Origin of the sequence: Actinobacillus seminis, assembly GCF_002263215.1 — a bacterium.
Lineage (GTDB): Bacteria > Pseudomonadota > Gammaproteobacteria > Enterobacterales > Pasteurellaceae > Actinobacillus_B > Actinobacillus_B seminis.
Window position 1 is genome coordinate 1 of the sequence record NZ_NLFK01000012.1, and the last position, 57,671, is coordinate 57,671.

Annotated in this window: 54 protein-coding genes, 9 tRNA genes, 4 pseudogenes and 1 riboswitch (1 of these 68 running past the window's edge); of the genes and pseudogenes, 44 read left to right on the forward strand and 23 right to left on the reverse strand. The window is 41.6% G+C overall.

Annotated elements, in window-relative coordinates; genetic code table 11:
• The 4 genes from CFY87_RS10185 to ampD form a co-directional block, all read right to left on the reverse strand.
• Positions 1-2,094, reverse strand: a 2,094-nt coding sequence (locus CFY87_RS10185) for a hypothetical protein (protein WP_236757418.1), incomplete at its 3' end; no start/stop codon positions are given.
• On the reverse strand, positions 2,073-2,492 hold the full coding sequence (locus CFY87_RS10190; protein ID WP_094947413.1) for a hypothetical protein: 420 nt from the start codon (positions 2,490-2,492) through the stop codon (positions 2,073-2,075). The genes CFY87_RS10185 and CFY87_RS10190, both read right to left, overlap by 22 nt.
• Before the next feature lie 306 nt (positions 2,493-2,798).
• On the reverse strand, positions 2,799-3,644 hold the full coding sequence (rpoH, locus tag CFY87_RS10195; RefSeq protein WP_094947416.1) for an RNA polymerase sigma factor RpoH: 846 nt from the start codon (positions 3,642-3,644) through the stop codon (positions 2,799-2,801).
• Positions 3,645-3,811: 167 nt separating this feature from the next.
• Positions 3,812-4,363, reverse strand: coding sequence for a 1,6-anhydro-N-acetylmuramyl-L-alanine amidase AmpD (ampD, locus tag CFY87_RS10200; RefSeq protein ID WP_094947419.1), 552 nt, complete (start codon positions 4,361-4,363; stop codon positions 3,812-3,814).
• A 144-nt stretch (positions 4,364-4,507) separates the two neighbouring features.
• Here ampD and ppdD point away from each other — a divergent pair, with 144 nt between their 5' ends.
• The 8 genes from ppdD (at position 4,508) to CFY87_RS10240 (ending at position 11,279) form a co-directional block, all read left to right on the forward strand.
• Positions 4,508-4,990, forward strand: a complete 483-nt coding sequence (gene ppdD, locus CFY87_RS10205; protein ID WP_094947422.1) for a prepilin peptidase-dependent pilin — start codon at positions 4,508-4,510, stop codon at positions 4,988-4,990.
• An 8-nt stretch (positions 4,991-4,998) separates the two neighbouring features.
• Positions 4,999-6,423, forward strand: a complete 1,425-nt coding sequence (locus CFY87_RS10210; RefSeq protein ID WP_094947427.1) for a GspE/PulE family protein — start codon at positions 4,999-5,001, stop codon at positions 6,421-6,423.
• On the forward strand, positions 6,416-7,639 hold the full coding sequence (locus tag CFY87_RS10215) for a type II secretion system F family protein (protein WP_094947432.1): 1,224 nt from the start codon (positions 6,416-6,418) through the stop codon (positions 7,637-7,639). Before CFY87_RS10210 ends, CFY87_RS10215 begins: the two co-directional genes overlap by 8 nt.
• Positions 7,636-8,337 carry a prepilin peptidase gene (locus CFY87_RS10220; protein ID WP_094947435.1) on the forward strand — a complete coding sequence of 234 codons (702 nt, stop codon included), beginning with the start codon at positions 7,636-7,638 and terminating at the stop codon, positions 8,335-8,337. The genes CFY87_RS10215 and CFY87_RS10220 overlap by 4 nt, the downstream gene beginning before the upstream one ends.
• A 46-nt stretch (positions 8,338-8,383) precedes the next feature.
• Positions 8,384-9,004 carry a dephospho-CoA kinase gene (coaE, locus tag CFY87_RS10225; RefSeq protein WP_094947438.1) on the forward strand — a complete coding sequence of 207 codons (621 nt, stop codon included), beginning with the start codon at positions 8,384-8,386 and terminating at the stop codon, positions 9,002-9,004.
• On the forward strand, positions 8,997-9,203 hold the full coding sequence (gene yacG, locus CFY87_RS10230; protein ID WP_094947441.1) for a DNA gyrase inhibitor YacG: 207 nt from the start codon (positions 8,997-8,999) through the stop codon (positions 9,201-9,203). The genes coaE and yacG overlap by 8 nt, the downstream gene beginning before the upstream one ends.
• On the forward strand, positions 9,203-9,469 hold the full coding sequence (locus tag CFY87_RS10235) for a GNAT family N-acetyltransferase (RefSeq protein WP_094947444.1): 267 nt from the start codon (positions 9,203-9,205) through the stop codon (positions 9,467-9,469). The genes yacG and CFY87_RS10235 overlap by 1 nt, the downstream gene beginning before the upstream one ends.
• Before the next feature lie 218 nt (positions 9,470-9,687).
• Positions 9,688-9,804: riboswitch (glycine riboswitch) on the forward strand.
• A gap of 101 nt (positions 9,805-9,905) precedes the next feature.
• Complete coding sequence (locus CFY87_RS10240) at positions 9,906-11,279, forward strand: alanine/glycine:cation symporter family protein (RefSeq protein WP_094947447.1); 1,374 nt, start codon at positions 9,906-9,908, stop codon at positions 11,277-11,279.
• Between the two features lie 73 nt (positions 11,280-11,352).
• Here the strand turns inward: CFY87_RS10240 and rfaC are convergent.
• From rfaC to rfaD, 3 genes and pseudogenes are all read right to left on the reverse strand, one after another.
• Positions 11,353-12,293: pseudogene (gene rfaC / locus CFY87_RS10245) on the reverse strand (lipopolysaccharide heptosyltransferase RfaC).
• Positions 12,294-13,334, reverse strand: coding sequence for a lipopolysaccharide heptosyltransferase II (gene waaF, locus CFY87_RS10250; RefSeq protein WP_094947450.1), 1,041 nt, complete (start codon positions 13,332-13,334; stop codon positions 12,294-12,296).
• Positions 13,335-13,417: 83 nt separating this feature from the next.
• Positions 13,418-14,344 (reverse strand): ADP-glyceromanno-heptose 6-epimerase, encoded by a 927-nt coding sequence (gene rfaD, locus CFY87_RS10255; RefSeq protein WP_094947453.1) that lies wholly within the window; start codon positions 14,342-14,344, stop codon positions 13,418-13,420.
• Positions 14,345-14,507: 163 nt separating this feature from the next.
• Between rfaD and CFY87_RS10260 the strand changes: the two genes are divergently transcribed.
• From CFY87_RS10260 to fucP, 6 genes are all read left to right on the forward strand, one after another.
• The gene (locus tag CFY87_RS10260) at positions 14,508-15,260 is read left to right on the forward strand and encodes a DeoR/GlpR family DNA-binding transcription regulator (protein WP_094947568.1); all 753 of its coding nucleotides are present in this window, start codon (positions 14,508-14,510) and stop codon (positions 15,258-15,260) included.
• A 202-nt stretch (positions 15,261-15,462) separates the two neighbouring features.
• Entirely contained in the window at positions 15,463-17,229 is a 1,767-nt protein-coding gene (gene fucI / locus CFY87_RS10265) for an L-fucose isomerase (protein WP_094947456.1), read from the forward strand.
• A gap of 70 nt (positions 17,230-17,299) precedes the next feature.
• On the forward strand, positions 17,300-18,763 hold the full coding sequence (fucK, locus tag CFY87_RS10270; protein WP_094947459.1) for an L-fuculokinase: 1,464 nt from the start codon (positions 17,300-17,302) through the stop codon (positions 18,761-18,763).
• Positions 18,764-18,772: 9 nt separating this feature from the next.
• A complete protein-coding gene (gene fucU / locus CFY87_RS10275; RefSeq protein WP_094947462.1) occupies positions 18,773-19,207 on the forward strand; it encodes an L-fucose mutarotase in 435 nt (144 codons plus the stop codon).
• Between the two features lie 13 nt (positions 19,208-19,220).
• Positions 19,221-19,871, forward strand: coding sequence for an L-fuculose-phosphate aldolase (locus CFY87_RS10280; protein ID WP_094947465.1), 651 nt, complete (start codon positions 19,221-19,223; stop codon positions 19,869-19,871).
• Between the two features lie 48 nt (positions 19,872-19,919).
• Entirely contained in the window at positions 19,920-21,206 is a 1,287-nt protein-coding gene (gene fucP, locus CFY87_RS10285) for an L-fucose:H+ symporter permease (RefSeq protein ID WP_094947468.1), read from the forward strand.
• Positions 21,207-21,418: 212 nt separating this feature from the next.
• Here the strand turns inward: fucP and CFY87_RS10290 are convergent.
• Positions 21,419-22,070, reverse strand: a pseudogene (locus CFY87_RS10290) (IS1595 family transposase).
• Between the two features lie 119 nt (positions 22,071-22,189).
• Between CFY87_RS10290 and deoC the strand changes: the two are divergent.
• Positions 22,190-22,861: a deoxyribose-phosphate aldolase gene (deoC, locus tag CFY87_RS10295; RefSeq protein WP_094947470.1), complete on the forward strand. Its 672-nt coding sequence runs from the start codon at positions 22,190-22,192 to the stop codon at positions 22,859-22,861.
• A 256-nt stretch (positions 22,862-23,117) separates the two neighbouring features.
• Positions 23,118-23,623, forward strand: a pseudogene (locus CFY87_RS10300) (DNA-binding transcriptional repressor DeoR).
• 3 nt (positions 23,624-23,626) lie between these two features.
• Here the strand turns inward: CFY87_RS10300 and fabR are convergent.
• Both fabR and oxyR read right to left on the reverse strand, forming a co-directional pair.
• Positions 23,627-24,241: an HTH-type transcriptional repressor FabR gene (gene fabR / locus CFY87_RS10305; protein WP_094947473.1), complete on the reverse strand. Its 615-nt coding sequence runs from the start codon at positions 24,239-24,241 to the stop codon at positions 23,627-23,629.
• Positions 24,242-24,250: 9 nt separating this feature from the next.
• Positions 24,251-25,150: a DNA-binding transcriptional regulator OxyR gene (oxyR, locus tag CFY87_RS10310; protein ID WP_094947476.1), complete on the reverse strand. Its 900-nt coding sequence runs from the start codon at positions 25,148-25,150 to the stop codon at positions 24,251-24,253.
• A gap of 126 nt (positions 25,151-25,276) precedes the next feature.
• Here oxyR and CFY87_RS10315 point away from each other — a divergent pair, with 126 nt between their 5' ends.
• The gene (locus tag CFY87_RS10315; protein WP_094947479.1) at positions 25,277-26,002 is read left to right on the forward strand and encodes a glutathione peroxidase; all 726 of its coding nucleotides are present in this window, start codon (positions 25,277-25,279) and stop codon (positions 26,000-26,002) included.
• A gap of 53 nt (positions 26,003-26,055) precedes the next feature.
• Here CFY87_RS10315 and CFY87_RS10320 read toward each other — a convergent pair whose 3' ends face one another.
• Positions 26,056-26,277 (reverse strand): SlyX family protein, encoded by a 222-nt coding sequence (locus CFY87_RS10320; protein WP_094947482.1) that lies wholly within the window; start codon positions 26,275-26,277, stop codon positions 26,056-26,058.
• A gap of 89 nt (positions 26,278-26,366) precedes the next feature.
• Between CFY87_RS10320 and fkpA the strand changes: the two genes are divergently transcribed.
• The 5 genes from fkpA (at position 26,367) to CFY87_RS10345 (ending at position 28,878) form a co-directional block, all read left to right on the forward strand.
• A complete protein-coding gene (gene fkpA / locus CFY87_RS10325) occupies positions 26,367-27,107 on the forward strand; it encodes an FKBP-type peptidyl-prolyl cis-trans isomerase (RefSeq protein WP_094947485.1) in 741 nt (246 codons plus the stop codon).
• A gap of 70 nt (positions 27,108-27,177) precedes the next feature.
• The gene (locus tag CFY87_RS10330; protein ID WP_094947488.1) at positions 27,178-27,849 is read left to right on the forward strand and encodes a helix-turn-helix transcriptional regulator; all 672 of its coding nucleotides are present in this window, start codon (positions 27,178-27,180) and stop codon (positions 27,847-27,849) included.
• Positions 27,849-28,229, forward strand: coding sequence for a sulfurtransferase complex subunit TusD (tusD, locus tag CFY87_RS10335; protein WP_094947491.1), 381 nt, complete (start codon positions 27,849-27,851; stop codon positions 28,227-28,229). Before CFY87_RS10330 ends, tusD begins: the two co-directional genes overlap by 1 nt.
• On the forward strand, positions 28,229-28,588 hold the full coding sequence (gene tusC, locus CFY87_RS10340; RefSeq protein ID WP_094947571.1) for a sulfurtransferase complex subunit TusC: 360 nt from the start codon (positions 28,229-28,231) through the stop codon (positions 28,586-28,588). Before tusD ends, tusC begins: the two co-directional genes overlap by 1 nt.
• 11 nt (positions 28,589-28,599) lie before the next feature.
• Positions 28,600-28,878: a DsrH/TusB family sulfur relay protein gene (locus CFY87_RS10345; RefSeq protein ID WP_094947494.1), complete on the forward strand. Its 279-nt coding sequence runs from the start codon at positions 28,600-28,602 to the stop codon at positions 28,876-28,878.
• Positions 28,879-29,421: 543 nt separating this feature from the next.
• Here the strand turns inward: CFY87_RS10345 and CFY87_RS10350 are convergent.
• The 4 genes from CFY87_RS10350 to CFY87_RS10365 form a co-directional block, all read right to left on the reverse strand.
• Positions 29,422-30,786: an L-serine ammonia-lyase gene (locus CFY87_RS10350; RefSeq protein WP_094947497.1), complete on the reverse strand. Its 1,365-nt coding sequence runs from the start codon at positions 30,784-30,786 to the stop codon at positions 29,422-29,424.
• A gap of 93 nt (positions 30,787-30,879) precedes the next feature.
• Positions 30,880-32,124, reverse strand: coding sequence for a serine/threonine transporter (locus tag CFY87_RS10355; RefSeq protein ID WP_094947500.1), 1,245 nt, complete (start codon positions 32,122-32,124; stop codon positions 30,880-30,882).
• Between the two features lie 231 nt (positions 32,125-32,355).
• On the reverse strand, positions 32,356-33,219 hold the full coding sequence (locus CFY87_RS10360) for a class II glutamine amidotransferase (protein ID WP_094947503.1): 864 nt from the start codon (positions 33,217-33,219) through the stop codon (positions 32,356-32,358).
• A gap of 294 nt (positions 33,220-33,513) precedes the next feature.
• Complete coding sequence (locus CFY87_RS10365) at positions 33,514-33,924, reverse strand: hypothetical protein (RefSeq protein ID WP_094947505.1); 411 nt, start codon at positions 33,922-33,924, stop codon at positions 33,514-33,516.
• 118 nt (positions 33,925-34,042) lie between these two features.
• Between CFY87_RS10365 and CFY87_RS10370 the strand changes: the two genes are divergently transcribed.
• Genes CFY87_RS10370 through CFY87_RS10380 form a run of 3 tightly spaced genes read left to right on the forward strand, consistent with a single transcriptional unit; the run spans position 34,043 to position 38,755 of the window.
• Complete coding sequence (locus tag CFY87_RS10370; RefSeq protein ID WP_094947507.1) at positions 34,043-34,696, forward strand: DNA methyltransferase; 654 nt, start codon at positions 34,043-34,045, stop codon at positions 34,694-34,696.
• Positions 34,697-34,721: 25 nt separating this feature from the next.
• Complete coding sequence (locus CFY87_RS10375) at positions 34,722-36,266, forward strand: Eco57I restriction-modification methylase domain-containing protein (RefSeq protein WP_336595886.1); 1,545 nt, start codon at positions 34,722-34,724, stop codon at positions 36,264-36,266.
• The gene (locus tag CFY87_RS10380; RefSeq protein WP_094947513.1) at positions 36,263-38,755 is read left to right on the forward strand and encodes a DEAD/DEAH box helicase; all 2,493 of its coding nucleotides are present in this window, start codon (positions 36,263-36,265) and stop codon (positions 38,753-38,755) included. Before CFY87_RS10375 ends, CFY87_RS10380 begins: the two co-directional genes overlap by 4 nt.
• A gap of 105 nt (positions 38,756-38,860) precedes the next feature.
• Here the strand turns inward: CFY87_RS10380 and CFY87_RS10385 are convergent.
• Together CFY87_RS10385 and gltX are read right to left on the reverse strand one after the other, a co-directional pair.
• Positions 38,861-38,936 (reverse strand) — tRNA-Ala (locus CFY87_RS10385).
• 84 nt (positions 38,937-39,020) lie between these two features.
• Positions 39,021-40,457 (reverse strand): glutamate--tRNA ligase, encoded by a 1,437-nt coding sequence (gltX, locus tag CFY87_RS10390; protein WP_094947516.1) that lies wholly within the window; start codon positions 40,455-40,457, stop codon positions 39,021-39,023.
• A gap of 170 nt (positions 40,458-40,627) precedes the next feature.
• Here gltX and CFY87_RS10395 point away from each other — a divergent pair.
• The 4 genes from CFY87_RS10395 (at position 40,628) to CFY87_RS10410 (ending at position 41,042) form a co-directional block, all read left to right on the forward strand.
• Positions 40,628-40,703, forward strand: a tRNA-Val gene (locus tag CFY87_RS10395).
• Between the two features lie 38 nt (positions 40,704-40,741).
• A tRNA-Val gene (locus CFY87_RS10400) sits at positions 40,742-40,817 on the forward strand.
• A 32-nt stretch (positions 40,818-40,849) separates the two neighbouring features.
• Positions 40,850-40,925, forward strand: a tRNA-Val gene (locus CFY87_RS10405).
• 41 nt (positions 40,926-40,966) lie between these two features.
• Positions 40,967-41,042: transfer RNA gene (locus CFY87_RS10410), tRNA-Val, on the forward strand.
• 49 nt (positions 41,043-41,091) lie between these two features.
• Here CFY87_RS10410 and CFY87_RS12515 read toward each other — a convergent pair.
• The 5 genes and pseudogenes from CFY87_RS12515 to CFY87_RS11840 all read right to left on the reverse strand — a co-directional run.
• Positions 41,092-41,217, reverse strand: coding sequence for a hypothetical protein (locus tag CFY87_RS12515; RefSeq protein ID WP_272896452.1), 126 nt, complete (start codon positions 41,215-41,217; stop codon positions 41,092-41,094).
• A gap of 308 nt (positions 41,218-41,525) precedes the next feature.
• Positions 41,526-42,734, reverse strand: a complete 1,209-nt coding sequence (gene gltS, locus CFY87_RS10415; protein WP_094947519.1) for a sodium/glutamate symporter — start codon at positions 42,732-42,734, stop codon at positions 41,526-41,528.
• A 167-nt stretch (positions 42,735-42,901) separates the two neighbouring features.
• Positions 42,902-43,336: a D-aminoacyl-tRNA deacylase gene (gene dtd, locus CFY87_RS10420; RefSeq protein WP_094947522.1), complete on the reverse strand. Its 435-nt coding sequence runs from the start codon at positions 43,334-43,336 to the stop codon at positions 42,902-42,904.
• On the reverse strand, positions 43,333-44,190 hold the full coding sequence (locus CFY87_RS11835) for a virulence factor BrkB family protein (protein WP_115610091.1): 858 nt from the start codon (positions 44,188-44,190) through the stop codon (positions 43,333-43,335). Before CFY87_RS11835 ends, dtd begins: the two co-directional genes overlap by 4 nt.
• Positions 44,191-44,196: 6 nt before the next feature.
• A pseudogene (locus CFY87_RS11840) lies at positions 44,197-44,682 on the reverse strand (YchJ family protein); the annotation flags it as partial.
• A 214-nt stretch (positions 44,683-44,896) separates the two neighbouring features.
• Here CFY87_RS11840 and CFY87_RS10430 point away from each other — a divergent pair.
• A complete protein-coding gene (locus CFY87_RS10430; RefSeq protein ID WP_094947528.1) occupies positions 44,897-45,748 on the forward strand; it encodes a polysaccharide deacetylase family protein in 852 nt (283 codons plus the stop codon).
• 179 nt (positions 45,749-45,927) lie between these two features.
• Positions 45,928-47,427, forward strand: coding sequence for a helicase HerA-like domain-containing protein (locus tag CFY87_RS10435; RefSeq protein ID WP_094947531.1), 1,500 nt, complete (start codon positions 45,928-45,930; stop codon positions 47,425-47,427).
• A gap of 59 nt (positions 47,428-47,486) precedes the next feature.
• On the opposite strand, the gene coaA is transcribed toward CFY87_RS10435, so the two are convergent.
• A complete protein-coding gene (gene coaA / locus CFY87_RS10440) occupies positions 47,487-48,440 on the reverse strand; it encodes a type I pantothenate kinase (RefSeq protein WP_094947538.1) in 954 nt (317 codons plus the stop codon).
• 215 nt (positions 48,441-48,655) lie between these two features.
• Between coaA and CFY87_RS10445 the strand changes: the two genes are divergently transcribed.
• The 13 genes from CFY87_RS10445 to CFY87_RS10505 form a co-directional block, all read left to right on the forward strand.
• Positions 48,656-48,731: transfer RNA gene (locus CFY87_RS10445), tRNA-Thr, on the forward strand.
• Positions 48,732-48,762: 31 nt separating this feature from the next.
• Positions 48,763-48,847: transfer RNA gene (locus CFY87_RS10450), tRNA-Tyr, on the forward strand.
• Between the two features lie 40 nt (positions 48,848-48,887).
• Positions 48,888-48,962: transfer RNA gene (locus CFY87_RS10455), tRNA-Gly, on the forward strand.
• 3 nt (positions 48,963-48,965) lie between these two features.
• A tRNA-Thr gene (locus CFY87_RS10460) sits at positions 48,966-49,041 on the forward strand.
• Positions 49,042-49,140: 99 nt separating this feature from the next.
• A complete protein-coding gene (tuf, locus tag CFY87_RS10465; RefSeq protein ID WP_094946789.1) occupies positions 49,141-50,325 on the forward strand; it encodes an elongation factor Tu in 1,185 nt (394 codons plus the stop codon).
• A gap of 174 nt (positions 50,326-50,499) precedes the next feature.
• Entirely contained in the window at positions 50,500-50,913 is a 414-nt protein-coding gene (gene secE / locus CFY87_RS10470; protein WP_094947542.1) for a preprotein translocase subunit SecE, read from the forward strand.
• Between the two features lies 1 nt (position 50,914).
• Positions 50,915-51,469: a transcription termination/antitermination protein NusG gene (nusG, locus tag CFY87_RS10475; RefSeq protein WP_094947545.1), complete on the forward strand. Its 555-nt coding sequence runs from the start codon at positions 50,915-50,917 to the stop codon at positions 51,467-51,469.
• A 202-nt stretch (positions 51,470-51,671) separates the two neighbouring features.
• Entirely contained in the window at positions 51,672-52,100 is a 429-nt protein-coding gene (gene rplK / locus CFY87_RS10480) for a 50S ribosomal protein L11 (protein ID WP_094947548.1), read from the forward strand.
• A 3-nt stretch (positions 52,101-52,103) separates the two neighbouring features.
• Positions 52,104-52,793, forward strand: coding sequence for a 50S ribosomal protein L1 (gene rplA / locus CFY87_RS10485; RefSeq protein ID WP_094947551.1), 690 nt, complete (start codon positions 52,104-52,106; stop codon positions 52,791-52,793).
• Positions 52,794-52,996: 203 nt separating this feature from the next.
• Positions 52,997-54,094, forward strand: coding sequence for a recombinase RecA (recA, locus tag CFY87_RS10490; protein WP_094947553.1), 1,098 nt, complete (start codon positions 52,997-52,999; stop codon positions 54,092-54,094).
• Positions 54,095-54,192: 98 nt separating this feature from the next.
• On the forward strand, positions 54,193-54,660 hold the full coding sequence (gene recX / locus CFY87_RS10495) for a recombination regulator RecX (protein ID WP_094947556.1): 468 nt from the start codon (positions 54,193-54,195) through the stop codon (positions 54,658-54,660).
• 154 nt (positions 54,661-54,814) lie between these two features.
• A complete protein-coding gene (locus CFY87_RS10500; RefSeq protein ID WP_094947559.1) occupies positions 54,815-57,259 on the forward strand; it encodes a DmsA/YnfE/YnfF family dimethyl sulfoxide reductase in 2,445 nt (814 codons plus the stop codon).
• Positions 57,260-57,269: 10 nt separating this feature from the next.
• Positions 57,270-57,671: the 5' portion of a DMSO/selenate family reductase complex B subunit gene (locus CFY87_RS10505; RefSeq protein WP_094947562.1), read on the forward strand. It continues 219 nt past the right edge of the window; the window shows 402 of its 621 coding nt (coding positions 1-402); its start codon is at positions 57,270-57,272; its stop codon lies beyond the right edge, outside the window.

Sequence of the window (57,671 nt, forward strand, 5' to 3'; positions counted from 1 at the left end):
GTTTCCAGCCGGAATAGTGGCGCTAAAAAGTGCGGTCTTTTTCGCCTCTGCTTTTGAGTTTTTGCCTAACGCGACGGAATCGCCGGCGTTTTCTTCTACAACTGCACTATCACCAATCGCCACAGCGCCCTCGGCTTTTGCCTCTGAACCAAATCCCACAGCGATTGAATTATTTTCTGTTGCACTAGCATTGATACCAATCGCAATTGCATTTTCACCTGTCGCTCGGTTGCTTGAATAGTTTGAAGCTTCCATTTTCTTTCTAACGTCTTCGGTGATGATTTTCACTGCTAAAGCGCTCTTTTTAGCTTCTTCGATTTTTTTCTCGTTTTCTTTGTATTTATCTTGGTTGTTTCCTTTGCCACCATTTAAGCCTAGCGCATTAAATGCACTAGCTTTGTCTTTGAAATTTTTATATTTTTTCTCTATTGTGGTTATTTCTGTGTTTAATTCGTTTAATGTTTCTTGATTAAACTCTTCATTATTATTTTGTTTTCTATTTTTTAAGATGGAATCCATCGTTTTTAATTCGACATAATATTTCCAATCTCTTTCTTCTTCGATTACGCTAGTAAATTCATTATTATCTGCATGTATTGAAACATACGGTATTTTATTCTCTTGTTTGCCTGTATTTTTATTAAAGCTAAGTAGTTCGGTGGCTGCTTGTAGTTGTGATACTGTGACGACATCATTTGGTTGCGACCCCGGTGCAACATTGACGATTCTTCTTTCTTGCCCTTTAGCACCTACTGATATATAGCCAATTTGAGAAGAGGTTGGTAACAAGAATGCTCCTTTTGGCACATATGGCTTTTGTTCTAAATCGCTTTTTGTATAATCAGTCATTGAGCGATTCCCCAACGCTATGGAGTTTTCAATGTTCGCAATGGAGTTCAAACCGATTGCCATACTGTTTTTCGCATTGGAGAAAGCATACAACCCCAAGGCTAATGAGTTTTGTTGGCGAGTGGTGGCTCCTATACCGATAGAAATAGAGTTTTCTGCGTTTACATCAATATACGTTAATGAGCCGATTCCTATTGAATTATTTGAAAATACCCCTGATCCTAATCCGACCGAAATGGAATTATCGCCATTGGAAAAAGACTCTCGTCCGATAACAATACCGCCATCACCTTTTTTTTTGATTTTTTTGATGTCAATATTGTTTTGTTGTCCATTCGAATCTTCCTCAAGCGAAAGAATTACGTCATTTTCTTCTTCAAATTGAAGACCTTGAGATGTTCCTTCTGTTTTTATCTTTTTTGTAGCTTCGGTAATTTTATTACTAAGATTGGCTATTTCGGTTAGTGAGCCATTATTATTTGCTTTTAATCTAGTTGTGAGTTTATTAACATCTTTTATACTAGCATTTGCCCCTACATTGTAACCGATAGCAATTGAGCTTCCCCCGACTGCTTTTGCATTGTACCCATAAGACATTGCCCCTTCGTTCGTTGCCTCATTTCGTGTTCCTATTGCAAGTGAGTTTTTGGCATATACCCTTGATTCATTGCCTAACGCCATGGCAGAGGTTGCGTTTGTGTGAACATAAGAACGAAGCCCAAGTGTGGTTGAACCATCCGATAATGCAAACGACAACGTCCCTAGCGCCGTTGAACCATCACCATAAGCGACAGCTCTTGACCCAATGGAAATGGAGCCTATCCCCATAGAAGCAGTTGGGGAGAATTTTCGGTTATCGTCTTTGTTTGATCCTCCGTTTGCGTTTAAATATTTACCATTAAAAAAGCTTTCTTCAACCATACTGTTGCCACCGTTAGCAGACTTATCATAAAGTTTTTTGTAGATGGCTTGAATAGTTCCTTTCGATAATCTGTCTTTATATTTTATGGTAATATCGTCATTCCCTATCGCAATTGAAGAAACACCATAGGCGTAAGTATCCGCTCCCAAAGCGACAGCCTGACCATTGGCTTGAGAATTATGTCCTACTGCAGTGGCTTGCCCTTCTCTAGCTTTTGCATTTTGTCCTACAACGATTGCTCCAGCACCACCGACTTGTGAGCCTTGTCCTACTATTACTGTTTCCTTCATATTTTTTAAATTTACATTTCTTTTTTTATCCATTGGTTATTTTTATCTGCTTCAGTTATCAAATGGACTGAATTATCCGGAGTGTCATTAGTGTACCAACCATCTAAAGATAATTTATTCCCTTTAGTTTCAACGTAGGCAGCATTAGTAACAATAGGGATACTAAATAACCCTGCAATAATAATCCCTTGGGCAATAGGGCGGACATTGAACTGGTTGAAAGAAAAAACAGCGTTTAAAAGCGCAGTGAGTTTTGACGGAGAAAAAAGGAAATGGGCTAGAACCGAACATTTAATAACCGACTGGGGGGGGGAAGGAAGACTCGGATTGCATTTATGCTGAGCAAACAGGTTTTTATTTGTTGAAATTTCTGACACAGCTTTGGTTATCCCAAAGGTAGCATTGTACTTGCATTTGAAAATTATCTTCATCTCAAGTTCCTTGATTAATATGTTCTGGAGATTGTTAATTGTTGAATATTTAGATATTAGCGGGAAACCCACGCAAATATGAGGGAAATTAGTATAGCGAATATCTCCCCACAAAAAAAGCATAAATTTTGTGCTTTTGGAAAAATTTTTGCGCGCGGTTCGGGTTTAATAACGAGAGGGACAATGTACAAGAAAGCGCAATTGTTACAGAATGCTTTTATCACGCTATAAAAAATTCCTGAAAATAAAAAAGGCGATCAAAGATGATCACCTTTTCGTAAAATCGTTGAATTGATGAAAAACTTATTAAAAATTCACCGCACTTTTTAATTTTTTCAGCGCGTTGGTTTCCAGTTGGCGCACACGTTCAGCGGAAATATTGTATTTTGCCGCTAAATCTTGCAATGTGGCTTTATTATCATCCAACCAGCGGGCTTTGATAATATCTTGGCTGCGCTCATCTAAGGCATCCAACGCAACGCTAAGTTGATCAGCCGCTTGGCTTTCGTAATTTTCGTTTTCCAATTCAGCGGCAAAATTTGAGCTTTTGTCTTCCAAATAACGTGCCGGCACGTAGCTTTCTTCGTCGTGCTCATCATTTGGCAAATCAAAACCGACGTCGGAGCCTGTCATGCGGCTTTCCATTTCAATCACGTCTTCTTTGGAAACGCCCAATTCCTGCGCCACCATATCCACTTCATTTTCATTAAACCAGCCTAAACGCTGTTTGGTTTTACGCAAATTGAAGAATAATTTACGTTGTGCTTTGGTGGTTGCAACTTTCACAATACGCCAGTTACGCAATACGTATTCGTGAATTTCCGCTTTGATCCAATGTACCGCGAAAGAAACTAAACGCACGCCCACTTCCGGATTGAAACGTTTAACCGCTTTCATTAAACCGATATTCCCCTCTTGAATTAAGTCCGCTTGCGACAAACCATAACCGGAATATCCGCGCGCTACATGAATGACAAAGCGAAGATGAGACAGAATAAGCTGTTTTGCCGCCTCCAAATCTTCTTGATAGTACAAACGCTCTGCCAATTCCTTTTCTTCTTCTGCGCTTAGCATTGGATATTCATTTGCGGCTCGGATATAACCCTCTAAGCTGCCTTGAGGAACCAACATCATAGTCTGTTCTTTGTTCATCATTTTCCTTCTTAGTAAGAGTAAAATTTACATCAGTTATAGCATAATTAAAAATAAGATCAATAGATTTTGACAATTAATCTTTTCATTTCGTACAGAAATTAGACCGCCCTTTGGGGGAAAAGTTCACCAAAATCACCCTATTCTTATGATTTTCAGCGTTTATTTTACAACGAGCTCAAATAGCCTTGCCAATCAAAATATTGACCTGGATCGATTTTTCTACTCGGCGAAATATCGCAATGCCCGACAATGCGATCCTTGCGGATATGCGGATAAGCTTGCATTAGGCTTTGGCTTAAGCGAATTAATGCGGCATATTGCGCGGACGTAAAGGGTTGCTCATTGCTGCCCTCCAATTCGATGCCAATAGAAAAATCGTTACATTTTTCTCGCCCTTGGAAACAAGATAGCCCGGCGTGCCAGGCGCGATCATTAAAACTGACATATTGTGTAATTTGCCCTTGGCGATCAATTAAACAATGAGCGGACACGCGGATTTGGTAAATTTCTTGAAAATACGGGTGTGCACTGGGATCGAGTTTGCCTTGAAAAAAATCGTCAATATAACTGCCGCCAAATTGCTCCGGCGGTAGGCTGATGTAGTGGATCACCAGCAAGGAAATCTCCGTGCCGGACGGTCTTAAATCATAGTGCGGTGATAGGATTTTTCGCTCGTCAAGGAGCCATCCGTTTTCAATTTTTATTTCGTTTTTCATTTGGGATTGTTTTTTGTGGCATAAAATTTATTTTTGCGATCGGTATCGAAAAAATCGCACGATATTTTAGCATTTGTCCACTTTTCTTTGCACACTAAAAGTTGTCATTTTGGCATTGATTATTTAACAAGAAAAGGAAAAAAGATGAAAAATTTACACCGCACTTTCGTTAACTCGAAAATATCAACTCATAGGTTATTAGCTTATCCGGGGCAGTATAAAGGATTTACCTTGGTGGAATTGATGATCGTGATCGCCATTGTTGCTATTTTAGCCACTATCGCCATTCCGTCGTATCAAAATTATACCAAAAAAGCGGCAATGTCCGAATTATTGCAAGCTTCCGCGCCTTATCGTTCGGAAGTGGAGCTTTGTATTTATAACCATGGCGATAATAAAAATTGCAGCGCGGGTTCCAACGGTATTCAACAAAATAGCGGCGAGCGCGGTAAATATATTAAATCCGTCAATGTGCAAGCCGGTGTGATTACGGTAGAAGGTAAAGGTACGCTGGAAAATATCAGCTATTCGCTAACCTCCTCGGGTGATGCGTTAGATGGTGTTGTTTGGAGCGTGAATTGCTTTTCTAATGATGAACTCTTTCCCGCCGGCTATTGTACCAATTAGAGGCAAATATGACGGAACTGAATATCATTTCGGTTGAAAATGTGCCAATGGTGGTGGCGGAAAACGGAGAACGTTTCCAAATTGCACCGCACTTATGGCAGCAAAATCAACGGCAACATACCTTGTTATTGCGTTATTTTGCCCTGCCTTTGCGCCAAGATGCACAAACTCTGTGGTTGGGTGTGGACAGTTTGAATAATCTCGCGGCTTGCGAAACCTTTGCCTTCCTTAGCGGAAAAATGGTCGAGCCGGTATTATTGCCAAACGCCGATCTGAAAGCCTTACTACAACAGCTTTCGCCGTCGCAGTTTAGCGTAGAGGAAACGCCGCAGGTAAGTTATCATGCGCCTGACGCGCCGGAGATAGAAACGGAAACCGGCAGTGATGAACCGGTTATCCGTCTGTTGTCACATCTTTTTGAACAAGCGGTGAAACGGCAAGCGTCCGATATTCATTTGGAACCGCAAGCCCATCATTTACAAGTTCGTTTTCGCATTGATGGCGTGCTGCAGCCGCAACCGAAACTTGCCCTAAATCTGGCAGCACGCTTAATTTCCCGTTTGAAGTTGTTGGCAAAATTGGATATTAGCGAAAGGCGCCTGCCGCAAGACGGACGTTTTCAGTTTAAAACTGCTTTTTCAGATCGTTTGGATTTTCGTTTATCCACCTTGCCTACCCATTTTGGCGAAAAAGCGGTGTTGCGCTTGCAGCAAAATAAACCGGTGCATTTCAGTTTTGCGGAACTTGGCATGAACGCATGGCAACAACAATGCTTTGCGAATGCATTAAGTCAACCGCAAGGTTTGATTTTGGTGACCGGTCCTACCGGCAGCGGGAAAAGTATTTCCCTTTATACCGCACTTCAGCTTCTCAATAGCCGCGATAAACATATTTTAACCGCCGAGGATCCGATTGAAATTGCATTGGATGGGATTATGCAAACGCAAGTCAATTTAGCTATTGGCTTGGATTTCAGTCGCCTGTTACGCACCTTTTTGCGCCAAGACCCGGATATTATTATGCTCGGCGAAATTCGTGATGAAGACAGTGCGGCGATAGCGTTGCGTGCGGCGCAAACCGGACATTTGGTGTTGTCCACGCTGCATACCAATGACGCGCCCTCCGCCCTTTCGCGCTTACAGCAATTGGGCATTCAATCCCATGAAATTGAACACAGTTTATTATTGGTGATTGCTCAACGTTTAGTTCGCAAGAAATGCCAAAAGTGCGGTAATTTTTCCGCCGATTTGTGCGATTGTTTTCAGGGGTACCAAGGGCGGATCGGAATTTATCAATTCTTGCAACCGGCGCTTGAGACGCATGGTTATCAGACGGATTTCGCGGATTTACGCCAAAGCGCGGCGGAAAAAGTGCAGCAGGGGCTAACGGATTGGGCGGAGGTGGATCGCGTGTTGGGAAAAACGTATGGCTAACTTAAAATTATTTGCTTGGTCAGGGAAAAATAAATTACAGCAAAAACAACAAGGGATGATTGTGGCGCGGGATAAAACCGAGGCGCAATATCGCTTGTTTCAGCGTGGCTTGGCGAACGTGAAATTACAACAACATTGGCAATTGACCAGCAAACCGAAAAAGGCACAACTTGTTGATTTATTTACGCAACTTTCCGTGTTACTAAACTCGGCGGTTCCCTTAAAAGACAGCCTACAGATTTTATGGCAAAACTGTGCACAACCGGCGTTATATCAATGGTTGGGGCAGTTGATTTCTGATCTGGAAAGCGGTTTATCCTTTTCACAAGCCTTAGAACGCCAAGGGCGGTATTTAAATTATCAAGAACGCCAATTGATTTTGGTGGGGGAGATGACGGGGAAATTACCTTTGGTTTGTGAACAGCTGGCGCAGCATAAAATGCAAACCTTGGCGTTGCAGCGCAAAATCCAAAAAATTCTGCTGTATCCCATGGTGGTGCTGGCGATTTCTTTCATCTTGACTGTGTTGTTGCTGATGTTTATTGTGCCGCAATTTGCTGAAATGTATGCGGAAAATCAAGCCGGTTTGCCGACATTTACCGCTATTTTACTGCATATCTCCGCCGGGTTGCAAGATTACTTTTGGCAATTAACGCTACTGCTTGGGTTATTGAGCGCCTTATTGCGTTACCAATTTTCGCATTCTCCATCATGGCAGCGACAAAAAGCCAAATTGATGATGCGCCTGCCGGTGATTTGTCGGGTAGTACAATTTTCTCGGCTGATTCGTTTTTGCCACAGTTTGTCTTTGATGTTGAACGCGGGCATTGCATTGACGCAAGGGCTGCAATCCTTTTTGCCGCAGCAAAAAAGTTGGCAAGCCTCGCCGGCATTAAGCGGCGATATTTTGTTGACGGAATGGATCAAGGAAACGCTAAATGGAGTAAATCAAGGTTATCCGTTGTCGGCATCGGTGAGTTCGGTTTGGTTTCCAATGCCGGCGCAACAAATGTTAAAAATCGGCGAAAATAGCGGCAAAGTTGCCTTAATGTTGCGCCATATTGCCGATACTTATCAACAACAACTGGATCATCAAGTGGATTTGTTGGCGCAATTATTGGAACCGTTGCTGATGTTGATTATCGGCGGGCTTATCGGTGCTGTTATGTTGGGCATGTATTTACCGATTTTTAATATGGGGTCGTTAATTCAATGATGATGGTGATTTGTTGGTTGTATGGCAATGCGATCGGTTATGCGGCGTATCGTTATTTGAGCGGGTTTTCCGCACGCTTAAGTGAGCAGGTTTTGCGGAATTTTTGTGAAATTTTTCCGCAAAATTCACCGCACTTTGCAGCGGGATATTGCGCATTGACGCCCTTAAAGTGCGGTCATTTTTTTTATTATATGTTCGGCTTCAGCGTCCTGTTGGTGTTGCTGGCATCACTTTTTGATCCTTTTACCGGATTATGGTTGGGCGGCTATGTGGCGCTGTTATTTTGTGTGGCAATTATTGATGGCTATTACCAATTAATTTCGCCGACATTATGTCAGTTATTATTTGTTTGTGCGGTTTTCCGTGCGTATTTTGTCGCAATTCCTGTGGATTTAATTGCGAGTTTGCAAGGGGCGGCACTTGGATTTTTGATGTTTTATGCGTTGTATTATGTAGCAAAATGGGTTTATCGGCGTGAAGCTTTGGGGCGTGGCGATTATTGGTTAATGCTGGGCTTGGGCGGCGTTACGCCGGTGGAACAATTGCCTTGGTTGGTTCTCGGCGCTTGTTTGAGCGCGTTAATTTATGTGGGCTATTTAAACTATCGTGGTATGCGCGTTGAATGGGTGGCGTTCGGTCCATTTTTAAGCCTTTCCGGCGGGGGAATTTTATTGCTTAATCTGTACAGCTTGGCGTAACTGTGCCAAAATTTGTGCATCAACAAGAACGTAAATAAAGGTTGTGATGACATATATTGTGGGGTTAACCGGCGGTATCGGCAGCGGTAAAAGCACAGTGGCGGAGTTGTTTGCTGAACTTGGCGTGCCGGTGATCGACGCGGATGTGGTGGCACGCGAGGTGGTGGCAAAAGGGTCGCCGCTGTTGGCAAAAATAGCAGCTTATTTTGGTGCGGAAATTTTATTGGAAAACGGGGAGTTAAATCGTGCGGCATTGCGCGAGCGCGTGTTTCACTATGCAGCAGAAAAACAATGGCTCAACGCATTGTTGCACCCCGCCATTCGCGAGGAAATGCTGCGCCAATTACAAGAGCAGGATTCTCCCTATGTGTTGTGGGTGGTGCCTTTGTTAATTGAAAATAAATTGACCGCACTTTGCCGGCGCGTGTTGGTGGTGGATGTGGAACCGGCGACGCAAATTGTGCGAGTAACGCAACGGGATAGCAATCGGGCGGAGTTAATCCGCCAAATTATGGCATCACAGGTGAGCCGAGAGGTGCGTTTGCGTTATGCGGATGATGTGATTAATAACGAGGGCGATTTGCTCAAATCTTTGCCTCAATTAAAGCAAAAAGTGCTAGAATTGCATCAATCTTATTTACAATTGAGTGGAAATAATCATGACTGATGATGTATTTGAGGTACCCTGTCCGACTTGTAAAAAAGCGGTGACATGGTCGGAAAAAAGTCCCTATCGTCCTTTTTGCAGCAAACGTTGCCAATTGATTGATTTGGGCGAATGGGCAAATGAGGAAAAAGCGATTCCTTGCGATAGCGCGGATTTCGTGATGGATGAACATTTTAGCGAAGATTGGAGCCGACATTAATGGATATTCAACATCAATATGATGCCACTCAAGGTGAATTTTTTATTGTGGATGAGCGGCAGCGTAAAATTGCCGAATTGAGCTATTTTTTTGTTGATGCGCAAACCATTAATGCAACGCATACTTTTGTTTCCGAGGCACTACGCGGTCAAGGGGTGGCGGATAAATTATATCGATCATTGGTCACGTTTGTACGGGGACATCAGCTGAAATTGATCCCAACCTGCAGTTATATTGCAATAAAGTGGCAAAGAGAGAACAAGTAACAAAAAATTTTCGTATCATCCATGATGCTTAGCTTCCTTTGTCGCAGCCACTTTCATCTTGAGTTATTGTTTTTCTCTTGTTAGAATTAGCTCACTTCGGTCGAAAAATAGTTTTCGACCGGAATGTTCGGGTGAAGGTAGCTGGAGAGTAGAGAATTGACTCTACACCGACGAGGTAAAATCTTTCAGGTGCAAATAATTTTGCGAGGACTGTTACTGGACGAACCCTTGGAGAGAGCCGATATGAATAACCATAATCGGACGCCGAAGGCGCAAAAGAGCGGTGATTTTTCGCTGTTTTTCAAACGCTCAGGCAAAAGGACAGGGGCAAGAGATAGTCGTGAATGTAGCTTTGGATGCTATCCTTTTTTATTTTATTCCGTAATTCTTTTCGCCTCCTTGTAAATAGTAAACTGATTTTTTACGAGGAATTCTTATGTCGTTAGAAACGATCTTATCATCAATCAATACGTTTATTTGGGGTACGCCGTTACTGATCTTATTATCCGGTACGGGAGTTTATTTGACTTTGCGTTTAGGTTTTTTGCAAATTATTCATTTACCGCGTGCATTAGGATATTTGTTTAAAAAAGAGAAGGAGGCAAAAAAAGGGGATGTTTCTGCCTTTGCCGCTCTTTGTACCGCTTTGGCGGCGACCATTGGTACCGGTAATATCGTTGGTGTGGCAACCGCGGTTCAAGCCGGCGGACCGGGGGCAATTTTTTGGATGTGGCTGGTGGCATTGTTGGGTATGGCAACCAAATACGCCGAATGTTTATTGGCAGTGAAATATCGCGTACGAGATAAGCAAGGTTTTATGGCTGGCGGTCCAATGTATTATATTGAAAATGGGTTGGGTATTCGTTGGTTAGCAAAATTATTTGCGGTGTTTGGCGTGTTGGTGGCGTTTTTCGGAATTGGTACCTTTCCGCAAATTCAAGCCATTACACATGCAATGCACGATACCTTTAGCGTGCCGGTGGTTTGGAGCGCGACGATAATGACCGTGTTGGTGGCGTTGATTATTTTGGGTGGCGTCAAGCGCATTGCGGTGGTTTCCTCCATTATCGTGCCTTTTATGGCGATCTTTTATGTGGCGATTTCCGTGGTGATTATCATCATTAATTGGCAACAAGTACCGGCGGCGTTGTCGTTGATTATTCATAGTGCCTTTGATCCGCAAGCGGCGTTAGGCGGCGCCTTGGGAATTACGGTGATGAAAGCGATTCAATCGGGTGTCGCTCGGGGGATTTTCTCCAATGAATCCGGTTTGGGTAGCGCCCCCATTGCGGCGGCAGCGGCGCAAACCAAAGAACCGGTGCGCCAAGGGCTAATTTCCATGACCGGCACCTTTTTAGATACCATTATTGTTTGTTCCATGACCGGTATTGTGTTGGTGTTAACCGGTGCTTGGCAATCCGGCGTGGCGGGGGCGGCTATGACCAATCTTGCCTTTTCACAAGGCTTAGGCAGCAATATTGGTGCCACGATCGTGACGGTTGGGTTGCTGTTTTTCGCCTTTACCACCATTTTAGGCTGGTGCTATTACGGGGAACGTTGTTTCGTTTATTTAGCCGGCATCAAAGGCATTAAAATTTATCGCCTGATTTTTATTGTGTTGGTAGGATGCGGTGCCTTTATTCAATTGGAGTTAATTTGGATTTTAGCAGATATTGTTAACGGATTGATGGCATTTCCGAATTTAATTGCGTTAATCGGCTTGCGCCATGTGATTGTGAGCGAAACCAAAGATTATTTCGCACGTCTGAAAGCCTCGGTGCATGATCAAGATGAAGTTGCGCAAGCTTAATTGAGATAAAAAACTAAAAAAAAAAAAAAAAATGACTACTACGATATGAAATAACACAAGCGAGAAGATTTTTTTAGGCGAAATATGCCAACACACGTTCAGCCCGAATTAAATCCATCCGTTTCTCTTGGATATAGATTTGATTTTTGCCATAGGTACCGATAAGTTTCGGATCGGTAGCGCCATAAAGGGTAATATTTTTTTATCCAAGGCGGCGCTTAGGTGCGCCAATCCGGTATCCACAGAAATTACTGCCACACTATTGGCAATTTGCGCGGCAAGTTGCGTGAGCGAAAGTCGCGACAAAACCACCGCACTTTCTATTCCCTCGGCAATGCGTTCAGCACGTTGTTTTTCCGCTACATTGCCCCAAGGCAGACGAATTTGATAACCAAGCGCGGTCATTTTTTGCGCTAATTTTTTCCATTCTCGCTCCGTCCAATGTTTTTCCGCGCGCGTGGTGGCATGAATAAACAGCACATAAGGAACCTCGCCGGTTGGCGTGACAAAATTCGAAGCTATTTGGTAATCGCCTTGCGCGACGGGAAGAGGATAAGCTAGGCTTTGGGCAACTAATTGACGAATGCGCTCTACTGCATGTTGCTGATAATCAATATAAAATTTGTGATCATAAAACAAAGAGGCGAGGGGTTCACGTACGCATTGACGGTCGTAACCGAATTTTTTACCGCGGGCAAAATAGGTCACCAAACAAGCACTTTTGAGCAAGCCTTGGGCGTCAATGACGGCGTCATATTCGGTTTGTTGCAATAAAGTGCGGTAGTTTTTCCATTGATTTCTGGTCGTGACTTGGCATAAATTTTTGCGCCAACGTCGGATAGCAACGGGAATGACTTGTTTCACTGCACTGTGCCAACGCGGAATTTCCGCAAAATTTTCCTCCACCACCCAATCTACCTGCAAATCAGGAATGGCGCGTTGCGCGTCGGTCAACGCCGGCAAGGTATGAATGACATCACCCATGGAGGACGTTTTAACCAAGCAAATTCGCATTTAATCAAGTAACCCTTGTAATTTTTCCCACACCATTTGCGGCGTAATATCAATTAAACTTTGATGATACCCTTCGGCACTGTCGTCGCCTTTGCGGATTTTAATCAAGCCACCGTCGATTAAGCGGATAATGACTGCATTGTCGGATAATGGCGGTGTATATTGCGGGCTGGTCGGTCCGTAGAGCGCCACCAGCGGGCGTTTTAAGGCAGCGGCGATATGCATTAACCCGCTGTCATTGCTAACAATCGCCGCACAGTCGCTGATTAAATCCACCGCTTGATTAAGGCTGGTTTGACCGGCTAAATTGCTGCAATAACGTTGTAAATCCGCCGGCAACGCGAGACGAATTTGTTCGCCCACGGAGTGATCTTTAGCGGAACCGAATAGGCGAATGGAATATCCTTGTGTGATCAATTGTTCCGCTAATGCCGCGTAATGATAATGTGGCCAACGTTTTGCCGGTCCGAATTCCGCGCCGGGACAAAAGCCGATCGCAGGGCGATGTTGCGCAAGTGCGGTCTGTTTTTCGAAGATTTTTAACGTGGTGTCCTGTTGTGTCTTTTCAACCGTCAAATAAGGTGTCGGAATCGGCAAATCTGCCGCCGCGGGCAAGACGTTTTGTGCATAACCCAGCGCGACATAACGCTGCACCATCATAGGATAGGCTTTTTTATTGTGGCGTAAATCATTGAGCAAAATATACCGATTTTCCCCTTTCCAACCCCGTCGAAGCGGGATGTTGGCGAAGTATGGAATAAATGCCGATTTTAATGAGTTTGGTAAGATGATTGCCATATCATATTGATTACGCAAGGATTTTCCAATGCGATAACGTTCGCCTAAAGCAAAAGCGCCATGCCCGATTGGCATAGTGATCGCTTGTCGCACTTCCGGCATTCGTGCCAGCAGCGGTTTGCACCAATCCGGCGCTAACACGTCGATATTGCAATCCGGATGCTGTTGTTTTAGGGTTTGGTACAAGCTGTGCGACATCATCATATCGCCGACCCAAGAGGGACCAATAATTAGTATATTCATCTTATTTTTCGGATAGAGTAACCAAGTGCGGTAAAAAAATTCAATGTTTTCAACAAGCTATTTAACCGCACAGAATTTATGACTTATTTACGATTAAGCCACGCCATATATTCCGCCACGCCCGTTGCCACATCTTTAAATTGATAATCGCAACCAGCTGTACGAAGTTTGCCTAAATTCGCTTGGGTATATTTTTGGTAACGGGATTTTAAATGTTCCGGGAATGGAATGGTTTCAATTTGCCCTTTACCATGGAATTTCACTACCGCATCCGCCACTTCTTTAAAACTTTGCGCTTTGCCGGTACCTAAATTGAAAATGCCCGATACGCTATTTTGCCATGCCCAAATGTTTACCGCTGCCACGTCATCCACATAAATAAAATCACGCAAGAAATGCTCACTACCGGCAAATAATTTCGGGTTTTCTCCTTTGTTAATTTGAGTATTCAAATGGAAAGCAACACTTGCCATTGAACCTTTGTGCTGTTCACGCGGGCCATAAACATTGAAATATTTAAAACCGCAAATAGGCGAATTGGCTTTCGGTAAGATCTCGCGCACATATTGGTCAAATAAGAATTTTGAGTAACCGTAAGCATTTAACGGACCTTCAAATTGACGTTCTTCCACGAATTCCGTTTTATCGCCATAGGTCGCCGCACTGGAGGCATAGAAGAAAGGAATTTCGCGTTCTAAACAATAATGTAACAACTCTTTGGAGTATTCGTAGTTGTTGTGCATTAAATATTTACCGTCCCATTCCGTGGTCGCCGAACAAGCACCCTCATGGAAAATCACGTCGATATCGCCTAAATTATCACCGGCAATAATGGATGCCAAAAAATCTTCTTTGTCGCAATAATCCGCAATATCTAAATCCACTAAATTCACAAATTTAGTGCCATCTTTCAGGTTATCCACCACTAAAATATCTTTACGTCCCATATCGTTTAATGCTTTCACGATATTCGCGCCAATCATTCCCGCGCCGCCCGTTACGATAATCATATACTTGTCCTCTTGTTTGAGTATGGTTGCGGGTATTGTAATAGATTTTTGCCGGATGTGCTAAAAGTGCGGTGAAAAATTAAAGAATTTTTGCTTTATGGAACAAAATACCTATAATATTTTTGAAATGACCGTTTTGACCGTTTTTTTGGGGGGAGGAATTATGCGTACGAGAGAAGACTTGATTATGCAAATGATCAATGCTACAGGGAAGGTGAATGTGAATACACTGGCGCAACATTTTGAAGTTTCTGTGGAAACTGTGCGACGTGATTTGACCGCATTGGCGAAAAAAGGCTTGGTACATCGCGTACATGGTGGGGCGGTTAGTCAAAAAGCGAAAGATATTGGCAGTTCTTTTCAAGTGAGACAGCGAACCAATTATGAGGCGAAACGTTCCATTGCCGAGCGGGCAGTGGAGTATGTTTTTGATGGGGCGGTAATTGGTTTGGATGCCAGTTCAAGCAGTTGGCATTTTGCACAGTTAATTCCGGATATTCCTTGTACCGTGATCACTAATTCTATGCACAACATTTCGGCTTTGGTTAACAAAAGCAACATTACCACGATTGCGACCGGTGGCGTTTATTCGGGAAAATACGATGCTTTTTACGGTCCTTTATCCGAACAGTTGCTACAGCGATTACACATTGATTTTTTTGTTTTTTCCTGTGCAGGATTTGATGAAAACGGTATGCTTTGGGAATCAAACGAGCTAAATGCTTCTATAAAACGAAAAATGGTGGAAGCTGCCGATAAAAATTTTCTCTTATTGGATCAATCAAAATTTCATCGCAAAAATTTGATCTGCTTAACGGAATTATCACAAATTGATATTTTATTCACCGATCAGGCTGATAATGAAAAATTACAACATTATTGTCAGCGAAACGATGTATTAATTTCTACCCAATAATGCCTTAATTTGTTGATGAATTGACCGATTTTTTACCGTTTCATGGTATTCGGTCATTTAAAAACAGTCAAAATAGTCATTTTTTGTGAAGTTTGTCACGAAAAACGATCGAATTTCAAAAAAATTAGAGTGATTTTTCTTTTTGATGAACAATATCTTCATACAAACGAAGTTATTTATCTAATCAAAAGAGGAATACATCATGAGTCAATTTAAATCAACAGCGGTCAAAATTGGTATTCGTCCGACAATCGATGGTCGTCGAATGGGGGTACGTGAATCTTTAGAATTACAAACCATGAATATGGCGAAATCTGTCGCCGAATTATTGCAAACGCACGTTAGACATATTGACGGATCTTTTGTGGAGTGCGTGATTGCGGATACTTGTATTGGCGGCGTTGCGGAGGCGGCGGCTTGTGCGGAAAAATTTAAATTAAGCAATGTGGGCTTAACCATCACGGTGACACCTTGCTGGTGTTATGGTTCGGAAACTATTGATATGGATCCGCATATGCCGAAAGCGATTTGGGGCTTTAACGGTACAGAACGTCCGGGAGCTGTTTATTTGGCGGCGGCATTGGCGGGGCATTCGCAAATGGGATTACCCGCATTTTCGATTTATGGAACTGAAGTGCAAGAAGCCGATGATCAAAGTATTCCGGCGGATGTTAAAGAAAAACTTCTGCGTTTTGCGCGTGCCGGTCTTGCGGTTGCCTCTATTCGCGGTAAATCCTATTTATCTATCGGTTCCGTCTCTATGGGGATTGCGGGTTCTATCGTTAATCAAGCGTTTTTCCAAGAATATTTGGGAATGCGCAATGAATATGTGGATATGACCGAAATTAAACGTCGGTTGGATCGTAAAATCTATGATCCGCAAGAAGTCGAGTTGGCGTTGTCTTGGGTCAACCAATATTGCAAAGAAGGGATTGATGTGAATTTACCGGAATATCAACGCACACCGGAAGAGCGAGCGGAACTTTGGGAAAATGTGGTCAAAATGACGATTATTGCGCGCGACTTGATGGTGGGCAATCCGAAATTAGCTGAATTAGGTTATGGTGAAGAAGCGCTGGGCCACAATGCCATTGCTGCCGGTTTCCAAGGGCAACGTCAATGGACTGATCACCTTCCGAACGGTGACTTTATGGAAGCGATTTTAAACTCTACTTACGACTGGAATGGAGTACGTCCGCCACATATTTTAGCTACAGAAAACGATTCTTTAAATGGGGTTTGTATGTTGCTCGGTTATCAATTAACCGGACAAGCACAAATTTTTGCCGACGTGCGTACCTATTGGAGCGAAGATTCGGTGGAGCGCGTAACAGGTTGGCGTCCTGAAAGTGGATTTATTCATTTAATTAATTCCGGTTCTGCCGCATTGGACGGTACCGGTCAACATACGGATAACGAAGGAAATCCGGTGATCAAACCGGTGTGGGAAGTGACGGAAGAAGACGGTAAACGTTGCTTGGAAAATACTCGTTGGTGTCCGGCGGTACATGAATATTTCCGTGGGGGCGGCTTATCTTCTCAATATACCACTAAAGGCGGAATGCCATTTACCATGCACCGTTTAAATATCATTAAAGGGCTTGGACCGGTGTTACAAATTGCCGAAGGTTGGTCTATCGAATTACCGGAAGCGGTACATGAGACTTTGATGAAACGTACCAATGAAACTTGGCCTTGTACTTGGTTTGTACCGCGTTTAACGGGTACCGGCGCCTTTACCGACGTGTATTCCGTGATGGCAAACTGGGGCGCTAATCACTGTGTTGCAACTTATGGACACGTTGGAGCGGATTTAATTACTTTAGCGTCCATGCTACGTATTCCGGTTTGTATGCACAATGTCGTGGATAAAGATGTCTTCCGTCCAAGTGCATGGAACGGATTTGGTCAAGATAAAGAAGGTCAAGATTATCGCGCTTGCGTGAATTTCGGACCGCTTTACAAATAATCTCCTTTTTCAATTGAAACTTATTATGTCAAAAGTGCGGTGATTTTTACCGCACTTTAGGGGAGTTTTTATGTCAATTGCATTGATTTTTGACTGTGGCGCGACCAATTTACGCACAATTGCCATGAATGAAAAAGGCAAAATTCTCGCTTCATATCACCTTGCCAATAATACGCAACCGGATAGCGAAAATGCCGATTATCACATTTGGGATATTGAGGAAATCTGGCAAAAGTTGGTGGATTGTGCAATCCATACATTACAACAACTGCAAGCGCAACAACAGGATTTAGCCGATATTGTTGGGATTGCAGTGACGACCTTTGGGGTTGACGGTGCACCTTTTGATCGAAACGGAAAACAACTTTACCCCATCATTTCTTGGAAATGTCCGCGTACCTTACCGTTAATGAAAAATTTATCTCACTACCTGAATGTGGAGCAGCTTTACCAACGTAACGGAATTGGTCAGTACAGTTTTAATACGTTATTTAAATTGTTGTGGTTAAAAGAAAATAAACCGGAAATTTACCAAGAGATGGATAAATGGGTGTTTATTTCTTCGATATTAAGCCAACGTTTAACCGGTGAATTTACAACGGATCGTACTATGGCGGGAACCTCCATGATGACCAATTTGGCAGATAACGATTGGAATGATGAGGTGTTAACCGTCCTCGGGTTAACGAAAGCGCAATTTCCTAAAATGGTCAGCGCCGGTGAAAAAATCGGCAAATTATCCACCGCACTTGCCTCCCAATTTGGATTAAATGAAGTACCGGTAATTTCTTGCGGTCATGATACGCAATTTGCGGTTTTTGGTTCCGGTGCGAGGTTAAATCAACCGGTATTAAGCTCCGGTACGTGGGAAATTTTGATGGCGCGTACTGAACGTGCCGAACCGCACGTGGAGTTTGTGCCGCAAGGGCTGACTACAGAGTTTGATGCACAACATCATCGTTTTAATCCGGCAGTGCAATGGGTTGGTTCCGGTGTAATGGAGTGGATTGGCAAACTTTATTTTGCCGATGTTGTCGGTACAGATCGTTATTATTCCACCATGATTGAAGAAGGCAATTCGGCAGCACCGGGTGCGAATGGCGTTCGCTTACAGGGCAGTTTTGCCGCGACGGATAAATCGGTCGGTGCAGGACGAATTAGTGGATTATCCATGCACAGTAATCGCGGGCAAATTTATCGTGCCGCATTGGAATATATGGCATTGCAGCTGAAAAACGGATTAGCGGTATTGCAACAAGTCAGTCATTTTAAAGCGGAAAGCTTAATTTGTGTTGGTGGAGGATCGAAAAATGCGCTATGGAACCAAATTCGAGCCGATGTCCTTGGCATTCCGTTGGATATTGTGGATGTGGCGGAAAGTACGGTGTTAGGCGCTGCTATGTTTACGTTTGCCGGTGTCGGCGTTTATGCCTCGGTAGAGGAGGCGCAGCAAGCAATGCAGCCGCAGAAAAAACGGGTTTACCCTTCTGCACAATTGGCGGCATATCAACAATGGTTACAACAAATGGATTAAGAGGTCGTTATGTTAAAAGGTATTCATCCGGTAATTTCGCCTGAATTATTAAAAGTGTTAGCCGAAATGGGGCATGGTGACGAATTGGTATTATCCGACGCCCATTTCCCGGCACATCAACTGCATCATCGTGTTATTCGCGCGGATGGAATTGGTGTGGATACATTACTTAAAGGTATCAGTCCGCTATTTGAATTTGACGCTTATGTCAACGCGCCATTAATTATGATGCAAGCGGTCGAGGGGGACAGTTTGGATCCTTCTGTTGAGCAGCGTTATTTAGAGGCGATACAAAGTGCGGTGGAAAAATTGCCTAATTTAGAAAGAATTGAACGTTTTGCTTTTTATGAACGTGCCAAACAAGCCTATGCGGTTGTGATCAGCGGCGAAACGGCAAAATATGGAAATATTATTATTAAAAAAGGCGTAACGCCATTATTTTAAGAGGAATTTAAACATGAACAGATCAGCATTAGCTCGCCAAATTATTGATACTTGTTTGGCAATGACAAAATTAGGATTAAATCAAGGTACTGCCGGGAATGTCAGCGTGCGTTATAACGACGGGATGTTAATTACGCCGACCGGTACGCCTTATGAGCAAATGACAGAGGATTCCATCGTTTATGTGGATAAAAACGGTCAACATGAAACCGGTAAATTACCGTCCAGTGAATGGCAATTTCATTTGGCGTGTTATGAAGCGCGGGCGGATATTGACGCGGTGGTACATAACCATGCGGCAAATTGTGCGGCAGTTTCGATTTTAGGACAACCAATCCCGCCGATTCATTACATGATCGCTTGTACCGGTACGGATCATGTGCCTTGTATACCTTATGCCACTTTCGGTACTCATCAATTAGCGGATTATGTCCGCGACGGGATTAAACAAAGTAAAGCCATTTTACTTGCGCACCATGGATTAATTGCGGTGGATAAAACCTTAGACAAAGCGTTGAGCGTGGCGCATGAAATTGAGGTGATTGCCGATTGGTATCTCAAATTACTCGCCACCGGAAAACCGATTCCGACTTTATCCGCTGAACAAATGAGCGTGGTGTTGGAAAAATTCAAATCTTATGGATCTTGGGTTGAGGAAAAATAATTGATTTTTTAATGGGTTATCATTTCAACAATGAAGAAGGAATAGCTTATGACTGCTAAAGTTCTAGAGAAAAAATTTGTTGTACCTTTTGTGTTAATTACAAGTTTATTCGCATTGTGGGGTTTTGCGAATGATATTACTAATCCGATGGTGGCGGTTTTCCAAACCGTAATGGAAATTCCGGCATCAGAGGCGGCGTTAGTTCAATTTGCGTTCTATGGTGGTTATGGGACAATGGCAATTCCGGCGGCGTTATTTGTTAGTCGTTATAGCTATAAAGCCGGTGTTTTATTAGGGCTTTCCTTGTATGCGGTCGGTGCATTTTTGTTTTACCCGGCGGCATTATATGAAGAATTTACCTACTTTTTACTTTCTTTGTATATTTTAACCTTTGGTTTAGCCTTTTTGGAAACGACAGCGAATCCCTATATTCTTTCCATGGGAGATCCGCAAACTGCGACACGTCGTTTGAATTTAGCACAGTCTTTTAACCCGCTTGGATCAATAACAGGGATGTTTGTTGCCTCACAAGTGGTCTTAACCAGCTTGGATTCCGATAAACGTGATGCTGCCGGTAATTTGATTTTTACTACCTTATCCGAAGCGGAAAAAGTAGTAGTGCGGACGCATGATTTAGAGATTATCCGCAATCCGTATCTTGCGGTTGGTGTCGTAGTCTTGTTGGTCATGCTGATTATCGGCTTGTATAAAATGCCGAAGACCAAAGTGGAAGAAGGTGCGGCAATTTCCTTTAAAGACTCTTTCGCTCGGTTGTCTGCCAATAGTAAATATCGCGAAGGCGTGATTGCACAGGTATTTTATGTTGGTGTGCAAATTATGTGTTGGACCTTTATTATTCAATATGCAGAAAGATTAGGTTTCACCAAAGCAGAAGCACAAAACTATAATATCATCGCTATGGCAATCTTTATTACCAGCCGCTTTATTAGCACCAGTATCATGAAATATTTAAAAGCGGAATTGATGTTGTATCTCTTTGCGCTGGGCGGTTTCTTCAGCATCTTGGGTGTGATGTTTATTGATGGCGTATGGGGTTTATACTGCTTGATTTTAACCTCCGGTTTTATGTCCTTAATGTTCCCAACGATTTACGGTATTGCTTTATATGGATTAAAAGAAGAATCCACATTAGGTGCTGCCGGTTTGGTGATGGCGATTGTGGGCGGTGCGTTAATGCCGCCATTACAAGGGATCATCATCGACCAAGGCGAAGTAATGGGAATGCCGGCGGTTAACTTCTCATTTATCCTCCCGTTAATCTGTTTCGTAGTTATCGCGATTTATGGTTACAGAGCGTGGAAAGTGTTGAAATAATGGGTTAGAACGAGGCTAATTCGGATAACCGGATTACAATACATCACACGGAGCGGCAATCCGAGAGAATGTAGGGCGGAATTGATTTTACAAGTCTATAAAAACGCCTTTTAATTTGATTAAAACACGCTAAAAATTGACCGCACTTTGAGATAGATACGAAGTGCGGTTTATTATTAAATGTATTTTACGCTTGGGGCTGTTCTAGATAACTAGCTTAAGATTCCCTTAACCAATTGTTTTAAAAATAAAACTTGAGATTTTAAGTCACTGTAATTAAAACGCCATTCGCATTCTTTCAAATACAGCTCAAAATGGGCTTTAGGAATGCCGTTAAATTTACGCAAATGGCGTTTTTGCTTGGCTCCAAAAATTCTCTATCCCGTTAATGTGATTTTGATTTTCGGCGAAGTAAGTACTGTGGTTGATGCGAAAATGATTAAATTCACTCACATCAAGCACATCATAGCTTCGATAAAAATCGGTGTAAACAATGCTGTCCGGTTTCACCTTTTCCCGAATAATCGGCAAAAGTGTGGCAGATTGCGTGTTCGGAATGACAACGGTATAAACCTTGCCGTCACGCTTTAAAAGCCCGAATACAGCAGTTTTACCGGCTGCACCACGACCTCGTTTACCTTTGCGGGTTCCGCCGAAATAGCTTTCGTCCGCTTCAATTTCGCCCTCAAACATTTCCAGATGAGGGCTATGTTGATAGATGAGCAATCGCAAACGGTGAAAGTAATAGGCTGCGGTGCTTTTGTTTACATTTACTAACTCGGCGGCTGTTCGAGCAGTTACACCTGCCACAAACAGTTCTATGAGTTTATGTTGTTTGTACTGACTTAGACGACTTTTTTTCATTGGGTTATCTTAACCTAAATGGGGGTTTTAGTCGTTATCTAGGACAGCCCCAATTTTTTTCATATAATATGTACTGTGTTTAATGTTATTCTAATGACGCAATCAAAGAGGTAGTTAAAATGCAAGCAAAAGAAATCGCTAAATTTATTGATCATACGGCACTAAGTGCGGAAAAAAATGAACAAGATATTATAAAGTTGTGTGATGAAGCTATCGAAAATGGTTTTTTTTCCGTGTGTATTAATTCCGGTTATATTCCTTTAGCAAAAGAAAAATTGCAGGGAGCGAATGTGAAAATTTGCACGGTGGTGGGTTTCCCGCTTGGGGCAAATCTCAGTTCGGTGAAAGCCTTTGAAACGCAAGAAGCAATTCGGGCAGGTGCTGATGAAATTGATATGGTGATCAATATTGGTTGGATTAAATCGCAAAGATGGCAAGCGGTAAAAGCGGATATTCAAGCGGTTTTACAGGCTTGCAACGGCATTCCGTTGAAGGTGATTTTGGAGACGTGTTTGTTGACGAAAGAAGAAATTGTTCAGGCATGTGAAATTTGTAAAGCGTTGAATGTGGCGTTTGTGAAGACATCGACCGGGTTTAATAAAGGCGGTGCAACTGTTGAGGATGTGACATTGATGAAACAAGTTGTGGGTGAGGTTGGTGTGAAAGCCTCGGGAGGTGTACGTGATACGCAAACCGCACTAGCCATGATGGGGGCCGGTGCGACTCGAATCGGTACCAGTGTCGGCATTGCTATTATTAAAGGTTTAAGCGATACTGGCACTACCTATTAATTATTATTGAGCCTGTAGTAATGGAAAAAGTTAACCCACGAATTAAGAAACTGGAATTTCTTTTAAAGCAAATGGGAAAAATTCATTTGCGCGATGCTGCTGAAATTCTAATGTATCGGAGATGACCATTCGTCGTGATTTAAATGTTTATACAGGCTCAATTTCATTGCTCGGGGGATATATTATTAAAGAGCCCGGGCAAGATGAACATCATTATTTTATTCATCAGCACCAAACTAAAAATATTGCCGAAAAAATGTATATTGGTAAATTGGCGGCTGAATTGATAAAAGACGGTGATGTAGTGTTTTTTTATTGTGGCTCGACTATTCCCTATATTGCTTCACAAATTGATTCTTCGATAAAATTCACCGCACTTTGTTGCTCGATTAATACATTTATGGTATTGCAAGAAAATTTGAATTGCGAATTGATATTGTGTGGGGGCGTTATTCACGAAACAATTCGGTATTTTCAGCGTTGGGTGCGAGTTTTGAACTTGGTTTGATTTGCCCGACCAAAGCCTTTATTTCTGCTGCGAGGGTTTCTTTAAAGAAAGGCGTGACCTGCTTTGATTTTGATGAGGCAAAAATTAAAGCCATAGTGATGGAAAAAAGCCAACAGAATATTCTCGTTTTCGATCATTCTAAACTGGAGCATATCCAACGCGCTTATATTGGAAAAATAGAACAATTTGATTTATTAATTTCTGATAAAGCAATTTCATCTTCACTGGATAAGTTACCGCCGATCATTTGTTAATGGCTAACCCCATTCCTTATGTACTGCATAATCCGCGCCTTTTGCCAACATTTTTAGTTGGAGAATGACGCGGTTTTTGAGGTGTTCGCGTTCTTTTTTGTCCATATCGAGGGCATGAGCGCCGGCGGTGAAGACCAAGGTGACGATACCTTCTGATTGAATGTAAGCGATATGTGGCGGGTAGTTATTTTTGCCGGCGATATATTCCGCCAGTTCGTCGATAAAATGTTTGATTTCCCGTGCTGCTGCAGTGCGGAAAGATTGGGATGTGCCGGAACTTTCGCGTAATAGTAGGCGAAATACGTTCGGGCTGTTGGTGATAAATTCAAAAAAAGTTTCTACAGAAATAGCAATCACGCTGCCGCCATTGGCGATACGTTTACGCGCTTGACGCATTAATTGACGCAGCATTAACCCGGCTTCGTCTACCATTTCTAAACCTAATTCGTCCATATCGCGGAAGTGTCGGTAAAATGAGGTTGGCGCAATACCGGCTTCGCGGGCAACTTCACGTAGGCTTAAATTTGAGAAACTTTTTTCCGCACTAAGTTGGTTAAACGCGGCATTTACCAAGGCGCGTCGGGTTTTTTCTTTTTGAATTGCACGAATGCCTGCCATAGCATCTCCTTATTTGATTAAAATGGGTTGTATGACTTGGCTGATAGCATTTGCAATGCGCTCATAGCGGTTACGCAGCGGTGATCCGGGGCGGTAAATCAGCGTGATAGAGCGAGATGGTTCCGGCGATAAACAAGGAATATAGCGCACACCGGTACGATTGCCTTCGCTTAACACAGCAAGTTCCGGCATTAAGGTCATGCCCGCATTGGCGGAGACCATATTGCGCAGCGTTTCCAAACTGGTGGCTTGAAAATGCGGATTTTCTTTGGCTCCGGCAGTAAAGCAGTAACCGAGGGCTTGATTGCGTAAACAATGCCCGTCATCTAACATTAACATCTCACAATCTTTGAGTTCTTCCATTTTAATGGATGTTTCATTTGCCCACGGATGATCCTCCGAAATAGCGAGCAGCATTTTTTCATCAAAAATAGGAACTTCAATAAATGCTTCGGTTTCGGCGACAGAAGCTAATATTGCACAATCCAATTGTCCAGTTTCCAGTTGTTCCAGCAATTGATGGGTTTGCGCTTCATATAAAAAGAGTTCAAGATCGGGAAAGGATTGTTTTAATACCGGTACAATGTAAGGCAATAAATAAGGTCCGACAGTTGGGATAACACCAATATGTAAAGGACCGGTCATTTCTTTACCCTGATTGCTCGCCATTTCTTTTAATAGTTTTATTTCGCGTAAAACGGTTTTGGCTTGATTGACGAGCAATAAACCGGATTGGGTAAATAAAACCTTGCGGCTGGTGCGCTCCAGCAAAATAATGCCTAATTCATCTTCCAGTTTGCGGATTTGTCCGCTTAATGTAGGTTGGCTTACGTGGCAAGAGTCGGCGGCGCGGCGGAAATGTTTATGTTCTGCGAGTGCGACAAGATATTCTAAGTCACGAATATTCATTTTTACCTCTTTATAGAATATAACAATTAAAAAGATAGGAATTAATTGGTTGTAACTATATCATAAAATAAACTATAATTCATCATGTCAGTAATAATTAACCCCCAAACTATAGGAGAATTTAGTATGACAACAATGGAAGGAAAAAAAGTTCCTCAAGTGACATTTCATACACGCCAAGGCGATCAATGGGTAGATGTTACCAGTGCCGAATTATTTGATAACAAAACTGTTGTGGTTTTCTCTTTACCGGGCGCGTTCACCCCAACTTGTTCTTCCACCCATTTACCACGCTATAACGAATTAGCTTGTGAATTCAAAGCTTTAGGTGTTGACGATATTGTTTGTATTTCCGTAAATGATACGTTTGTAATGAATGCGTGGAAAGCGGATCAAGAATCTGAAAATATTACTGTTATTCCGGATGGTAACGGTGAATTTACTGAAGGTATGGGTATGCTGGTAGGTAAAGAAGATTTAGGTTTCGGTAAACGTTCTTGGCGCTATTCTATGCTAGTGAAAAATGGTGTCGTAGAAAAAATGTTTATTGAGCCAAACGAGCCGGGCGATCCGTTCAAAGTATCCGATGCCGACACGATGATCAAATATTTAAAACCGGATTGGACTGCAAAACCGTCCGTTTCTATTATCACCAAACCGGGCTGCCCGTTCTGTGCGAAAGCAAAAGGTTTGTTGAAAGTAAAAGGCTATGCCTTTGAAGAAATCGTATTGGGACGTGATGCCAGCACCATTTCCGTGCGTGCGATTACCGGTAAAACCAGCGTGCCGCAAATCTTTATCGGCGGTCAATATATTGGCGGCAGTGAAGATTTGGAAAAATATCTTGCGTAATGATTTTCGCTGGTATTAATATTGGGAGCCTTCAAGGCTCCTTTTTATGTGGATCAATAATGGGGTGGTGGCGTTTCTTCCGCTTGCGAAGCGATATTTGAGGGTTGCATATCTTTCAATTTACTTGCCAAATAACGAATTTGCAGCTGCATTTTTTCGATAATAAGTTGTTGCTCCACCAGTGATTGATTGAGATCATCCACATTTTTTTCTTGAAAAGCAACTTTCATCTCCAATTCAATGATTCGTTGTTCTAAAATTTGTTGAATTTCCATAAATAATCCTTAAAAAAGGTTGTTAATTTGTAAAATACAATTTAACCTATTCCGGTCTATTACTCTGTCTATTATAAAGGATAAAAACAATGTTAAAAATTCAAAAATTGTCAATAGTGGCATTAGCGTTAAGTGCGGTCGTTTCTGGACAAGTTTTTGCAGCGGGAAATGATGGAAAACAGTTTGCGGAAGATGCCTCTTATGCGGTTGGTGTGTCTTTTGGGGCGTATTTGAAAAGCTCGTTAGATGCACAAAAAGACGTAATTAATTATGACAACGCAAAAGTGTTGGCGGGGGTTTCTGATGCTTTGGGCGGAAAAATTGACTTTAACGACAAAGCGCAAATGGAAAAATTAGAAGCGTCGTTAACCGCGGTGGATGCAAAAATTAAGGCAGCTGCCGAAGTGAAAATGGCGGAATTAAGTAAGAAAGTGAAAGCAGAAGGCGAAAAATTCCAATCGGATTTTGCGAAGAAAGAAGGGGTGAAAAAAACTGCTTCCGGTTTGTTTTACCGTATTGAAAAAATGGGCAGTGGCAAAGCAATTAAATCGACGGATTTAGTTAAAGTGCATTACACGGGTAAATTACCGGACGGTACAGTATTTGACAGTTCTGTAGAGCGCGGTCAACCGGCAGAATTTAAATTAGATCAAGTGGTTCCGGGGTGGACCGAAGGTCTGCAATTGGTCAAAAAAGGTGGTAAAATTGAATTAGTATTGCCTCCGCAATTGGCTTACGGTGAACAAGGTAGCGGTCCTATTCCGCCAAATGCTACCCTATATTTTGACGTTGAAGTATTAGATGCAACGCCTGAAAAAACAGCAAAATAAGTAAAAATAACCAAAAAATGACCGCACTTTTAAAGTGCGGTCGTTATTCATAAAGAATTGAGGCGATAAAATGTTAACAGATAAACGACCTTTCACAGAAGAAGATCGGACGATTTTGAATTCTTATGTGGCAGTGGTTGAAGGTGTCAGTGCCTTGATTGGTAATCATTGTGAAATTGTTTTGCATTCTTTGGAAGATTTAGAACGTTCGGCGATTTGTATTGCCAACGGACATAATACCCATCGTCAAGTGGGTTCGCCAATCACTGATTTTGCCTTAAAATCACTCCATAACATGAAAACTGAAAGTGTCTCCAATCCTTATTTTACCCGAGCGAAAGGCAATGGATTGATGAAATCGGTGACTATCGCAATTCGCAACAAATCTCAGCGTATTATTGGCTTGTTGTGTATCAATATTAATTTAGACGTACCGGCATCGCAATTTTTGCAAGCCTTTATGCCAACACCGGAACAAGATGAAGCTTCGGCGGTGAATTTTGCAAGCTCGGTGGAAGAGTTGGTGACGCAAACCATTGAACAAACCGTAGAAGAAATTACCGCCGATCGCAATGTGGCAAATAACAATAAAAATAAACAAATTGTTATCTCTTTGTTTGAAAAAGGAATTTTTGATATTAAAGATGCCATTAATTTGGTCGCTGACCGATTAAATATCTCTCGTCATACGGTGTATTTATATATCCGACAAATCAAGCAAGATCACGAAGAAATCAAATAATGCGTTACGTTTTAGCGGTAAAACAGGCGGTTTATGGCACGCAAGGGGCGTTTTTAGCCTATCAGTTGGCGCAAACCTTAATCCAAAGTGGACATGAAATTAGCCAAGTGTTCTTTTTTCAAAGCGGGGTGAGTAATGGCAATGGGTTTGTGCATCCTGCAAGTGATGAATTTCATTTGCAAAAAGCTTGGCAACAACTTGCGCAACAACACCATATTCCGCTGCATTTATGCATTGCGGCGGCGCAACGTCGTGGCGTGGTGGATGCGCCGTCTGCAGCAGATTTGCAGCAGCATAATTTGGCGCAGGGCTTTGTGTTGGCGGGGCTGGGCGAATTTAGTGCAGCAGTGTTGCAGGCGGATAGGGTGCTTACTTTATGATAAAAATTGCCTTTGTTTTTCGCCATTCGCCTCATGGTAGTGCATTCGCTCGTGAAGGATTGGATGCGCTATTAGCCGCAACAGCTTTTTGTGCGGAGGAGGAAATAGGTGTGTTTTTTGTAGATGACGGCGTATTAAATTTGGTAGCCGGGCAAAAACCGCAATTGATTTTGCAAAAGGATTTTATTCCGATGTTTAAACTATTGGATTTGTATGATATTGAACAGCGTTACGCTTGTAGTACCTCTTGGCGCCAATGGGGATTGGCGGCGCGGGAAACGGTGATTTCCGTTGAAAAAATTGACCGCACTTTATTGATGCAAAAACTGCAACAAGCGGAAAAAGTCCTGACCTTTTAACGGATATTCATATGCTTTATACGTTTTCACAAGCCGATTATTCCGAAGCGGAATTACAACGTTATTTAAGCGCTATCACTGCACAAGATGCGGTCGTATTTTGGCAAGATGGCGTATTATTACCCTTTAAGTACGCCGCATTATTGTCGCAACTTGATGCCGCTTGTTACGCGTTGGAAATAGATTTACAGGCAAGAAACTTGGTCTGTAATATGGAAAAAGTGCGGTCGATTTCTTTGCAGGATTTTGTCGCTTTATCCGAGCGCTATTTTCCGCAATTAGCGCTTTAAATCACACAATACAGTTCTAGTATAGTGAGTTTTAAAGTAGTTCATTTCTATTTATAAAAACGCCCTGTAAACCGAGGATCCGTTACGGGAAGTTTTCATTAAGGCTAATGCCAGTTCTTTTTTATATCAAAAAGAGAACGTATTTGGGCGAAATTATTTGATATTTCTACCATAATCCGCCTCTTTAAGCTGTCAACTATGATACCCAATTCCCCAGTGTTCTTGTGTAAATTTGTGTAAATATGATTGCAAAATGAGGGGAAGGGAAACGCTAAACTGCCGCTCCAACCCTTTCTCTTTAAAAAGGTAGAGGTAGTCGAAAGTCATTGCCCAAATATTAAGGATCATTTATGAATAAAATATTTAAAATTATTTGGAATGTTTCAATCTAAAATTAGTAGGGTAAGAATATTGGTTTACAAGCCATCAAATACAAAACAACCCCACTATTTTTTATTGATGGTAAAAATAGTAGGGTTTGTCGTTGGTTTGAGGACGGGAATAATCCCGCCCTGTTTTTGTTTTTGGGTGATACATTATGACTTATGAACAAACCACTTTGATTGCTAACCCACCTTGTGAGGTTTCACGGTATTTGGTGTTCATATCTTTACCGGTTTCATACATGGTTTCGATCACTTTATCCAAGCTGACGCGCGGGATGGTTGTGCGACGCAACGCCATGCGGCTAGCGTTGATGGCTTTTACGGAGGCAATTGCATTGCGTTCGATACAGGGGACTTGTACTTGTCCGCCCACGGGATCGCAGGTTAACCCGAGATTATGTTCCATGGCAATTTCTGCTGCCATGCATACTTGTTCTGGCGAACCGCCTAAAATTTCGGTTAAGCCCGCGGCAGCCATTGAACAGGCGACGCCGACTTCGCCTTGACAACCGACTTCCGCACCGGAAATAGAGGCATTCATTTTATATAGTGAGCCGATAATGCCGCAAGCAAGTAAATAACGTTCGATAATTTCCGGTGTAATCGGCGAGATGAAGTGATTGTAATATGCCAATACTGCAGGGAGTATCCCGCAAGCCCCGTTAGTTGGGGCAGTGACGACGCGACCGCCCGCTGCATTTTCTTCATTTACTGCGAGGGCAAACATATTTACCCAATCAATAATACGCATTGGATCATTGGATAAACTCTGATTGGCTTGTAGCATAATGTACAAAGAGGCTGCCCGACGGGGAACTTTTAACGGACCAGGCAATAATCCTTCTGTATGCAGACCATGATCAATGCATTCCTGCATGGTTTTCCATACCCGTGCTAAATGGGTTTCGACTGCCTCTTTTCCGTGTAAGGCAATTTCATTTCGCATCATGAGTGTTGATATTGGTAATCCGTTTTCACGACAAAAACGTAAAATGTCCTCTGCGTTTTTATACGGGTAGGGGACATCAACAGGGCGGGTGTTTTGTTGGTTAAAATGGGCTTCATCTACGATAAAACCGCCCCCGATAGAATAGTAGGTTTGTTTATATAGGATTTCTTCATTGTTGTAGGCAGTAAGCGTCATTCCGTTTTCATGTAATGGAAGAAAGGTGTCGTGGAATGTCATATTGTCATCAAAATCAAATTGAATGACTTTTTGGCCTTCGGCAATGGGTAAAAGTGCGGTCTGTTTTACATAGGAAATAAATATCGGAATAGCATCAATATCGACGTTATGGGGTAAATAGCCGGCTAATCCCATAATAATGGCAATATCAGTATTATGTCCTCGTCCGGTCATGGATAGTGAGCCATAGACGTCGACTTGAAGGCGGTTGGTTTGGTCAAAAAGCCGGCGGCTAAAAAGATCATCAATAAATTGTTTTCCTGCTTTCATTGGACCAACGGTATGGGAGCTTGATGGTCCGATACCGATTTTAAACATATCAAAAACACTAATCATAAATTTTCCTTTGGTTTTATAATCAATCCCCTTTCCAGCTGAAAAGGGGATTAAGTACGGTGAGAATGTTATTTTATCGTTATTGGAGGATAGTTAGAATAACCCGTAAACCACAGCGGAAATGGCAATTAGCCCCATTACGGTCACAAAAATATTGCTTAATTTTCCTTGATAACGTTGCATTGCAGGTACTTTACGGATGGCGTACATTGGCATAATGAACAGGATAGCGGCAATGATCGGACCGCCGAGAGACTCAATGAGACCTAAAATACTTGGATTAATGACAGCGACACCCCAAAGTGTGATCAAGAAAAATAATGCACTGCCATAATTTAATTTTTTACGATTAATGGCGTTGCCTTGACCAATTGTTTTTTGATACAAACCAACTAACCCTTCTTTTGCACCCAGATAATGCCCAAAAAAGGAACTGGTGATGGCAAGAAATGCCACAAATGGACCAAAATAAGAAATATATGGGTTGTCAAATTTATTAGCAAGAAAGGATAAAATACTGATATTTTGTTGTTTCGCTAAAGCTAATTCTTCCGGTGTTAGGGTTAATACGCAGCTGAAAACAAAAAACATCACAAAAAATAACAATAATCCCGCTGCACCGCGTAATGATTTTCCAGCATGATGTTCGGTAAGTGCTTGATCTTGATATTGGCGTTGTTGGGATTGTGAGAAAGAGGATATTGCCGGTGAATGGTTAAAAGAGAAAACCAGAACCGGAATAGTTAGCCATAAGGTGCGGATAAAATCTTGCGAGCTCGGGATTTCATGTAAGGTTGAGGTATTCCATTCCGGAATTAAATAAATAGATAAGGAAAATAGGATTAATACCAGCGGATATACTAGGTATTCGGTCAATTTTAACATGATTTTCTCATTCGTTAACATGACAGAAATCAGGGCGGCGATCAGAACAAACGATAATAGGACACGGTTTGGTGACGCCATGCCGAGCTGATTGACAATAAATGAATCGACGGTATTGGTGATCCCGTTACCGTAGATTAATAAGATCGGGAAAATAGCAAAGAAATATAATAAAGTAATCAATTTTCCGGCAGTTCTACCGAAATGCTCTTCAACGACTTCGGTAATATCGCTACCCGGTTTGGAAGAAGACAGGACGAAACGGGATAATGCGCGGTGTGCAAAATAGGTCATTGGTCCGACCAAAATTGCCATGATAATTAATGGCCAAAACCCGCCCATTCCGGCATTGATCGGTAAAAATAAAACCCCGGCGCCGACAGCAGTACCAAATAAATTTAGAGACCAAAGAACATCGAATTTATTCCATTTTTTAGTTTGATTATTAGACATATATGTCACCTATTCATTTACTTTTAATATTTTGTATTATTTTTTGATTATAAAGTCGCCATTAAATTTGTTGATGTAAATGGCGCAGCAGATAATATGCTTTCTGATGCTTTTTTTAAACCGGAGGATAAGTGATTTGTGAACCGGATCTCTATTTTTCGGCTTATTTGATTAATAAATGAATAGTTAATGACAATCTTTTTACATTTGGGATTTAAAACCTAATGTCTATTAATCGCAAATGTCTTTTTTGGTGTCGATAGAAAATAAAGCAGCCTTTTGATGACCAAGGGTACCGTCATCCATGTGTTTTTTCGGTGAACCAAGAATTTCAGCCACTTTTTCTCCCTGTTTGAAGAAAACAAAGCCACCACTTCCCATTTTGCTCCAAATTTCATTTTTAGTGAGTGGAAAGGTGGTAATTAAGGTGACTTTATCTGTATCTTGTGTGTAATTGCTAAAATCAATGATATTGTCGTCATCAATTCGTTGCGCTTTGCCGAAAGGTGCACGACGGGTGAGATAATGCAGATGAGTAGAGCAATGCGCAATCATCCATTCGCCATTGGATAAGAGAAAATTAAAGGTACCTTTTTCTGCCAATTCATGAGTAATCTCTTGAATGACAACAAATAATTCCTGTTCTGCCGGTTTTTGTCGAAAGCGTAATTTTAATTGATTTACCATGTAGCAAAATGCCGCTTCTGAGTCGGTGGAACCAATCGGTTGGTAATAACTATTGGACAGATCGGGTAATGTGGTGAGGTTACCGTTATGAGCAAAAACCCAGTTTTCTCCCCAAATTTCGCGAATAAATGGATGGGTGTTTTCAAGATTGACTTCGCCTTGCGTGGCTTTACGAATATGAGCAACCACATTCAAGGATTTAATTTTATATTGCTCAACGCTGTCGGCAATCGGAGAGGAATGACCCGGTTTATTATCCCGAAAAATACGCACGCCCTTGCCTTCGAAAAAGGCAATGCCAAATCCGTCAGAATGGCTGTCCGTTAATCCCGCACGACGACGAAATCCTGCAAAGGAAAACAGAATATCCGTCGGTGTATTGCAATTCATTCCTAATAATTGACACATAACAACAAAGTGATCCTCTCGTTCCGATAAATGAGTTTAAATTAAACACAATAACGACCAAAAACTCAAGTGACTTTTTAGAATGAAACGTTACATAACATAACTGAAGCTAAGGTTGTTATTTAAGCAATACAGCAAGGATCATCGTAGGGACACACGCAGACTGTCTCTACAATACAAAGTTTGTGCTATAAATTAAAAAATTTCGTTATTATGTAATCGTTGCATATAGGGTTGTAAGGACGCATCGCGGGCATCCGTTTTTTGGGATAAGATAGATAATGAGGTGAGCTTTTAACTTCTATATGCTTTATCCATTGCCATAATCACTTCTCGCACGACTTTCTTTTGTTCTTTTGGCAAGTTTAGAAACATTTTAATTATCGTTTGATCTTGATAGCTCGTAGCTTCTTCCCAAAGATGCTTACTTGGCTCTTTTTCTCTTTCTATCCGTTCCAGCTTATAAGCTGTTTCTTCTGATACCAGTTCCGAAACAGGGACATTTAACCATTCCGCCAGTGTTTTAAGTCTGGCGGCTCTTGGTAATGTTTCACCTCGTAACCAACTGGCGAAAGCGTGCAAGCCAATCGGTTTGCCATAATGTCGTAAATTAAATTCACGTTCCAATACCGAAGCCATAGGCTTATATCCTCTTTCAATTAAAAGAGCTTTCAGTTTTTCTGCAAAAAGTTTTTTCTCGTTCATGTTGCTAAGTTAATTTTCAACTTAATTTTTAATGAAAGATTGATCAAAACTTACGTATGAATTATGATACTTACGCTTTTACTTACGCTAATAATTAACTTAAAAATTACGTTATGCTATGACAACTCAAATCAAATCCAAACAGCGTGTTTCCGATCACGGTGAAGTGTTTACTCGAAAAGAGGAAGTCAATGCGATGTTGGATCTCGTCAAAGATGAAACGTTAAGAATTGAATCTCGATTTTTAGAACCGGCTTGTGGTGATGGAAATTTTCTGATTGAGATTTTAAAACGCAAACTTGCCGTTGTAGAGAAAGAGTATGCTCAATCGCAACGGGAATATGAGTTTTATTTTGTAATAGCAATCGGGGCAATTTATGGCATTGAGTTGCAATATGACAATGTATTGGCTTGTCGTGAGCGACTTTGTAAATTTGCTGAAGAATCTTACCGCTTGTTATTTTCCGAAACGGCGAACGATGCCGTTATTTCCGTGATCCGCTTTATTTTGAGCTTAAATATCGTGCAAGGCAATGCCTTAAAAATGTGCTATGTCGATAAAAACACTCAAGATATAGAGACGAAAATGTTGCGCTTTTCACAATGGGAGCCTATCAATTTTTGGCGAAATCGTCACTATTGCATACAGAGAAAAGAATTTGAATATGAGCAGTTAGTTAAAAATGGTAATAAAACTCGAAATGCAGTGCCACAACTGCCTTACCCGATTTGTTATTTTTTAGAGATCCAAAATGCACAACCTATCGATTAACTACAATCCTGACGTATTGTCTTGTTTGGCAAATTTATCTAATGATGAAGTGTTTACTTCGCCTGAACTTGCCAACCGTATGTTGGATTTATTGCCACAAGAGTTGTTTAGCTCAAAAACATCGACTTTTTTAGATCCTGCAACAAAATCTGGCGTGTTTTTACGTGAGATTGCCAAGCGTTTGATTAAAGGCTTAGAGAATGAAATTCCTGATTTGCAAACTCGCATTAACCATATTTTTACCAAACAAATTTTTGGCTTAGGGATCACGGAACTAACTTCATTATTGGCACGCCGTAGTCTTTATTGTAGCCGTTCGGCAAATCATCAATATGCCCTTTGTACTGAATTTGACGATCCGCAAGGCAATATTTTCTATTCACCTTTGCAACACAGTTGGGAAAATGGGCGTTGCTTACATTGTGGGGTAAGCCAACAACTTTATGACCGTGAAAGTCATTTAGAAAGCCACGCTTATGCGTTTATTCATCAACCTATTCAAGAGATTATTCCAAATTGTCCTATGAAATTTGACGTTATTATCGGCAATCCGCCTTATCAACTTAGCGTTGGTAATGATGGTGGAAATAGCTCAAAAGCTAAATCTATTTATCATCAATTTATTGAAACAGCCATTAAATTATCCCCTACTTATATTTCAATGATTACTCCAAGTCGTTGGATGACAAAAAGTACAGAAGGCATACCGGCGGAATGGGTAGATGAAATTATTTCTTCTAATAAATTTAAGATCATTCACGATTTTGAAACATCTCATATTTGTTTTCCAGGGATCTCTATTGAGGGAGGTGTAAATTATTTTCTTTGGGAAAGAAATTATGAAGGGAAATGCGATTATTACTATCATTTAAATGCTGATGAGGTTTTTCATCGCTTTGATTATTTGGATACAGGTAATTCAGGCATTGTTATACGCGATCCTAGAACATTTGGCGTAATAAATAAAATTGCTGAACAGCATGGAAATTATTTTTTAGAAGAAATGGAAAATTTCTCAAGCTTAGTTAGTCCAAAAGACTTTTTTACTAATAAGCAAAATTTAACTTCAAAATGGTCAGGATATTCTAAGAAACAAACATCACAATCTGATATTAAATATTATTTAAATAAAACACTTGAAGATTGTGGTTTTGGTTGGGTTAGAACTGATCAAATTCCAAAAAATTTATTATCGAAAAATTTGCATAAAGTCTATATACCTGCAGCGAACGGCTCAAAAGATATTGTATTAGGAAAGCCTTTTTATGGAGAACCTAATAGCGTATGTTCACAGACTTATTTGGTTATTGGTTACAACCCTGAAATTCACTCTTTAACCAAAGAGGAATGTGAAAATATTATTTCTTACATTCAAACTAGATTTTTTCGTTATTTAGTGAGCGTTAAAAAGAAAACACAGAATGGACCTCGTGGTGTTTATCAATTTGTCCCAATGCAAGATTTTTCTAAACCTTGGACAGATAAAGAACTATACGAGAAATATCAATTAACTAAAGATGAAATTCAATATATTGAATCAATGATCCGCCCTATGGGAGCTGCCGAATGAGTGAATTTATTTCTGAATTACGAACACCCAAAGTTTACGCATATAGCGACAGCCGTTTCCCCCATTGCTTAAAAATCGGCTATACCACAAGAGATGTTGCACAGCGAGTGGCGGAACAATATCCTGTGAAATTGCCTAATCAAAGCTATCAAGTGGTATTTGACGAACGTGCCATTCGTGATGATGGTTCAAGTTTTCGAGATTACGATCTTCATGCGGTTCTACAAAAACGAGGAATTAAACGTCTTGATGGTGAGTGGTTTCAATGCGATTTAAGCGATGTGAAATCCGCTTATTTAGAAGTCAAAACAAGACAAGCAGTCGAAAAACAGCGGATTTTTGCATTTGGTATGCGCCCTGAACAGAAAGAGGCGGTAACGAAAACAGCTCAATACTTTCGTTCGTTTCACAACGATGAAAATAATAAAGAAAAAACACCGCACTTTTTGTGGAATGCCAAAATGCGCTTTGGTAAAACCTTTGCCGCTTATCAGCTTGCCAAAGAAATGGGTTGGAAAAAGATTTTGGTGCTGACGTTTAAGCCGGCGGTGCAAAATGCATGGCAAGAAGATTTGCAAGATCACCTTGATTTTAAAGGCTGGCGATTTGTTACCAATGGAGACGAATGGCAAAGTGCAGTCAGTTTTCCGCAAATTTGTTTCGGTTCTTTCCAAGATTATTTAGGCAAAAATAAAGCCGGCGGCATAAAGCTCAAAAATGAGTGGGTGCATGCGATCAATTGGGATTGTATTATTTTTGATGAATATCATTATGGTGCGTGGCGTGAAAAATCCAAAGGTTTATTTGAAGCGGAAGAGCAGGCGTTTCAAAAGCAACTTGAAGCCGAAGCCGCAGAAATGGATATGGATATGCCCGATTATTTTGATGAAGAAACCTTGCCGATTACCAGCAATCACTTTTTGTATTTATCGGGTACACCTTTTCGTGCGTTAAATTCGGGTGAATTTATTGAAGAACAGGTGTACAACTGGACGTATTCTGATGAACAGCGAGCCAAGAAAAATTGGCAGGGCGATGATAACCCTTATTTAAGTTTACCACGAATGGTGATGCTGACTTATCAATTGCCCGAAGATATTCGTGAGGTCGCGTTAAAAGGCGAATTTAACGAGTTCGATTTGGGGCAATTTTTTGAAGCCAAAGGCACAGGCGAAAATGCCAAATTCAAATATGAAAACGAAGTACAAAAATGGTTGGATTTAATTCGTGGGGCATTACGTTCTACAACCATTGATAATCTGAAATTAAGGGCAGAAAAGCCACCAATGCCTTTTGGCGATAGCCGTTTATTAGGCAGTTTATTGCATACCTTGTGGTTTATGCCGTCTGTGGTATCTTGCTATGCAATGCGGAATTTGTTGGCACAAAAGCAAAATCAGTTTTACCACGAATATCAAGTGATTGTTGCCGCAGGTAATGATGCAGGCATGGGGGCAGATGCGATTATTCCTGTACGAAAAGCAATGAGTGAACCGTTGAACAGCAAAACCATTACACTCTCTTGTGGCAAATTAACTACGGGTGTTTCTGTTGCACCTTGGACAGGGATTTTTATGCTACGCAATTTAAATAGCCCTGAAACTTATTTCCAAGCGGCTTTCCGTGTGCAAACACCGTGGGTATTACGTGGACACAATCCAAACGATCCAAATAATGAATGTATCGTCAAAGAAGATTGTTATGTGTTTGATTTTGCTCCTGACCGTGCCTTAAAGCAGTTGGCGGATTATTGTGTTCGATTAAATACAGACGATAAAAATCCTGAGCAGAAAGTCGCAGAGTTTATTCAATTCTTGCCTGTGCTTGCTTATGATGGCAGTTCAATGCGTTCTATTGATGCCGCCGGTATTTTGGATATGGCGATGAGCGGTACAACAGCAACGCTTTTAGCACGCCGTTGGGAAAGTGCTTTATTGGTTAATGTCGATAATGAAACATTAAATAAATTACGCCACAATGAAGATGCCATGAAAGCATTAATGAGTATTGAAGGCTTCCGTTCTTTGAATCAAGATATTGAAACCATCATCAATAAGTCAGAAAGCCTGAAAAAGACCAAAAAATCCGCAAATGATCGTGAATTAACGCCTGATGAGAAAAAAATACTCAGCGATGATGAGAAAAAAGAGAAAAGTTTACGAAAACAGGTACAAGAAAAATTAATCAAGTTTGCCACACGCATTCCAATTTTTATGTACTTAACCGATAACCGTGAATACAGTTTAAAAGATGTTATCACACAGCTTGAGCCTGAACTTTTCTATAAAGTAACAGGTTTAACGCAAAAGGATTTTAGCTTATTGGTAAGTTTAAATTTATTTAATAGCGGACAAATGAATGATGCCGTGTATAAATTTAAGCGTTATGAAGATGCCAGCTTGAGCTATTCTGGTTTAATTAAACATCAAGAAAGCCGAATTGGTTTATATGACACTGCAATTAGTATTCAAGAATACAGAATGGATTAAGGCGTTTGAATTGAAAAATAGAAGGATTGAATTTGATTGTTATCTTACTCAATCCTCTTCTTTTTGCGAAAAAAAAGCAAGGTGCGTTACCTTGCTTTATTGATTTGGTGGAGATAATCGGGATCGAACCGACGACCTCTTGAATGCCATTCAAGCGCTCTCCCAACTGAGCTATATCCCCGTATGTGGCGACAATAATAAATTCCGCCACTGATGCTGTCAACAATTTATCTTCAATATTCGTTTAGCTGCTCAAATATTAAGCTTATTGTTGTTTAATAAACTCAATCGCTTTTTGTAAACGCGCAAGGGTGCGTTCTTTGCCGACTAGCTTCGCGGTAATATCCATTGATGGTGATTGACCGGAGCCGGTGACCGCTAAACGAAATGGCATACCGACTTTACCCATGCCGATTTCTAATTCCGCCGCGGTGGCATTCATTGCCTCGTGAATATTTTCCACGGTCCAAGCAGAAAGTGCGGTTAATTTTTCCGTTAATTTTTCAAGCGATGCAATAGCTTCCGGTTTGAAGTTTTTTGTCGCTGCTTTTTCATCATAAGTTGTAAACTCTTGATAGAAATAACGACTTTGCGCCGCTAATTCTTTTAAGGTTTTGGCTCGTTCGCTTAATACCGGAATAATGTCTTCTAAGGCAACGCCTTCCTCAAATGGAATATCTTGATCTTTCATGTGCCATTCAAGGTGTTTTGCCACATAGCTTGGTTCAAGCGAGCGCATATAATGCTGATTTAACCATTGTAATTTTTCCGTATTAAACGCGCTGGCGGATTTGCTGACGGAATGAATATCAAATAATTCAATCATTTCTTCGCGCGTGAAAATTTCTTGGTCGCCATGCCCCCAGCCAAGTCGTACTAAATAATTGACTAAGGCTTCCGGTAAATAACCGTCATCGCGATATTGCATCACGCTTACCGCTCCATGGCGTTTGGATAATTTTTGTCCGTCATCGCCTAAGATCATAGAAACGTGAGCATACTCCGGAATTGGCGCACCTAAGGCTTTTAAGATATTGATTTGGCGAGGGGTGTTATTAATGTGATCTTCGCCACGTACCACGTGCGTAATGCCCATGTCCCAGTCATCCACGACAACACAGAAATTATAGGTTGGCGATCCGTCGGTGCGACGAATAATTAAATCGTCTAATTCACCGTTGCTGATTTCGATACGACCGCGTACTGCATCTTCAAAAACCACGGAACCTTCAGTTGGATTAAGGAAACGTACTACATGCGGTTCATCCGGTGAATGGCTGTGATCGTCTAAACAATGGCGATCATAACGCGGTTTTTGCTTATTGACTTCTTGTGTATGACGTAATTCTTCTAAACGCTCTTTTGAGCAGTAGCAACGGTAAGCCAAGCCTTGCTCCAACATTTGTTCAATCACTTGGTTGTAACGATCAAAGCGTTTGGTTTGGAAATAAGGACCGTGTTCCCACGCTAAATTTAACCATTCCATCCCTTCTAAAATCGCTTGTGTTGCTTCCGGCGTGGAACGTTCAAGGTCGGTATCTTCGATACGTAAAACAAATTCACCTTGATTATGTTTAGCATATAACCAAGAATACAATGCGGTTCTCGCGCCGCCAACGTGCAGGTAACCCGTCGGGCTTGGAGCAAATCGGGTACGAACTTTTACATTAGGATCCAAATTAAATAATGCATCTAATTTCATTTTTTAACCTTATATTTTGCGCAAAAAAGATTTCCGTATTGTACTATGAGTTTGCCAAATTCACGATAGAAAATCGTGAGTTATGCCTATTTTTAAAACAAATAAGCGTTTTTTTGTAAAAATCTATTGACTGAAATTTGTGAGCAATTATAATGCCAGCTCACGCATGAGGGCGATTAGCTCAGTTGGGAGAGCACCTCCCTTACAAGGAGGGGGTCACTGGTTCGAGACCGGTATCGCCCACCACTTTTTAAGTGTTCTTATGTGTGATATTAAACTAACGTGGGCGATTAGCTCAGTTGGGAGAGCACCTCCCTTACAAGGAGGGGGTCACTGGTTCGAGACCGGTATCGCCCACCACGCTAGTTTAATCCCGGATGTAAATCCTAAGTGGGCGATTAGCTCAGTTGGGAGAGCACCTCCCTTACAAGGAGGGGGTCACTGGTTCGAGACCGGTATCGCCCACCACTTACGATTTACATACCGCATTAACTTTTTAAGTTATTGTCGGGCGATTAGCTCAGTTGGGAGAGCACCTCCCTTACAAGGAGGGGGTCACTGGTTCGAGACCGGTATCGCCCACCATTTCTTATTCCTTATATCTTTTTATTAATCGATTGATATTCCATTTTGCTCATTCAACATATTGCGCAATACGTTGACGCTCATGGTTATTCATTGCCGTTTCTCCACATAATGTTAGTCCATCATGCCAAGTGTATTTGACGTAAGGTTGGGTAGATATGTCTATCACGCTCATGCTATCTGCCTAAAGGGCGCTATTTTACGTGAAATTGTATGCCGGCAGGTCTTCTTGTGCCAACAAATTGCGTCCGCAGAGATTGATATATTCCACTTCCGATAAAAGGTAAGGCGGTACAATTTTGGCATCAAAGAAAGCGTAAACCCAGTAATTGCATTCGTTTTAATGACTGCTGATAAAATAGAAATTGAGGGGAATGATACAAATTTTTTGTTTGTTTTTTATTAATTTTTTCCTTATGCCTAAATGAAAAGAGAGCCGTTTGAGTGGCTCTCTTAGTTAGAATATTCATTATTCAGGGAATATTAATGTAACATATCTACCACATCTAAGAAAATTTTCAGTGATACGTTGTTGAGTAAGTCGATAAAAAACGCCCCGACCATGGGTACAATTAAGAACGCCTTATGGGAAGGACCGAAATGCGAGGTCACTGCTTGCATATTCGCCACCGCAGTTGGTGTGGCGCCTAAACCGAAGCCACAATGTCCCGCGCTTAATACGATAGCATCATAATCTTTACCCATTAAACGATAAGTTACAATGATCGCATATAGTGCCATCACCACTACTTGGATAAGTAGCACGATCAAGACCGGAATTGCCAGACCGGCAAGTTCCCATAATTTAAGTGACATTAATGCAATGGCAAGGAACAGAGAAAGTCCAACGGTACCTAGTACGTCAATGGCTTCATCAGCTACTTTGAATCTGAAAATATGGGCTAAGGCGTTACGAATGACGGTACCGGTAAATAAACACCAAACGAAGGTTGGTAATTGAATTGCGGTGCCTTTGGTTAACGCGTCTAGATATTGTCCTGCGAACAAACAGATGGACATCATGGTAATGGTTTCAATGATAGATCGCGTGTTGATTTTACGACGGTAAACCGGTTTTTCAAACGCTTCTTGTACATCATCAATATTTTCATCTTCTTGCACAGTTTCTTTGTGGGCGCGTTTAAGCAAGAAACTGGCAACCGGGCCGCCTAAAATACCGCCGAAGACTAACCCGAAGGTCGCACAAGCCATTGCCAACTCTAACGCACCATGAATGCCGAAACGGTTGGTTAAGGTTTCCGCCCACGCCGCACCGGTACCATGACCGCCGGTTAAGGTTACGGAGCCGGCAATTAAACCGTAAGCCGGATCTAATCCCAGCGCTATAGAGGAGAAAATACCTACAGTATTTTGCAGCATAATCAAACCTAGTGCGGCACCTAAAAAGATAATTAACGGTTTTCCACCTTTTGCCAGACGGGCGAAATTTGCGCTTAAACCGATAGAGCTAAAGAACACCAGCATCATGGTTGTTTGTAAGTTGGTATCGAAAGAAAAACTTAAGCCCCAAGTTTGGTGAACGACAGTTAAAATAACCGCGACAATAAAACCGCCAACCACGGGCTCGGGAATATTGAATTGATTTAGAAAGCGAACGCGTTTAACTAAGAAATAGCCTAGAAGTAGCACAAGACAGGCGAGCGCCACGGTTTGATAAGTATTAAAAGTCATATTGTCCTCTTGTAATTGTTATAATTTCCTTCATTTTTAGGAAATAAAAAATCTAGAGATAAAGCACTAGAATCTAATTGATAAAACAGCCTTGCAATCGTAAAAAGCAGGTTAAATCTAGCAAAAAAAGGCGTGTTTAGCCAGCGAAACATGCATCAAAATCATGGTTAAACGTTTAACCAAAAGGTTACCGGTCCATCATTGGTTAAATTGACCTGCATATCGGCAGCAAATTCGCCGCAAGAAACGCGGATTTTTTCACCGCACTTTTGAATAAAATAGGTATATAATTCATTGGCAAGATCGGGCGCGGCACCTTTGGAAAAACTTGGGCGCAAGCCTTTTTGCGTATCGGCGGCGAGGGTAAATTGCGAAACCACTAATACCTCTCCTTGAATTTGTTGTACATTTAAATTCATTTTGCCATTTTCGTCACTAAATACCCGATAATTTAATACCTTTTCCACCAATTTATCCGCTTTTTGGCGATTATCTTCTTTTTCGACGCCTAATAAAACTAACAATCCTTGTTGGATTTGCCCGATGATACGTTGATCGACTTCGACTTTGGCTTGGCTAACGCGTTGAATTAATGCAATCATGGATTTTCCTTTTCTACTGTGGGAGTTGAGGTTAAAGACGGATCACTTAGCTCGGCAAGTACTGCGGAAAGTTGCGCCCCGAGCAAGACCACAGTCCAACTTAATTGGATCCAAAGCAACATAATCGGCAGGGTTGCCATGGCGCCATAGATCAATTGGTATGACGGAAAGGTCGTAATATACCAAGTGAACGCTTGTTTACCTAAGGTAAAAAAGATCGCACCGATAAGCGCACCGGCGGCGGAATGTTTAATGCTGACTTTTTTATTCGGCACCACCATATAAAGTACAGTGAAAATAAACCAAGTTAATAAAAACGGGATAAAACTTAACAATTGCACGCCGAAAGGCAGCGATAACCCGCTGCCGGCTAAGGACAGCGCAAAGGAAGCGACATACGAACTGATCCCGATTCCCGTGGCGATAATCACCGGACCTAAGGTCAAAATTAACCAATAAATGGCAAATGAAAAGATCATAGGACGCGAACTGTTATCCCGCCAGATGGAATTTAACGTGCGATCAATGGAATTGATCAACATCAACGCCACAATAATTAAGCTGACGATCCCGACTGCGCTCATCTGCTTGGAATTATTGACAAATTGATCGATATATTCGCCCACCATATCGCCGGCAGATGGGGCAAAATTGGTAAAAATAAATTGCTTTAACTCGCCGGTGACTTCGTTGAAAACCGGAAAGGCGGAAAAAATCGAAAAGACCACCATAATCAGCGGCACAATTGCCAACATTGTACTATAGGTTAAATAACCGGCGGCTTGGGTCAGTTTATTTTGTTCAAACCGGCGGCAAAATAAGCGAAAAAACGTATGCAGTTGTTGGGTTGACATTAGGTTAAAAAATCCTCTGCAGCAATGTTTAAATTTTTTTCCTGAGCCACACAGGCAAGGTTGTTTGTTACTCGGCAAGGGAACCGTCGGATCGACAAAATACCACACGCCGTCAATTTTTACGAATAATGAATTTTCGTGATGTACTTGCCTTTGGTTTTGTTGCATAAAAAACGCATTAAACGCCACGCGACTATGTTGCACGGGTGTAGTTTTTGGGGAAAGTGCGGTCTGATTTTGTACAATTTCCAACCCGCTCCATTGGGTAGTTTGCGCCCATTCGCCTAATGCTTTCGCATCTAATAAGTCTTGCTGGGCCGGCGCGGTGGTGCGGATAATATAATCAATATCGCACAAAACAAACGCGCAGTAGCGCGAACGCATTAAGGCTTCTGCGCTTGGGGCATTCGCTTGTTGATGGTATTGACCGCAACATTCGCCATAATATAAACCGGATTGACAGGGGCAAAGTGCGGTGCTTTTTAGCATAATTTTGCTCAAAATCCTACCTCATTGAAACAAATTGACGCTAAGCATAGCATAAATTTGCACTATTTTGACCGCACTTTGTTTTTTTATTGGTTGACATTTGCGCGCCTTAGGGGTAACTTCGCACCCATTTGAAATTGGCGTAGGTGTCATGGATTTTCATGACGAAAATGCAGGCGAGGTATTTTGCTTTCGTTGACGTAGTTTAGAGGTTTTTATGTTTTGTACGATACCTGTTCTTATGTATCACCATGTCAGCCCCGCAGGCGGCATGATCAATGTAAGTCCACCGCATTTTGAATCACAATTAGCGGCATTGAAAAAAGCCGGTTATCACACCTTGAAAGCAAGCGAATTCGCTGATTATTTACAAGGAAAGATTGACGGACGCGCTGAACGTTTCAAAAAAGCAGTGGTGTTGACCTTTGATGATGGTTATTTGAATAATTGGGTGTATGCTCACGCGTTGTTACAAAAATATGAGCTAAATGCTATTTTGTTTGCCGCCACCGGCGAAATTGGGCAAGGCGAGGTACGTCCACATTTGTTGGATAATTCCGGAAAGGCGTTGCCGCCTAGTTATGAACATCATACCGGCAAGAAAATGAAACAAGAAGGGAAGATGGATGACGTGATGGCGCGTTGGTCGGAATTGCGCGCTATGGAACAAGCGGGAACCTTTGAAATTTTTAGTCATACGCACAGCCATCTTCGTTGGGATTTGTTGTGTGAGAATGCGGCAGAAAAAAGTGCAAAACTTGCCGAGGATTTACAACTTTCTCGTCAGGCGTTAGCGCGTGAGTTAGCAAAATCCGACACGGAACATCTTTGTTGGCCACAAGGTTATTACGATGAAGATTATGTGCGCGAGGCGGTTGTGCAGGGATTTAAGTATTTATACACCACAGATGCATACGGTTTTAATCGCCCACATATGGATAGTCGCTTTATCTATCGTATCTCGGTAAAAAATCGCTCCGGCGCTTGGTTGCTGCAACGACTTTTTGTGGCGCGTCATCCGATCATTGGACGAATTTATAATGGGGTTAAAAAATCCAAAGTCGCATAAGATGTGAGGTGTATTTGTTAAAATTGGCGTTATTGCATAGATGTGATTTGATGTTTGGAATAAATTCGTAATCTTTTGACCGCACTTGGTTTTTTTATTATGCAGCAAGATGTTTTTGCTTTAAAGTATTGGGCAACGCAGAACCCGTTAAGCATGACCAACAACATAAGGAACAAAATATGCAATATGTATTAGCACAAACCGAACAAGGTCAAACCTTGGGGGTTACCGCCAAAATAGCGAATCGCCACGGTTTGATTGCCGGTGCAACCGGAACAGGGAAAACCGTGACTTTGCGCAAAATGGCGGAGGCCTTTAGTGATGATGGCGTGCCGATTTTTTTAGTTGATGTTAAAGGCGATTTATCCGGTTTGGTGCAAGCCGGCGAGATGCAGGGCAAAATTGCAGAACGGATTACCCAATTTAATTTAGGCGGTGAGCAATATTTATCCGGCTATCCTGTGTCCTTTTGGGATACGTTCGGCGAAACCGGCATTCCATTGCGAACCACCATTTCTGAAATGGGACCTTTATTGTTGTCACGCTTGCTCAATCTTAACGCAACACAAGAGGGCTTGCTAAATTTGGTGTTCCGCGTGGCGGATGATCGCGGTTTGTTGTTGATTGATTTAAAAGATTTACGTGCTATGTTGAAATTTGTGGCAGAAAATGCCAAAAGCTTTCAATTGGAATATGGCAATGTTTCCTCTGCCAGTGTGGGCGCGATTCAACGTGCATTGTTGGCGTTGGAAAATGAGGGCGCGGCAAGTTTATTTGGTGAGCCGGCTTTAAATTTAGAAGATTGGTTGCAAACTCGGGATGGTCGCGGCGTGATCAATGTTCTTAACGCGGAAAAATTGATTAATTCGCCGAAAATGTATAGTGCCTTTTTATTGTGGCTCATGGCAGAATTATTTGAAAATTTACCAGAACTGGGCGATCCGGATAAACCGAAATTTGTGATGTTTTTTGATGAAGCACATTTATTATTTGATGATGCACCGCAGGCATTGGTAGAGCGTGTGGAAAAAGTGGTGCGATTGATTCGTTCAAAAGGCGTCGGTGTTTATTTTGTCACGCAAAATCCGCTAGATTTGCCGGATACGGTGTTGGGGCAATTGGGTAATCGGGTTCAACACGCTTTGCGTGCGTTTACGCCACGTGATCAAAAAGCGGTAAAAGCGGCGGCGGAAACTTTCCGAGCCAATCCTAAGGTGAATGTGGTGGAAACCATTTCTACCTTGGGCGTGGGGCAAGCGTTAGTTTCATTTTTAGATGAAAAAGGGATGCCGACGCCGGTGGAAGTGGCTTATATTTATCCTCCTCGTAGCCGGCTTAAGCCGTTGGAGGTGCTTGAGCGTCAAGATTGGGTAAAATCGGATGATCTTTATGCTTATTATCGTGCGTATGTGGATAATGAGTCGGCGTTTGAAATGCTTAATCAGCAAGCGGATTTAGCTGCTGTGGCGCAAAAACAAGCAGAGCAGGCGCAAGCGGAAGAAGAAAATGGGTTGATGCACCGCTTGAGCCGGATGTTGTTTGGGCGGAAAAAACGTGGCGAGCAGTTGACGGTGACGGAGCAAGTGGTGAGCAGTGTAGCGAAATCTGTCGGACGCAATTTGCGTAATCAAATTACTAAACAAATTATGCGTGGCATTTTGGGGGCGCTGAAAAAATAAAAGTGCGGTCAATTTTAGCCTGATTTTATAAAGGGAAATGGAAGCATTTCCCTTTTTGTTCATTTGCGTACTTTTATCAATTCGACCGCATGATCTTCGCCTTTGGTCAAAATTAAATTTGCCCGTTCGCGGGTTGGCAGGATGTTTTGTTTGAGATTTAATCCGTTAATTTCATTCCAAATTCGGCCGGCGGTGGCGATAGCTTCTTGTTCGGATAAATTGGCGTAATGTTTAAAATAAGAATTCGGATCGCTAAAGGCACTGCGACGAAATTTGAGAAAGCGACGAATGTACCATTCTTTTAATAAGGTTTCTTCGGCATCTACAAAAATGGAAAAATCCACAAAATCGGAAACGAAAATTTGATTGGTTTTGCTGCTGCCAGTTTGTAGTACATTTAACCCTTCCAAAATTAAAATATCCGGTTGATCAACCACATTAAAACGGTTCGGTACAATATCATAGGTTAAGTGTGAGTAAATCGGCGCCTGTACATTGGCTTTGCCGGATTTGATGTCCGCCAAAAAATGAATGAGCTTGGGGGTATCATAGGAAACGGGAAAGCCTTTTTTATCTAATAAATTCGCTTTTTTTAATTTTTCCAAGGGATAAAGAAAACCGTCGGTGGTGATTAAATCTACTTTTCTGGTATGCGGCCAATGTGTAAGTAACGATTGCAAAATACGAGCGGAGGTACTTTTCCCGACCGCAACGCTGCCGGCAATACTAATAATGTAAGGCACTTTGGGATTATGGCCGCCGAGAAAACGGTTTAATACCGTTTGGCGGCGTAAGTTTTCTTCAATGTAATAATTGATTAAACGGGCAAGGGGAAGATAAATCGTGCTGACTTCGTCCAACGACAGTTCTTCGTTAAAGCCGAGTAAGGGTTTTAAATCTTGCTCGGTGAGTTTTAACGGAACGGATTTACGCAAATCCGCCCATTGTTGGCGATTGAAGCTTAGAAATGGACTTAATTGATCAGTTAATAAGGTTGAATTTAATTGTTTCACGATCGTTCTTTTTGTTTTTTCAGTAAAATGTGCTAGGAAATATACATGATAAATGCAGATAAGCGCATAAAAATTTCATCTGAATTATTGCTTTTTTAATAAAAAATAGGCGTTTTGTTTGAGAAATAGTCGAATAAATAAAAAAATGTTTTTTTTGCAAAAAACGCTTGTCAGCGATAAAATTTTCCCTATAATACGCCTCACTTGCTTACGACGCCGACTTAGCTCAGTAGGTAGAGCAACTGACTTGTAATCAGTAGGTCATCAGTTCGATTCCGATAGTCGGCACCATTTTAATCGTAGCTAGGTTTATTCATTGTTCGGAGGGATTCCCGAGCGGCCAAAGGGAGCAGACTGTAAATCTGCCGGCTCAGCCTTCGAAGGTTCGAATCCTTCTCCCTCCACCATTATTAGATGAATGCTGATGGGGTAGATGAATTTAGGAATGCGGGCATCGTATAATGGCTATTACCTCAGCCTTCCAAGCTGATGACGCGGGTTCGATTCCCGCTGCCCGCTCCAAGCGCTGATATAGCTCAGTTGGTAGAGCGCACCCTTGGTAAGGGTGAGGTCGGCGGTTCAAATCCGCCTATCAGCACCAGCCTTTAATTTCACCTCTCCTTAATGTCAATTTTATTAATTTTGGTTAATGTGGTATATTGAACCATCAATAATCATGTTTATCTAGAGGGACTTTTCAATGTCTAAAGAAAAATTTGAACGTACAAAACCGCACGTAAACGTGGGTACAATCGGCCACGTTGACCATGGTAAAACAACCTTAACCGCAGCAATCACTACCGTATTGGCAAAACACTTCGGTGGTGCGGCGCGTGCATTTGACCAAATCGATAACGCGCCGGAAGAAAAAGCGCGTGGTATCACCATCAACACATCACACGTTGAATACGATACAGAAACTCGTCACTATGCACACGTTGACTGTCCGGGACACGCCGACTATGTTAAAAACATGATCACCGGTGCGGCGCAAATGGACGGAGCAATCTTAGTCGTTGCGGCGACTGATGGTCCAATGCCGCAAACTCGTGAACACATTCTTTTAGGTCGCCAAGTAGGTGTACCTTACATTATCGTATTCTTAAACAAATGCGACATGGTGGATGACGAAGAATTATTAGAATTAGTGGAAATGGAAGTGCGAGAACTTCTATCTCAATACGACTTCCCGGGTGATGACACACCAATCGTACGCGGTTCAGCATTAAAAGCGTTAGAAGGTGAAGCGGAGTGGGAAGAAAAAATTCTTGAGTTAGCGAAGCACTTAGATACTTACATTCCGGAGCCGGAGCGTGCAGTGGACCAACCGTTCTTATTACCAATTGAAGACGTATTCTCAATTTCTGGACGTGGTACTGTAGTAACTGGTCGTGTAGAACGTGGTATCATCCGTACAGGTGAAGAGGTTGAAATCGTTGGTATTAAAGAAACTGCGAAAACTACCGTAACCGGTGTTGAAATGTTCCGTAAATTACTTGACGAAGGTCGTGCAGGTGAAAATATCGGTGCATTATTACGTGGTACCAAACGTGAAGAAATCGAACGTGGTCAAGTATTGGCGAAACCGGGTTCAATCACTCCACACACTGACTTTGAATCCGAAGTGTACGTATTATCAAAAGAAGAAGGCGGACGTCACACTCCATTCTTCAAAGGTTACCGTCCACAATTCTATTTCCGTACAACTGACGTAACTGGTACAATCGAATTACCGGAAGGCGTGGAAATGGTAATGCCGGGCGATAACATCAAAATGACAGTAAGCTTAATCCACCCAATCGCGATGGACCAAGGTTTACGTTTCGCAATTCGTGAAGGCGGACGTACGGTCGGTGCAGGTGTTGTAGCTAAAATTATCAAATGATGAGCATTACATCAACAAGATGAAAGAAGGGTATCGCAAGATACCCTTTTTGTTAGTGTGAAAAATAATATAACAAAATTTCATCTTTTTAATAGGCAATAAAATAATAAAATGCTACAATCACGCGTTCAGATAGGTTCCCTATTTTTAAATTGAATATGATGGATTAAATTTATGGCGTTAGAAATTGAGAAAAAGAAAAATACGCAAGATGCAGAAGCGGCAGTAAAAGCAAAAGGGGTAAATTCGTTTTTGTGGTTGCTTGCTGTCGTTATTGTTGCAGTGGCTGCGCTCGGTAATATTTATTTGGTTGAGCAATTTTCAACTCCTATTCGTGTAGTAGGTGTTGTCATTTTGTTGATTGTCGCCTTAGCGATTGCGGCTATCACCAATCAAGGGACGAAAGCGAGAACCTTTTTAACTGATTCTAGAACCGAATTAAGACGAATTGTGTGGCCAACCCGTCAGGAAGCAATGCAAACGACACTTATCGTATTAGGGGTAACTGTGCTCGTATCTTTGATTTTGTGGGGATTAGATTCAATTATTGTGTCTATAATTACATTTTTAACAGATTTGAGGTTCTAAAATGACAGAAAATACACCTAAAAAACGTTGGTATGTATTGCAGGCATTTTCAGGCTTTGAAGGTCGTGTAGCGGCAACATTACGTGAATATATTAAATTGCACCAAATGGAAGATCAATTTGGCGAGGTGTTGGTGCCAACTGAAGAAGTGGTTGAAAATGTCGGTGGAAAACGTCGCAAAAGTGAGCGTAAATATTTCCCGGGTTATGTGCTCGTGCAAATGGAGATGAATGATTATACGTGGCAATTGGTTCGTAGTGTTCCACGCGTAATGGGATTTATTGGCGGTACTCCGGATAAACCGGCGCCAATCAGCAATCGTGAAGCGGATATCATTTTGAATCGTCTTGAGCAAAATTCAGATAAGCCGAAACCGAGAACGACCTTCCAGCCGGGTGAAGAAGTGCGTGTTACTGAAGGACCGTTCGCTGACTTTAATGGAACCGTGGAAGAAATTGATTATGAAAAAGGTCGCCTTAAAGTTTCCGTTTCTATCTTTGGTCGGGCTACTCCGGTTGAACTTGAATTTGGTCAAGTAGAAAAAGTTAATGGTTAATTTTAATTTTGTGAAAACGAAACCGTTTGTTGCCAAGGTGACAGGCGGTTTTTTCTAAATGCAGATAAATAAACAAAATTGCTTGAAAAAACACCGCACTTTCTATATAATTCGCACCCTATTATGGGCAAGTTATCTTGCTCATATTTTTGTAAACTAGGGAAGCTGCAAGGCGTTATTACCCATTCCAGAGGAAATTAAAATGGCAAAAAAAGTACAGGCATACGTTAAGTTGCAAGTTGCAGCGGGTATGGCTAACCCTTCACCACCAGTTGGTCCTGCCTTGGGTCAACAAGGCGTTAATATCATGGAATTCTGTAAAGCATTCAACGCTCGTACTGAGAGTTTAGAAAAAGGTTTACCAATTCCTGTGGTCATTACCGTTTACGCGGATCGTTCTTTCACTTTTGTTACTAAAACCCCACCGGCAGCTGTGTTGTTGAAAAAAGCGGCGGGCATCAAATCCGGTTCGAGTAAACCTAACAAAGATAAGGTTGGTAAAGTAACACGTGCACAAGTTCGTGAGATTGCTGAAACTAAAGCGGCAGATATGACCGGTGCAACAATTGAAACTAAGATGAAATCTATTGAAGGTACTGCACGTTCAATGGGCTTGGTAGTGGAGGACTAATCAATGGCTAAACTTACCAAACGTATGAAAGCAATTAAAGCTGTCGTGGATTCAACCAAACAATATGAAATCAACGAAGCGATTGCAGTATTAAAACAATTTACTTCATCTAAATTTGTAGAAAGCGTTGATGTCGCAGTAAATTTAGGGATTGATGCGCGTAAATCTGATCAAAACGTACGTGGCGCAACCGTATTACCGCATGGTACAGGTCGTTCTGTTCGTGTTGCCGTGTTTACCCAAGGTGCAAATGCAGATGCTGCAAAAGCTGCTGGTGCGGATTTGGTTGGCATGGAAGATTTAGCGGAACAAATCAAAAAAGGCGAAATGAATTTTGATGTTGTTATCGCTTCTCCGGATGCAATGCGTGTTGTTGGTCAATTAGGTCAAGTATTAGGTCCACGTGGCTTAATGCCGAACCCGAAAGTGGGCACCGTCACACCAAACGTTGCTGAAGCAGTAAAAAATGCAAAATCTGGTCAGGTTCGTTACCGCAATGATAAAAACGGTATCATCCACACTACTATCGGTAAAGCAGATTTTGCTCCAGAACAATTGAAAGAAAACCTTCAAGCATTATTGGTGGCGTTAACCAAAGCAAAACCAACAACTGCAAAAGGTATTTTTATTAAGAAAGTAAGCATTTCTACTACGCAAGGCGCAGGTGTTGCTGTAGATCAAGCTTCTCTGTAATCTTATTTTAAGATTTTCAAAGGCGCTAGTAATAGCGCCTTTTCTTTTTTTCCACAAAGTGCGGTCATTTTTTGACTATTCTTTTTTGATTTTGGATGTTAAGTCACATTTCATGCAAAAAAATAAAAATTTCACTTGATACTGTATATCAGTACAGTTATTATTATCAGGTAAAAGTAATAATGATTTTTTCGAGGTATAACATGGCAGCTAAAGATACAAAAGACAAAGAGCCGAAAGATCCAAAAGAAGCAAAGGCGAAGGCATTGGAAGCCGCATTAGGTCAAATTGAAAAACAATTTGGTAAAGGTTCTATCATGAAATTAGGTGAAACCCAAACGTTGGATGTGGAGTCTATTTCTACTGGTTCGCTGAGCTTAGATGTGGCTTTGGGGATTGGCGGTTTGCCGATGGGACGGATTGTGGAAATTTTTGGACCGGAATCTTCCGGGAAGACCACATTGACTCTTTCCGTTATTGCACAAGCACAAAAACAAGGTAAAACCTGTGCTTTTATTGATGCAGAACATGCATTAGATCCGATTTATGCCGCGAAATTGGGCGTTGATGTTAAAGAATTACTGGTGTCGCAACCGGATAATGGTGAGCAAGCTTTAGAAATTTGTGATGCGTTGGTACGTTCAGGGGCGGTGGATGTAGTGATCGTTGACTCGGTTGCCGCATTAACGCCGAAAGCGGAAATTGAAGGTGATATGGGCGACTCACATATGGGACTACAAGCGCGTTTGATGTCACAAGCCTTACGCAAATTAACGGCACAAATTAAAAGCTCCAATTGCTTAGTCGTATTTATTAATCAAATTCGGATGAAAATCGGCGTAATGTTTGGTAATCCGGAAACAACAACCGGTGGTAACGCATTAAAATTTTATGCCTCTGTTCGTTTGGATATTCGTCGCGTTGGTGCAGTAAAAGAGGGCGATGAAATTATCGGTAACGAAACCAGGGTGAAAGTGGTGAAAAATAAGGTGGCGCCACCATTCCGTCAAGTGGAATTCCAAATTTTATATGGTGAAGGAATCTCCAAAAATGGTGAATTAATCGAATTAGGCGTGAAGCACAAATTAGTAGAAAAAGCTGGTGCTTGGTATTCCTATAGCGGCGAAAAAATAGGACAAGGTAAAGCTAATGCCATGAAATGGTTAATGGAACATCAGGAACAAGCGTTGGAGCTGGAAAATCGATTACGTACTGAATTATTGGCGAATCCGGATAAAACGCTTATGGCAGATATTGAACAGGTCGAACATGAAGATGTGTTAGACGATAGCGATTTTTAAACAGAAAACGAGCGAAAGTGCGGTCATTTTGACCGCACTTTTGTTAAGTGAGGAGCCATTTGGCAACAAGTTATCGATTTATAGTGTGAGGAGCGGAAATGTCATCATTGGCGTTAAGTTACATTGTGAATTTATTATCTCGTCGCGAATATAGCGAATTTGAATTGCGTTGTAAAATGCAAGAAAAAGCCTTTTGTGAAGATGAAATCAATCAAGCCTTAAGCCAAGTACAGCAAAAACATTGGCAAAGCGATAAGCGTTTTACCGAAAATTATATTCATGCCCGTGCACAACGTGGTTATGGCTTTAATCGTATCCGGCAAGAATTAAAACAACTGAAAGGTATTCGATCTCAAGTAATTGATGAAATTATGACGGAATTGGAAATTGATTGGTCGGTATTAGCACATACCACATTGCGTAAAAAGTTTCCCGATTATGCTAAATGTGATGATCTAAAAACTAAACAAAAAATTTGGCGTTATATGCTTTCTCATGGTTTTTTTGCTGATGATTTTAAACAGTATATCGGCATGTCGAAAGAAGAGTCGGAATGGGATGTTTAAATAATAATTATTTTTATTAACTATTTGATTTGCATTATATTTTTACTGCTTTTTGTATCTTTATTTAAGGTTAATTTGATCTAATTCATAAAATCTGTGTTTTATTCATGATTTAATTTCTACCATGGTTGTCCATTACTATTTTGGGGGATTTATGGATAAGTTAAATCAGCATTCATCTTGTTCACGACGAACATTTTTAAAGGGGGCTTCTGTTGGATTAGCCGCGGTGGCGGCGGATATTTCGCTCCCGTTTAATGTAATGGCAAGCACGGAAAGTATTGCAGCGGAAAGTGCGGTCGTTTCTGAAGAAAAAATTGTGTGGAGTGCTTGTACGGTAAACTGCGGTAGTCGCTGTCCGTTAAGAATGCACGTTAAAGATAATAAAATTACCTATGTAGAAACCGATAATACCGGCACTGAAACTTATAATTTAGATCATCAAGTGCGTGCCTGTTTGCGCGGTCGTTCTATGCGTCGTCGCGTATATAATCCTGACCGTTTAAAATATCCAATGAAACGTATTGGGAAACGAGGTGAAGGTAAATTTAAACGCATTAGCTGGGATGAAGCATTAACGGAAATTGCCGAGTCATTACAGAAAAATATTGCGAAATATGGTAATGAAAGTATTTATTTAAACTATGGGACGGGGACATTGGGCGGTACGATAACCAAATCTTGGCCGCCAGGTTCGACCTTAATTGCCCGTTTGATGAATTGTATCGGCGGTTATCTGAACCATTACGGAGATTACAGTACTGCGCAAATTGCGGTTGCTTTAGATTATACCTATGGTGGCGGCTGGGCGCTTGGTAATGGAATGGCGGATATTGAAAATAGTAAATTAGTGGTGCTATTTGGTAACAATCCGGCAGAAACACGGATGAGTGGTGGCGGTTTAACTTATTGTATCGAACAGGCGCGGGAAAAATCCGGTGCGAAAATGATCGTGATCGATCCTCGCTATACGGATACCGGTGCGGGACGGGAAGATGAATGGATCCCGATTCGTCCCGGTACCGATGCGGCATTAGTATCTGCGCTCGCCTATGTCATGATTACGGAAGATTTAGTGGATCAAGCTTTCCTCGATAAATATTGCGTCGGTTATGATGAAAAAACCTTGCCACAAGATGCGCCGCGCAATGGACATTACAAGGCTTACATTTTAGGCCAAGGGGATGACGGTATTGCAAAAAAACCGGAATGGGCTGCGAAAATCACCGGTATTCCGCAAGCGCGTATTGTCAAACTTGCTCGTGAAATTGCAACCGCGAAACCGGCATTTATTGCCCAAGGTTGGGGACCGCAGCGGCGCAGTAATGGCGAATTAATTTCGCGCGCTATTGCCATGTTGCCAATTTTAACCGGTAATGTCGGCATTCATGGCGGTAATACGGGAGCGAGAGAAAGCGCTTATTCTATTCCATTTGTGCGTATGCCAACCTTGGAAAATCCGGTAAAAGCTAGCATTCCAATGTTCTTGTGGACAGATGCGATTTTCCGTGCCTATGAAATGACCGCCCTGACTGATGGTATTCGTGGTGTGGAGAAATTAACTGCGCCGATTAAAGTGATTTGGAATTATGCGGGTAACTGTTTAATTAACCAACATTCGGAAATTAACCGCACTCATGAAATCTTGCAAAATGAAGATCAATGCGAGTTGATCATCACCATTGATAACCACATGACCTCCACTGCAAAATACAGTGATATTTTATTGCCGGATTGTACTGCGTCCGAACAAATGGATTTTGCCTTAGATGCTTATGTTGCTAATATGAATTATGTGATTTTTGCCGATCAAGTGGTTAGCCCATCTTTTGAATGCCGCAATATTTACGATATGTTATCGAGTTTAGCAGAGAAATTAGGTGTAAAAGAAAAATTCACCGAGGGAAGAACGCAAGAGGAATGGTTACGTCATATTTATGAACAGTCCCGTGCAAATCTTCCGGAATTACCAACCTTTGAGGAATTTAGAAAACAAGGGATTTTCAAAAAAGTCGATCCAAAGGGCTTTTATGTGGCATACAAAGACTTTAGGGAAAATCCAGAAGCCAATCCGTTAAAAACACCATCAGGAAAAATTGAAATTTACTCTTCTCGCCTTGCGGAGATAGCCAAAACATGGGTATTAAAAGAAGATGAAGTGATTCATCCATTGCCAATTCATGCGGATAGCTTTGAGCATTATGGTGATCCGTTGATGGAAAAGTTCCCCTTACAGCTCACAGGGTTCCACTACAAAGCACGTACTCATTCGACTTATGGTAATGTTGATGTGTTGAAATGCGCCAATCCGCAAGAAGTGTGGATTAATCCAATTGATGCACAACCAAGAAATATTAAAAATGGCGATATGATCCGTATTTTTAATGATCGCGGTGAAGTACGTATTCATGCCAAAGTGACACCGCGAATTATCCCGGGCGTTGTGGCATTAGGCGAAGGAGCGTGGCATCAAGCGGATATGTTTGGCAACAAAGTGGATCATTCAGGTTGTGTCAACGTATTGACTACGCAACGCCCGTCGCCACTTGCCAAAGGGAATCCGCAACATTCCAACTTAGTGCAAATTGAGAAAGTGTAAGGAGTAGAAGATGAGTAAGCAATATGGTTTTTATTTTGACTCCGAGCGCTGTACGGGGTGCAAAACGTGTGAATTAGCTTGTAAAGATTATAAAGATTTAGATACCGAGGTGAATTTTCGGCGCATTTATGAATATGCCGGCGGTAATTGGGTGCAGCAGGCGGATGGCTGTTGGAATCAAGATGTATTCGCTTATTATATGTCGATTTCTTGTAATCATTGTGATAATCCGGCTTGTGTGGCGGTTTGTCCAACCGGTGCAATGCACAAAAACGCTGATGGATTTGTGATTGTCAATGAAGAAATCTGCATTGGATGTCGCTATTGCCGCATGGCTTGTCCGTATGATGCACCGCAATATGATGCGAAAAAAGGACACATGACCAAATGTGACGGTTGTTATTCGCGCATT

What these genes read in the sequence shown, in the direction of transcription:
- CFY87_RS10190 (WP_094947413.1), bottom strand. Translation starts at nt 2,492, where the DNA reads ATGAAGATAATTTTCAAATGCAAGTACAATGCTACCTTTGGGATAACC.
- rpoH (WP_094947416.1), bottom strand. Translation starts at nt 3,644, where the DNA reads ATGAACAAAGAACAGACTATGATGTTGGTTCCTCAAGGCAGCTTAGAG.
- ampD (WP_094947419.1), bottom strand. Translation starts at nt 4,363, where the DNA reads ATGAAAAACGAAATAAAAATTGAAAACGGATGGCTCCTTGACGAGCGA.
- ppdD (WP_094947422.1), top strand. Translation starts at nt 4,508, where the DNA reads ATGAAAAATTTACACCGCACTTTCGTTAACTCGAAAATATCAACTCAT.
- CFY87_RS10210 (WP_094947427.1), top strand. Translation starts at nt 4,999, where the DNA reads ATGACGGAACTGAATATCATTTCGGTTGAAAATGTGCCAATGGTGGTG.
- CFY87_RS10215 (WP_094947432.1), top strand. Translation starts at nt 6,416, where the DNA reads ATGGCTAACTTAAAATTATTTGCTTGGTCAGGGAAAAATAAATTACAG.
- CFY87_RS10220 (WP_094947435.1), top strand. Translation starts at nt 7,636, where the DNA reads ATGATGATGGTGATTTGTTGGTTGTATGGCAATGCGATCGGTTATGCG.
- coaE (WP_094947438.1), top strand. Translation starts at nt 8,384, where the DNA reads ATGACATATATTGTGGGGTTAACCGGCGGTATCGGCAGCGGTAAAAGC.
- yacG (WP_094947441.1), top strand. Translation starts at nt 8,997, where the DNA reads ATGACTGATGATGTATTTGAGGTACCCTGTCCGACTTGTAAAAAAGCG.
- CFY87_RS10235 (WP_094947444.1), top strand. Translation starts at nt 9,203, where the DNA reads ATGGATATTCAACATCAATATGATGCCACTCAAGGTGAATTTTTTATT.
- CFY87_RS10240 (WP_094947447.1), top strand. Translation starts at nt 9,906, where the DNA reads ATGTCGTTAGAAACGATCTTATCATCAATCAATACGTTTATTTGGGGT.
- waaF (WP_094947450.1), bottom strand. Translation starts at nt 13,334, where the DNA reads ATGAATATACTAATTATTGGTCCCTCTTGGGTCGGCGATATGATGATG.
- rfaD (WP_094947453.1), bottom strand. Translation starts at nt 14,344, where the DNA reads ATGATTATCGTAACGGGCGGCGCGGGAATGATTGGCGCGAATATCGTG.
- CFY87_RS10260 (WP_094947568.1), top strand. Translation starts at nt 14,508, where the DNA reads ATGCGTACGAGAGAAGACTTGATTATGCAAATGATCAATGCTACAGGG.
- fucI (WP_094947456.1), top strand. Translation starts at nt 15,463, where the DNA reads ATGAGTCAATTTAAATCAACAGCGGTCAAAATTGGTATTCGTCCGACA.
- fucK (WP_094947459.1), top strand. Translation starts at nt 17,300, where the DNA reads ATGTCAATTGCATTGATTTTTGACTGTGGCGCGACCAATTTACGCACA.
- fucU (WP_094947462.1), top strand. Translation starts at nt 18,773, where the DNA reads ATGTTAAAAGGTATTCATCCGGTAATTTCGCCTGAATTATTAAAAGTG.
- CFY87_RS10280 (WP_094947465.1), top strand. Translation starts at nt 19,221, where the DNA reads ATGAACAGATCAGCATTAGCTCGCCAAATTATTGATACTTGTTTGGCA.
- fucP (WP_094947468.1), top strand. Translation starts at nt 19,920, where the DNA reads ATGACTGCTAAAGTTCTAGAGAAAAAATTTGTTGTACCTTTTGTGTTA.
- deoC (WP_094947470.1), top strand. Translation starts at nt 22,190, where the DNA reads ATGCAAGCAAAAGAAATCGCTAAATTTATTGATCATACGGCACTAAGT.
- fabR (WP_094947473.1), bottom strand. Translation starts at nt 24,241, where the DNA reads ATGGCAGGCATTCGTGCAATTCAAAAAGAAAAAACCCGACGCGCCTTG.
- oxyR (WP_094947476.1), bottom strand. Translation starts at nt 25,150, where the DNA reads ATGAATATTCGTGACTTAGAATATCTTGTCGCACTCGCAGAACATAAA.
- CFY87_RS10315 (WP_094947479.1), top strand. Translation starts at nt 25,277, where the DNA reads ATGACAACAATGGAAGGAAAAAAAGTTCCTCAAGTGACATTTCATACA.
- CFY87_RS10320 (WP_094947482.1), bottom strand. Translation starts at nt 26,277, where the DNA reads ATGGAAATTCAACAAATTTTAGAACAACGAATCATTGAATTGGAGATG.
- fkpA (WP_094947485.1), top strand. Translation starts at nt 26,367, where the DNA reads ATGTTAAAAATTCAAAAATTGTCAATAGTGGCATTAGCGTTAAGTGCG.
- CFY87_RS10330 (WP_094947488.1), top strand. Translation starts at nt 27,178, where the DNA reads ATGTTAACAGATAAACGACCTTTCACAGAAGAAGATCGGACGATTTTG.
- tusD (WP_094947491.1), top strand. Translation starts at nt 27,849, where the DNA reads ATGCGTTACGTTTTAGCGGTAAAACAGGCGGTTTATGGCACGCAAGGG.
- CFY87_RS10345 (WP_094947494.1), top strand. Translation starts at nt 28,600, where the DNA reads ATGCTTTATACGTTTTCACAAGCCGATTATTCCGAAGCGGAATTACAA.
- CFY87_RS10350 (WP_094947497.1), bottom strand. Translation starts at nt 30,786, where the DNA reads ATGATTAGTGTTTTTGATATGTTTAAAATCGGTATCGGACCATCAAGC.
- CFY87_RS10355 (WP_094947500.1), bottom strand. Translation starts at nt 32,124, where the DNA reads ATGTCTAATAATCAAACTAAAAAATGGAATAAATTCGATGTTCTTTGG.
- CFY87_RS10360 (WP_094947503.1), bottom strand. Translation starts at nt 33,219, where the DNA reads ATGTGTCAATTATTAGGAATGAATTGCAATACACCGACGGATATTCTG.
- CFY87_RS10365 (WP_094947505.1), bottom strand. Translation starts at nt 33,924, where the DNA reads ATGAACGAGAAAAAACTTTTTGCAGAAAAACTGAAAGCTCTTTTAATT.
- CFY87_RS10370 (WP_094947507.1), top strand. Translation starts at nt 34,043, where the DNA reads ATGACAACTCAAATCAAATCCAAACAGCGTGTTTCCGATCACGGTGAA.
- CFY87_RS10380 (WP_094947513.1), top strand. Translation starts at nt 36,263, where the DNA reads ATGAGTGAATTTATTTCTGAATTACGAACACCCAAAGTTTACGCATAT.
- gltX (WP_094947516.1), bottom strand. Translation starts at nt 40,457, where the DNA reads ATGAAATTAGATGCATTATTTAATTTGGATCCTAATGTAAAAGTTCGT.
- CFY87_RS12515 (WP_272896452.1), bottom strand. Translation starts at nt 41,217, where the DNA reads ATGAGCGTGATAGACATATCTACCCAACCTTACGTCAAATACACTTGG.
- gltS (WP_094947519.1), bottom strand. Translation starts at nt 42,734, where the DNA reads ATGACTTTTAATACTTATCAAACCGTGGCGCTCGCCTGTCTTGTGCTA.
- dtd (WP_094947522.1), bottom strand. Translation starts at nt 43,336, where the DNA reads ATGATTGCATTAATTCAACGCGTTAGCCAAGCCAAAGTCGAAGTCGAT.
- CFY87_RS11835 (WP_115610091.1), bottom strand. Translation starts at nt 44,190, where the DNA reads ATGTCAACCCAACAACTGCATACGTTTTTTCGCTTATTTTGCCGCCGG.
- CFY87_RS10430 (WP_094947528.1), top strand. Translation starts at nt 44,897, where the DNA reads ATGTTTTGTACGATACCTGTTCTTATGTATCACCATGTCAGCCCCGCA.
- CFY87_RS10435 (WP_094947531.1), top strand. Translation starts at nt 45,928, where the DNA reads ATGCAATATGTATTAGCACAAACCGAACAAGGTCAAACCTTGGGGGTT.
- tuf (WP_094946789.1), top strand. Translation starts at nt 49,141, where the DNA reads ATGTCTAAAGAAAAATTTGAACGTACAAAACCGCACGTAAACGTGGGT.
- secE (WP_094947542.1), top strand. Translation starts at nt 50,500, where the DNA reads ATGGCGTTAGAAATTGAGAAAAAGAAAAATACGCAAGATGCAGAAGCG.
- nusG (WP_094947545.1), top strand. Translation starts at nt 50,915, where the DNA reads ATGACAGAAAATACACCTAAAAAACGTTGGTATGTATTGCAGGCATTT.
- rplK (WP_094947548.1), top strand. Translation starts at nt 51,672, where the DNA reads ATGGCAAAAAAAGTACAGGCATACGTTAAGTTGCAAGTTGCAGCGGGT.
- rplA (WP_094947551.1), top strand. Translation starts at nt 52,104, where the DNA reads ATGGCTAAACTTACCAAACGTATGAAAGCAATTAAAGCTGTCGTGGAT.
- recA (WP_094947553.1), top strand. Translation starts at nt 52,997, where the DNA reads ATGGCAGCTAAAGATACAAAAGACAAAGAGCCGAAAGATCCAAAAGAA.
- recX (WP_094947556.1), top strand. Translation starts at nt 54,193, where the DNA reads ATGTCATCATTGGCGTTAAGTTACATTGTGAATTTATTATCTCGTCGC.
- CFY87_RS10500 (WP_094947559.1), top strand. Translation starts at nt 54,815, where the DNA reads ATGGATAAGTTAAATCAGCATTCATCTTGTTCACGACGAACATTTTTA.